Genomic DNA, 56,391 nt, shown 5'->3' on the forward strand with positions numbered 1-56,391 from the left:
ACTCTACGCGAAGCGCGGGCCTGTACCCTTTCCAAAAGGAAAAGGCCAGCCCCGCGCCGCATTTTTTACCTAAGGCTCAGCGAGCCTCCCTTAAGCAGCCGTCTCCGGCGACTTATGGGTGTCCACGCGCTCGATGACCTTCCAGGTCTTGAGCTTGGAAATCGGAGCGGTCTCCTCGATGCGGACCGTTTCGCCTTCCTTGTAGACATTGCCCTCGTCATGGGCATGGTACTTCTTCGAGCGGCGGATGATCTTGCCGTAGAGCGCATGCTTCACCTTGCGCTCTACACGAACCACCACCGTCTTGTCGGTCTTGTCGGAAACCACCGTTCCCGTCAGCACGCGCTTGGGCATCGTGTGTTTCCTTCTTACTTCGCAGCCGAGCGCGAACGCTCGGACTGAAGGGTCTTGATCTGCGCGATCGAGCGGCGGACTTCCTTCACCCGGCTCGGCTTTTCGAGCTGGTTGGTGGCCGCCTGAAAACGCAGGTTGAACTGCTCGCGCTTCAGGTTGTTCAGTTCGGTCGACAGCTCGTCGTCCGACTTGGTCTTGAGATCAGCTACATTCGCCACGGATTAACCCTCCAGGTGGGAGGTGTCGCCGAGGCGAGCGACAACCTTCGTCTTGATCGGCAGCTTCATCGCGGCGCGCGAGAAAGCCTCTGCTGCGAGCGGGCCGGGAACGCCGTCCAGTTCGAACAGGATGCGGCCCGGCTTGACGCGAGCTGCCCAATATTCGACCGAACCCTTACCCTTACCCTGACGGACTTCGGCGGGCTTCTTGGAAACCGGCACGTCGGGGAACACGCGGATCCACAGACGGCCCTGACGGCGAAGGTGGCGCTGGATCGCGCGGCGGGCCGCCTCGATCTGGCGTGCGGTGACGCGCTCGGGTTCCAGAGCCTTCAGACCATAGGCGCCGAAGTTCAGAGCCGAACCGCCCTTGGCGTCGCCCTTGATCCGGCCCTTGAAGGTCTTGCGGAACTTCATTTTTTTCGGTTGCAGCATGACGCTATTACCTTCTTATCTTCAGCGCGCCGGGCGCACGCCGGAGGTCTGAGCCTCCAGCATCAGCCGGTCGGTAGCCATCGGATCGTGACCAAGGATTTCGCCCTTGAAGATCCAGACCTTGATGCCGCAAACACCGTAAGCGGTATGCGCTTCGGCTTCGGCATAATCGACGTTCGCGCGCAGCGTGTGCAGCGGAACGCGGCCTTCGCGATACCATTCGACGCGCGCGATCTCCGCGCCGCCCAGACGGCCGCCGCAGGTGATCTTGATGCCTTCCGCGCCCAGACGCAGCGCCGACTGCACCGCGCGCTTCATCGCACGGCGGAACGCCACGCGACGCTCCAACTGGTCGGCAATGCCCTGCGCGACGAGCTTGGAGTCGATTTCCGGCTTGCGGATCTCGACGATGTTCAGCGACACGTCCGAAGAGGTCAGGCTGCCCAGCTTCTTGCGCAGCTTTTCAATGTCCGCGCCCTTCTTGCCGATGATGACACCGGGACGGGCAGCGTAGATCGACACGCGGCACAGCTTGGCGGGACGCTCGATCACGACCTTGGAGATCGCGGCCTGCGGCAGGTTCTTCATGATATACTGGCGGATCTTCAGATCCTCCAGCAGCAGGCGGCCATAGTCGGCGCCTTCCGCGAACCAGCGGCTGTCCCAGGTACGGTTGATCTGCAGGCGCAGACCGATCGGATTGCTCTTGTGACCCATAGTCTTACGCCTCCGCTTCTTCAGCTGCTTCGCGAACGACGATGCGCACGCGGCTGAAGGGCTTCAGGATCCGGGTCGACTTGCCGCGGCCGCGGGCGTGGAAGCGCTTCAGGGTGAAGCTCTTGCCCACCGATGCTTCCGCGACGACCAATGCGTCGACGTCCAGATTGTGGTTGTTTTCCGCATTGGCGATGGCCGAAGCCAGCACCTTGCGCACGTCGACCGCCATCGCCTTCTTCGAGAAGGCGAGGATGTTCAGCGCGTCCTCGACCTTGCGGCCGCGGATGAGCGTGGCGACCAGGTTCAGCTTCTGGGCCGAACCACGGATCTGCGTGCCAACGGCCAGCGCCTCATTGTCGGCTACGCGACGGGGAGCCTTTTCCTTGCTCATCAGCGCTTGCCCTTCTTGTCGGCGGCGTGGCCGGGGAAGTAGCGGGTCGGGGCGAATTCACCCAGCTTGTGACCCACCATCTCCTCGTTCACGGAGACCGGAACATGCTTGCGGCCGTTATAGACGTTGAACGTCAGGCCAACGAACTGCGGCAGGATGGTGGAACGGCGCGACCAGGTTTTGATCGGACCCGAACGGCCACCGGCGTCCTGCGCGGTTTCCGCCTTCTTCAGAAGGCTGAGGTCCACGAACGGACCTTTCCAGACGGAACGAGCCATCTCGCTTACCTCTTCTTCTTCGCGTGGCGGCTACGGATGATGAACTTGTCCGTCGCCTTGTTGTGGCGGGTGCGCGCACCCTTGGTCGGCTTGCCCCAGGGCGTGACCGGATGACGGCCGCCCGAGGTCCGGCCTTCACCACCGCCATGCGGGTGATCGACCGGGTTCTTCGCCACACCGCGCGTCAGCGGACGCTTGCCGAGCCAGCGGTTACGGCCGGCCTTGGCGAGATTGGTGTTGGCATTGTCCGGGTTCGACACGGCACCCACGGTGCCCATGCAGTCCGAACGGATATAGCGCTGCTCGCCAGAGGACAGGCGGACCATCACCATGCCACGATCGCGACCGACCAGCTGGGCATAGGTGCCCGCCGAACGGCAGAGCTGACCACCCTTGCCGGGCTTCATCTCGATATTGTGGATGATGGTGCCGACCGGCATCTGGCCGAGTTCCATCGCATTGCCCGGCTTCACGTCGGTCTTCTTGCCCGCGATGACCTTGTCACCGGGAGCCAGACGCTGCGGCGCCAGGATATAGGCCTGGGTGCCGTCGGGATAGTTGACCAGCGCGATGAAGGCCGTGCGGTTGGGGTCATATTCCAGACGCTCGACCGTGCCTTCCACGTCCCACAGGCGACGCTTGAAGTCGATGATGCGGTAACGCTGCTTGTGACCGCCGGCGATGCCGCGCGAGGTCACATGGCCCTTGTTGTTGCGGCCGCCGGTCTTGCGCTTGCCTTCGGTCAGCGCCTTGACGGGCTTGCCTTTGTGCAGGCCGCTGCGGTCGACGAGGATCAGGCCGCGCTGGGCCGGGCTCGTCGGGTTATATGTCTTCAGCGCCATGGTCAGCGCACTCCTTCGGTGATGTCGATCGATTGGCCATCAGCCAGACGAACGATCGCCTTCTTCACGTCCGAGCGGGTGTAGGGCTTGCCCTTCCACTTCTTGGTCTTGCCCTTGGCGACCAGCGTGTTCACGCTCTTGACGCTCACGCCCCAGATCGCCTCGACGGCGGCCTTGATCTCCGGCTTGGACGCGTCATTGGCGACCTTGAAGACCACGGCGTTGTTCTCGGAGAGAAGCGTCGACTTCTCGGTGATCACCGGCGCGACAACGACGTCATAATGACGGTTGTCCACGGTTGCGGCTTCTTTCTTAGCCATTGAAACGGGCCTCCAGCTTTTCGACCGCGGCGCGGGTGAGCACCAGCGAATCGGCCTTCAGGATGTCGTAAACGTTGGCGCCGACGGCCGGCAGCAGGTTCACGCCGATGATGTTGGCCGAAGCCTTCGCGAAGCTGACATTCACCGCGTCGCCGTCGATGAACAGCGCCTTGTTGAGGTTCAGCTTGGCGAGGTGCGCGACCAGAGCCTTGGTCTTGCCTTCCGCCACATCGAGATTGTCGAGAACGATCAGCGAGCCGCTCTTCGCCTTCGACGACAGGGCCATCTTCAGGCCGAGCGCACGAACCTTCTTGTTGAGGTCGTGACCGAAGGTGCGGGCGCGGGCGCCGTGAGCCTTACCACCGCCGATGAAGACGGGAGCGCGGCGATCGCCGTGACGAGCCGTACCGCCGCCCTTCTGGCGACCGAACTTCTTGCCGGTGCGGGCAACGTCCGAACGCTCACGGGTGGCGCGGGTCGGAGCCCGGCGCTTTTCGAGCTGCCAGGTGACGACGCGGTGCAGAATGTCGGTGCGGGGCTCGATACCGAACACGGCATCGTTCAGCTCCACTTCAGCGGCGGCCCCAGAGACGTTGCTGCCGTCGAGGGTCTGTACATTGACCTTCATGGATTAGCCCTCCTGGCCTTCGGTCGCTTCGGGAGCAGCCACTTCTTCAGCGGGCGTCTCGGCCGGAGCGTTGTTGCTGTTGGCAGCCTGCTTCAGGCTCGCCGGATAAGGCGCGTCGGCCGGGCGCTTCACCTTGACGGCGTCGCTGACGGTCAGCCAGGTGCCCTTGGCGCCCGGAACCGAACCCTTGACGAACAGCAGGCCACGCTCGACGTCCGTACGGACGATTTCGAGATTCTGCTGCGTGCGCTCGCGATCACCCATGTGACCCGCCATCTTCTTGTTCTTGAAGACGCGGCCCGGATCCTGACGGTTACCGGTCGAACCATGGGCACGGTGGCTGATGGACACGCCGTGGGTGGCGCGCATACCGCCGAAGCCCCAGCGCTTCATGGCGCCGGCAAAACCCTTACCCTGGGTGTGACCGGCGACATCGACCAACTGACCGGCGATGAAATGATCGGCCGCGATCTCGGCGCCGACATCGAGGAGCGCGTCCTCGGCGACACGGAATTCGACCAGACGCGCCTTCGGCTCCACTTCCGCCTTGGCGAAGTGGCCGCGCTGCGGCTTGGCGACATTCTTGACCTTCGCGACGCCCGCACCGAGCTGAACCGCGACATAACCGTCACGGTCGACTTCCTTGCGGGCCACGACCTGATTGCCCTCAAGGGCCAGAACCGTAACGGGAATATGACGTCCGTCCTCCTGGAACAGACGGGTCATCCCGACTTTCTTAGCGATCACGCCTGTGCGCATCACTGATTACTCCCATAGAGGCCCGCCTTAGCAGCGGGCGTATCCAACGAAAAAACCGCTCAGGATCTCTCCTTCGCGGCCCAACCCAAATAATAGATCACCCCGTCCGGGTTGGATGCCGATCCCGCCAGGGAAAGGCGACGGGGGACCAGGACCACGAGCCGTTCCGGTTTACCGGAAAGGCCGTGCGGTATCCCTTGTGTCGTTTGAGTTTCCGGTTTCCCGAAATACCCGATACCCTGCCCGCCTTTCGGAGAGCAGGGACTTGTCGGCTTTAGGCCAACTTGATTTCGACGTTCACGCCGGCAGCCAGGTCCAGCTTCATCAGCGCGTCGACCGTCTGCGGCGTCGGCTGCACGATGTCAAGCATACGCTTGTACGTGCGGACTTCGAACTGCTCGCGCGACTTCTTGTCGATGTGCGGACCACGGTTGACCGTGAACTTTTCGATGCGCGTCGGAAGGGGAATCGGACCGCGGATAAGGGCGCCAGTGCGGCGGGCGGTGTCGGCGATGTCGCCGGTCGCCTGATCAAGCACGCGATGATCGAACGCCTTGAGGCGAATGCGGATGTTGCTGTCCATTGTTCCTGTACCGATGCGAAAGAGCCAAAAACTCAGAGCATTTTCAAAAATCAGCCGGAGCAGCCGATGACTTGTGAAAATGCGCCAACAAAAATTTACCGCCCCGTTTCTGGCCCTTCTAGCTCAGTCGAGCCGGAGAAAGGCGATCCGGGGCGGCGAAAAACTCAGCGGCGCGAATCAGGCGATTCGCGCCGCTGCGGTCCTATATTACTTCGAGATCGTGCCGACAACCCCTGCACCGACGGTACGACCGCCTTCGCGGATGGCGAAGCGCAGACCCTGGTCCATGGCGATAGGCGCGATCAGCTTGACGCCGAGCTTCACATTGTCGCCGGGCATGACCATCTCGGTGCCTTCGGGCAGGATCACTTCGCCGGTCACGTCGGTGGTGCGGAAGTAGAACTGCGGACGATAGTTCGCGAAGAACGGGGTGTGACGGCCGCCTTCTTCCTTCGACAGAACGTAGACTTCCGCGTCGAACTCGGTGTGCGGGGTGATGGTGCCGGGCTTGGCCAGAACCTGACCGCGCTCGACTTCTTCACGGCCCACGCCACGGATCAGTGCACCGATATTGTCGCCCGCGCGACCTTCGTCGAGCAGCTTGCGGAACATTTCCACGCCGGTGACGGTGGTCTTGCGGGTGTCCTTGATGCCGACGATCTCGACTTCTTCACCAACCTTGACGATGCCGGTTTCGACACGGCCGGTCACGACGGTGCCGCGGCCCGAGATCGAGAACACGTCTTCGATCGGCATCAGGAAGGGCTTGTCGATCGGACGCTCCGGCTGCGGGATGAAGGTGTCGACCGCTTCCATCAGCTTCAGAACGGCCTGCTTGCCGATTTCATCGTTCGTGCCGTCCAGCGCCTTCACGGCCGAGCCGGGGATGACGGGGATGTTGTCGCCGTCGAAGTCGTAGGACGACAGCAGTTCGCGGATTTCCAGCTCGACCAGCTCGAGGATTTCCGGATCGTCGACGAGGTCAACCTTGTTCATGAACACGACGAGCTGCGGCACGCCGACCTGGCGGGCGAGCAGGATGTGCTCGCGGGTCTGCGGCATCGGACCGTCGGTGGCCGAAACGACGAGGATGGCGCCGTCCATCTGGGCCGCACCGGTGATCATGTTCTTGACGTAGTCGGCGTGACCCGGGCAGTCGACGTGCGCGTAGTGACGGGCTTCGGTCTCATATTCGACGTGGGCGGTCGAAATGGTGATGCCGCGCTCGCGCTCTTCGGGCGCCTTGTCGATATTGGCATAGTCGACGAAGGTCGCGCCGCCGGTTTCGGCGAGCACCTTGGTGATCGCTGCGGTCAGCGAGGTCTTGCCATGGTCGACGTGACCGATGGTGCCGATGTTGCAGTGCGGCTTGGTCCGCTCAAACTTAGCCTTAGCCATTTTATCCTACCTTCTAATCAAATCAGCTTTTGTCTGACCGCTCGGCCGCGCCTCGCGAAGGCGCGTCCATAGCAGCAAATTCACAGATTACCAGCCCCTAACCGAGCCGTTCGCACGGCCCGGCCAGAGAAAAATCATCAGGCCATCTTCGCCTTGACTTCGTCCGCCACATTCTGCGGCACTTCGTCATAGTGCGAGAAGATCATCGAGTAATTCGCACGACCCTGGGTGAAGGACCGCAACGAGTTCACATAACCGAACATGTTGGCCAGCGGCACCATCGCCTCGACCACCTGCGCGTTGCCGCGGCTGTCGGTGCCCTGAATCTGACCGCGACGGCTGTTCATGTCCCCAATGACGTCGCCCAGATATTCTTCCGGGGTGACGACCTCGACCTTCATGACTGGCTCAAGCAGGGTGATGCCCGACTTCTGCGCCGCTTCGCGCATCGCGGCGCGGCCGGTGATTTCGAACGCCAGCGCCGACGAGTCGACGTCGTGATACGCGCCGTCATACAGCAGGATTTCGAAGTCGATGATCGGGAAGCCGATCAGCGAACCGGTCGCCGCCGTCTCACGCATGCCCTTCTCGATCGCGGGGATATATTCCTTCGGAATGTTGCCGCCCTTGATCTCGTCCTTGAAGATGATGCCCGCACCGCGCTCGCCCGGCGTCAGCTTCACCTTGATGCGCCCGAACTGACCGGTGCCGCCCGACTGCTTCTTGTGGGTGTAGTCGATGTCGACCGGCTTCTTCAGATATTCGCGATAGGCGACTTGCGGCGCGCCGACATTCGCCTCGACCTTGAACTCGCGCTTCATGCGGTCGACCAGGATTTCGAGGTGCAGTTCGCCCATGCCCTTGATGATGGTCTGGCCCGACTCATGGTCGGTCGAGACGCGGAAGGACGGATCTTCGGCAGCCAGACGGTTGAGCGCGACGCCCATCTTTTCCTGGTCGGCCTTGGTCTTGGGTTCAACCGACAGTTCGATCACCGGCTCGGGGAATTCCATCCGCTCCAGGATGATCGGCTGGCGCTCGGCGCACAGCGTATCGCCGGTAGTGGTTTCCTTCATACCGGCCAGCGCGACGATGTCGCCGGCATAGGCGGCGTCGATGTCCTCACGCGAGTTCGCGTGCATGAGGAGCATACGGCCGATCTTTTCCTTCTTGTCCTTGACCGAGTTCAGATAGGTGCCCTTGGTCAGGGTGCCCGAATAGACGCGCAGGAAGGTCAACGAACCGACGAACGGATCGTTCATGATCTTGAACGCCAGGCCTGAGAAGGGCGCATCGTCCGCGGTCGCACGGCTGTCGGGCTGTTCGGTGTCGGGATTGATGCCCTGCACGTCTTCAATGTCGAGCGGCGAAGGCAGATAGTCCACGACCGCGTCGAGCAAAGGCTGCACGCCCTTATTCTTGAACGCCGAGCCGCACAGGACCGGCACGAACGACTGGTTGAGCGTGCCCTTGCGGATCAGCTTCTTGAGCGTCGCGGTGTCGGGCAGATTGCCTTCGAGATAGGCTTCCATCGCCTCGTCGTCCTGTTCGACGGCGAGTTCGATCAGCTTTTCCCGATATTCGGCGGCCTTGTCGGCCAGATCGTCGGGGATCGCTTCATAGGAGAATTCGGCGCCCAGATTCTCATCCTTCCAGATGATGGCGCGGTTCTCGACCAGATCGACCAGACCCTTGAACTCCGATTCTGCGCCGATGGGCAGATAGAGGACGGCCGGGGTCGCGCCCAGGCGATCGATGATCGTCTGCACGCAATAATAGAAATTGGCGCCGGTGCGGTCGAGCTTGTTGATGAAGCACATCCGCGGAACCTTGTACTTGTCCGCCTGGCGCCACACGGTTTCCGACTGCGGCTCCACGCCGGCAACGCCGTCGAACGCGGCGACCGCGCCGTCGAGCACGCGCAGCGAACGCTCGACTTCGATCGTGAAGTCGACGTGGCCGGGGGTGTCGATGATGTTCAGGCGGTGGTCGTTCCAGATGCAGGTGGTCGCAGCCGACGTGATGGTGATGCCACGCTCCTGCTCCTGCTCCATCCAGTCCATGGTGGCGGCGCCGTCATGGACTTCACCGATCTTGTAGGACTTGCCGGTATAGTAAAGAATACGCTCGGTCGTGGTGGTCTTGCCGGCGTCGATATGCGCCATGATACCGAAATTGCGATAGCGTTCGAGCGGATGGCTGCGGGCCATGATGCTTCTCCGTTGCCGGCGCGCCGGCGGTGAGGGGATGAGTCTTGCGGCTGGCCCCTAAACCAATCCGTCCGCCATGGGTAGACCCAAGGCGAACGGACGGATTTCCCGGAGCATGGCCAGATAGAAACGGGCGCCCAAGGACGCCCGTTCCCTATGCTTACCAGCGATAGTGCGAGAAGGCGCGGTTCGCTTCCGCCATGCGGTGCGTGTCTTCGCGCTTCTTCACGGCATTGCCGCGGTTGTTGGCGGCGTCCAGCAGCTCGCCCGACAGGCGGGCGGCCATGGTGGTTTCGCTGCGGTTGCGCGACGCTGTGATCAGCCAGCGGATGGCCAGCGCCTGGGCGCGCTCGGGGCGCACTTCGACGGGGACCTGATAGGTCGCACCGCCGACGCGGCGGCTGCGAACTTCGATGCCGGGCTTCACATTGTTCAGCGCGTCATGGAACATGCCGATCGGGTCCTTCTTGGACTTCGTCTCGACAGTTTCGAGCGCACCGTAAACGATGGACTCAGCGACGGCCTTCTTGCCGTCCTGCATGATGCTGTTCATGAACTTCGACAGCACGATATCACCGAACTTGGGATCGGGCAGGATAACGCGCTTTTCGGGGCGACGACGACGTGACATGCTTTAGTCTCCCTTACTTCGGACGCTTCGCGCCGTACTTCGAACGGCTCTGCTTACGGTCCTTGACGCCCTGGGTATCCAGAACGCCGCGCAGCACGTGGTAGCGCACACCGGGAAGGTCGCGTACGCGGCCGCCGCGGATCAGCACAACGCTGTGCTCCTGAAGGTTGTGGCCTTCACCCGGAATGTAGGTGATGACTTCGCGCTGGTTGACCAGACGCACCTTCGCCACCTTACGGAGAGCCGAGTTCGGCTTCTTCGGGGTCGTCGTGTAAACACGGGTGCAAACGCCGCGCTTCTGCGGGTTCGCTTCCATGGCAGGGACCTTCGACTTGGTCTTCTGCAGCTCGCGGCCCTTGCGGACCAGCTGGTTGATTGTTGGCATGAAGCCCTTCACCTTTTTCAGTTACTTTACCTGCATTCCCGCGTTCCTTGCCGCCCGGAACGACCCGCATCGAACGAATCGTCCCCAAACGGCAAAGGCTCCGGCGGAAACCCGCCCGGAGCCGCAAGAGCACCGGCAATGTTCAGCTCTGACGCCCCCAGAGCCGGATCCGGCGCGAACGAATCCGTCCATTCCGGCCTTTGGGCAGGCGCGCCTATAGCCATGCCGGTCCCACCGGTCAAGGACGAGGCCGAAAGCCCTTGCTTCGCGTCCGTTTCAGCATGGTGAAGGCACCATTAGGAAATTGATAAGGACAGCCCATCTATCCTCCCTCCGGATGTCGCCAGGGAAGGCGCGCGTGGACGGAATGTGACCCAGCTTTCGACGATTACCGGCGAATTCCGCGATCCGGACATGGAGGCCGCTTTTCAGGCGGACCGCCTGCCCGAGTCGCAGCGCCATGCCCGCATGCTGTTCCTGCTGTCCGCGATCCTCAACGCGCTGTTCCTCTTCAGCGACTGGCGCTTTGCCGGAACGCCGCATTTCTGGGTCGCGGTTCCCGCCCGCGTCGCCGTCCTGCTCTGGTCGCTCGCCTGCCTGTCCTTCAGCCGCCATATGGTGAATTTCCGCGCGGTCGAGCGGATCTGCTTCGCCTGGCAGGTGGCGACTGCGATCGGCGTCGCCTTCCTCGTCTCCTCGCGCAGCGACATCGCCATCTTCGTGCTGGTGATGCTGCCGCTGATCTTCTACCTCGTCGTGCCCACCAGCTTTCGCGGCAATGTCGGCGGCGGCCTGGGCTGCGGGGTGGCGCTGCTGATCGGCTATATGGCGCCTGCCCCGCTGTCCCCGACCGCGCCCGGCATGGTCATGGCGGTGCTGATCCTGCATTGCGGCATGTGGATCGCGATCGCGCGCACCAACCGCCTGCAGCGCAAGGCATGGACGGCCAGCCAGATCGCGCAGCACGCCCGCGCCGCGCTCGCCAGCAACAGCGAGACGCTGGAGCGGATGTTCATGAGCGTCCCCATCCCCCTGCTCGTCTCCCGCCCGGACGGCAGCCTGGTCCGCTTCAACGATGCCGCCGCCAACAGTTTCGCCCCCGAAGGCGACCTTTCGCGGGTCCGCATGCTGGGTGAAGACGGGGTCGCACAGAACAGCCTGCGCGACCGCATCGCCAGCGGCCGGGAAGTCGACAATCACGAATGCCGCATCGTCTGCCGCGACAACGCCGTGCACGACGTCCTGCTGTCGTCCCGCCCGATCGCGATCGGAGGGGAGGACTGCATCCTTTCCAGCATCGTCGACATCACCGCCCGCAAGGAGGCCGAGCGCCACCTCGCCCATCTGGCCATGACCGACGCGCTGACCGGCCTTGCCAACCGCTCCCACTTCATGGCGACGCTGACCCAGGCGGCGGGCGCCACCAGCCGCACCGGCGGGCAGATGGCGGTGGTGCTGATCGACGTCGACGAATTCAAGCGGATCAACGACAGCGCGGGCCATGACGCCGGCGACGCGCTGCTGAGCGCCGTAGCCGAACGCCTGCGCGAAGCCGTGCGCCCCGGCGATCTGGTGGCGCGCATGGGCGGCGACGAATTCGCCGTGCTGCTGACCCGCCTGCGCACCGCGGCGGACCTTGACGCCATCCTCTCGCGCATGATCTGCCGACTCCACCGTCCGCTGAACCATGGCACGCGCGACATAGACTGCCGCGTGTCCATGGGCGTCGCGCTGTTCCCGGAGCATGCCGGCGACATGGCCGACCTTATGAAACATGCCGACATCGCGCTTTACGAGGCGAAGAATGGCGGTCGCGGGCGGGCCTGCCTCTTCGAACCGCATCTGCTCGAACGCTGGCAGCGCGAGGCGCGGATGCTGGAGCGCGCCCGCGACGCGCTGGTCCATGCCCCGCCCACGCCCTGGTACCAGCCCAAGGTCGACCTGGCGACCGGCCGGGTCATCGGCTTCGAGGCGTTGCTGCGTTGCGTCCGGCCCGACGGATCGATCATCATGCCGGGCGAAATCGCCGCCGCCTTCGAACATTCCGAACTGGGCCGGGTGATCACCGAACGCATGCTGGGCCAGGTGCTGGCCGATTGCCGCCGCTGGCAGGACCAGAATGTGGATTTCGGCCATGTCGCGATCAACGTGCCCGGCGTCGAACTGCATGACGGCAGCTTTCCCGACCGGCTGTTGGACGGGATGGCCAAGGCCGGCGTGCCGCCGCAGCGGATCGAGCTGGAGGTCACGGAATCGGTCTTCCTGGGCCGCAACGCCGAAGTGGTGGAACGCAGCCTTCATCGCCTGAGCGCCGCCGGAATCTCGATCGCGCTCGACGATTTCGGTACCGGCTACGCCTCGCTCTCGCACCTCAAGCAGTTTCCGATCGACATCATCAAGATCGACCGGCGCTTCATCCACGACGTCGAGACCGACCCGGACGACGCGGCGATCGTGCGCACGGTGCTCAACCTCGCCTACAGCCTGGGCATCCGCACCGTGGCGGAGGGCGTCGAAAATCCGCGGCAACTGGACTATCTGCGCGCCGGCGGATGCCATTATGGCCAGGGCTTCCATTTCGGCGCGGCTGTGCCGGCTTCCCAGGTACCACAGATGCTGGATTGGAACCCCGTTACAGAAGCCCTTGGTCCGGCTTAGAAAAATTTTCCGCGGCGCGGAACCGAAATGCAGGTTCCACGTTTCATCCCGTTCATCGTTCGACTCGTCACGAGTCCGCTCTCCCGGATTCGCGCGACTCGATTCCTTTTGTTAGCGACCTGTTCACTAAAAAAGCACACGGGGTCGCAATTGTCGCAACAGAGCAAGACGGGGGCAGCCGCCCTCTGGGCCAGGATGACGGCCCAGTGTTCGAAGCTGTGCCCGGAACGGGAGATTTTCCTGCGCTCTGGCGGCCAGGTGAAGTTCATCCGCGTTTCGCGCAAGGCGCAGCTTGTCGCCGCCGGGCTTGTCTCGTCCGCGCTGATCGGCTGGGCGGGCCTCACCCTGTCCATGGCCGCCAGCGGCGCTAGGATGGAGCAGGACCGCGCCGCCCTGACCGCGCAGGGCAAGGCCGTCGCCAGCACCGCCAGCCAGGTCGCGACCTATCGCAAGTCCGTCGATCAGCTCGCCCATGAGCTGGAAGAGCGGCAGGATTTCATGGACGATCTCTACCGCACCCATTTCGGCAAGGAGGATGCCTCCCCTGCCGCGGATGTGGTCGGCAAACCCGATGCGCGGACCAGCAAGGGCGCGCCCAAGCTCGACGCCAAGATCAGCGCCGCCCCCGAAGCCGCCCCGCTGCTCAAGATCGACGCCCGCCAGCGCCGCTTCGCCGCGCTGCTGACCGGCGCGGTCCAGCAGCGCGCCGACCAGGCCGCCGCCGCGATCCGCAGCTTCGGCCTCAATCCCGACAGCCTTGCGCGGAAGGCCGCCCGCGCCCAGGGCGGTCCCTTCGTCCCGTGGGCAGGGCAGGACGCGATGCCGGGCGAGTTCGAAAAGCTGGCCAAGGCGCTGGCCCGCATGGAATTTCTGGAAGCCAGCCTGCTCACCATCCCTTCAGGCAAGCCCACCGCGACGCCGATGCTCAGCAGCAGCTACGGCTATCGCAGCGATCCGTTCAACGGCCATGCCGCCTTCCACGCGGGCCTGGATTTCCCCGGCAGCATGGGCCAGCCGATCCTGGCCGCCGCGTCGGGCAAGGTCAGCTTCGTCGGCCAGCGCAGCGGCTACGGCAATGTGGTGGAGGTCACGCACGGCAACGGCCTGATGACCCGCTATGCCCATTTGTCCGGCTTCGATGCCCGCGTCGGCCAGTCCGTCACGCGCGGCGAGAAGATCGCCCGCATGGGCTCGACCGGCCGCTCCACCGGCCCGCATCTCCATTTCGAGGTGCGCGTGAACGGCAATCCCATCAATCCCCGCCGCTTCCTCGAGGCTCGCAAAGATGTTCTCCAAATCCAGCAAATCGCCACGGCGCGCCTCGCAGATGTCGGCAACCGGGGCTAAGAACACCCCCTTCTCCCTGATCGGCGGCGACGTGACGATCAGTGGCAACCTGACCGCCAGCGTCGACCTGCATATCGACGGCACGGTGGAGGGCGACATAAGCTGCGCTGCCCTGGTGCAAGGACCGGACAGCCGCATCGCCGGCCATGTCGTGGCGCAAAGCGCGCGGCTCGCCGGGCTGGTCGACGGGTCGATCACGGCGGAGGAGCTGGTGGTGGAAAGCAGCGCCCGCATCACCGGCGACGTCATCTATGAGAGCATCTCGATCGCGCCGGGCAGCCGCATCGAGGGCCGCTTCACCCACAAGGAAAACGGCCAGGTCGCGGCGGGTGAACTCAAGCTGATCGCCAACGACAGCGCGGCTTGAACGGCAAAAGGCCGGTTTGAGTGGAGAGCTGCTTTTGATGTTCGGTCTGGGTACGCCGTGCTCCTGCGCAGGCAGGAGCCCAGTTCCTTTGTCGCGGTGATCCACTGAGGGCGGAACTGGGCTCCTGCCTGCGCAGGAGCACGTATCGATTAACGGCTACAATTGCCCCGACCAGACCCCACCGGCCCTAGCTAATCAATTCACCGGCGCCCTCCGCCGATAGCTCAGCGCCTCCGCCACATGCACCCGTCCGACCCGCTCGGCCCCGGCAAGGTCGGCAATGGTCCGCGCCACCCGCAGCACCCGCGTATAGCCCCGCGCCGACAGCTTCATCGCCGCAGCCGCCTGCGCCAGCAGCTCGCGCCCCGCCTGATCCGGCCCCGCGACATCCTCCAGCCGCTCGCCATCCACCTCGGCATTGGTGCGTATGCGCGTTCCCTCATAGCGCCGCGTCTGCACATACCGGGCCGCCGCGACCCGCGCCGCGACCTCGGCCGATCCTTCGGCGGGCGGCGGCAATACCAGGTCCGCCGCCGTCACCGCCTGCACCTCGACATGCAGGTCGATGCGGTCCAGCAGAGGCCCCGACACCTTGGCCTGATAATCCGCCGCGCAACGCGGCGCCCTTGAGCAAGCCAGCGCCGGATCGCCCAGATGCCCGCAGCGGCACGGATTCATCGCCGCCACCAACTGCACCCGCGCCGGAAAGGTCACATGCGCATTGGCGCGCGCCACCGTGACTTCGCCCGACTCCAACGGCTGCCGCAGCGAATCCAGCACGGTCCGCTGGAACTCCGGCAATTCGTCGAGGAACAGCACGCCCAGATGCGCCATGCTGACCTCGCCTGGCCGCGCCTTGTGCCCGCCGCCGACCAGCGCCGCCATCGACGCGCTGTGATGCGGATTGCGGAAGGGCCGCGCCCGGCTGATCCGCCCGCCCTCCAGCGTCCCGGCGACACTCGCCACCATGGAGGTTTCCAGCGCCTCCCCCGGAGTCAGTTCAGGCAATATTCCCGGCAGGCAACTCGCCATCAGCGATTTGCCCGCGCCTGGCGGCCCGATCATCAGCAGATTATGCCCGCCCGCCGCCGCGATCTCCAGCGCGCGCTTGGCCGTCTCCTGTCCCTTCACCTGGCGGAGATCGGCGGTCCGCACCGGCGGTTCCACCTCGCCCGGCTGCGGCGGGGACAGCGCGGCGGTGCCCTTGAAATGGTTGAGGATGGTCAGCAGGTCCGGCGCGGCGATGACCTCCACCTGCCCGGCCCAGGCGGCTTCCGCTCCCTGCGCCACAGGGCAGACGAGGCCCAATTCCCGCTCTCCGGCATGGAGCGCGGCGAGCAGCACGCCCGGCGTCGGCGCGATCCGGCCATCCAGCCCCAGTTCCCCGACGACGACATAACCCGCCAGCGTCTCGGCATCGATCACGCCCATGGCGCCGAGCAAAGCCAACGCGATCGGCAGGTCGAAATGCGATCCTTCCTTGGGCAGATCGGCGGGCGACAGGTTCACGGTGATCCGCTTGGGCGGCAGCGACAGGCCGATGGCGGCAATGGCGTTGCGCACCCGCTCACGGCTTTCCGCGACCGCCTTGTCGGGCAGGCCGACGACGATGAAATTGGGCAGGCCGGGCACAAGCTGGCACTGCACCTCCACGCCGCGCGCCTCCAGCCCGAGATAGGCGACCGTCGATACCGTCGAAACCAAAGCAAAATCCCCCTGCGCGCCGTTCGGCCTTCCCCCGGACCACCCTACCGCGCTCCTGCGACCCGAAGGGCGGCGGAGCCAACGCAGGAGTCCAGTTCCAAGGGCCGAACTGTGCTGTCGCGAGCCACCTGTCTCGCTCCAGTGCCTTCGCAGGAACACGGTGGCATTTCAATCTCTTGGCTTTGGAAGATGGAAGTCCCGCGCAACCCGACGCGATCAGCCCTGCTCAGGCCGCCCCTTGAAGCCCTGCGCGACGACATACCATTCGACGCTGCCCTTGCGGCTGGCAGGCGGCTTGGCATGCTTGATCGTCGTGAAATGCTTCTTGAGGATGGCCAGCAGATCAGCATCCGTACCGCCCGCGAACACCTTCGCGACGAAAGTGCCGCCCTTGCGCAGATTCTCCACCGCGAACATGGCCGCCGCCTCGACCAGCCCCATGGTGCGCAGATGGTCCGTCGCCGCATGCCCGACCGTATTGGCCGCCATGTCGGAAATCACCAGATCCGGCGCATCGCCCAAAGCCTCCGCCAACAAGGCGGGCGCCCTGTCGTCCATGAAGTCCATCTGGAACAGGGTCACGCCCGGAATCGGATCGGTCGGCAGCAGGTCAATGCCCACCACCTTCGCCTTGGGGCAAAGCTTGCGCACCACCTGCGCCCAGCCGCCCGGTGCCACGCCCAGATCGACCACCGCCCGCGATCCCTTCACGAAATGGAATTTCTCATCCAGTTCGATCAGCTTGAAGGCGGCGCGGCTGCGCCACCCTTCCGCCTTGGCGCGGCGGACATAGGGATCGTTCAACTGCCGTTCGAGCCAGCGGGTGGACTGCGCGGTCCGCCCCTTCGCCGTCTTGACCCGCACCTTGCCGGCACCAGTGCCTCTCACATCTTCACTCCGTCGCGGTCCATCAGGCCGCGCAATATGCCTTCACGAATGCCCCGGTCGGCCACGCCCAATCGCTGAGCGGGCCAGATGTCGAGGATGGATTCCAATATGGCGCAGCCCGCCACGACCAGATCGGCCCGCTCCGTGCCGATGCAGGGCAGCTTCTGCCGCTCCACCAAGGGCATGGACGACAGCCGCGCCGAAATCGCCCGCATCGACGTCGAGGGCACGATCAACCCGTCGATCGCCTGCCGATCATAACGCGGCAGGTCGAGATGCAGGCTGGCGAGCGTCGTCACCGTGCCCGACGTGCCCAGCAAGCGAATATCGGCCTGTGGAGAAGGCAGACGACGGGCCAGCGGCGCGAAAGCATCGGCCACCCGCGCGCGCATCCGGCCATAGGCCGACAGCCGGTCCATCGGATCGGCATGGTCGAAAGGTTCGCTTTCGGTCAGCGAGACCACGCCCCAGGGCGCGCTCACCCAATCGACGATGTGCGGCGCGCCCTCGCGATTGGCATCCACCAGCACAAGCTCGGTCGATCCGCCGCCAATATCGAAGATCAACGCAGGCCCATTGCCCGGTTCCAGCAGCGCATGGCAGCCCATCACGGCCAGCCGCGCCTCTTCCTGCGCGCTGATGATGTCGAGGGCGATGCCGGTCTCGCGATAGACGCGCTGGATGAATTCCGCCCCGTTGGAGGCGCGGCGGCACGCCTCCGTCGCGACCGAGCGGGCGAGAGTGACATGACGGCGGCGCAGCTTGTCAGCGCACACCGACAGGGCTGAAATCGCACGCTCAATGGCTTCGTCGCTGATCCGGCCGGATGCCGCCAGCCCCTCCCCCAACCGCACGATTCGCGAAAAGGCGTCAACGACGATGAAGCCGTCCGCCGATGGCTTGGCGATCAGCAGGCGGCAATTGTTGGTGCCAAGGTCGATGGCCGCATAAGAGCGGCGCCCACGCAGCGGATGAGGCAAAAGGCCCCGCGGTTTCGACGGGGGAGTGAGGGCCGCAGCCTTGCTCCCATTGCCCTGACCGGAACGGACCCCTTTGCCCGAAATTCCGCCGGCTGGGCCGGAACTCTGCGGCGATGGGCGGCTGTGCTGCACCATGGCCGTATCTCTTTTCTTCTTCGCCAGCGCCGAAAAGCGCCGGAACTTGGCGACAAGAGTAGGCAAAGGAAGAACAAAGCGCAAGCGGCCCGGAAAGGCCCTTCAGATAAGCGGCAGCAGCGCCGCGACGATCCAGCGTTCCTCGGCGCGCAGCACGCCCCAGGCGCGGGCGGCGGCGCGGCTGTCCATCACCTCGACACCGATGCCCCTGGCCTCCAGTTCGCGCACGAAGGGACGCGGCGGCTGGCGCAAGCCCAGCCCAGTGCCGACCAGCAGAAATTCGGGCAATGGATCGAGATCAAACAGATCGCCCAGATCAGCGACCGTCAACGCGTCGATGGCCGGCGCGCTCTGCCATGCCAAGGCCCGGACTGGCGAGAGCAGCAGGCCATCGGGAAAGACATCGTCGCGGACCCGGAAACCCCGCCCCTGAAAGCCGGTGACGATCGGCCCCTGCCCCGATTCATCGCGGCGCAGTTCGATCCCGGACCGGTTGCCGTTCAGGACCGCGCTCCATCATCACGCGGCCCCATGCGCTCGGCCTGGGCGGCGATATTGGTCTTCGCCGCCTTCTTCTCCGCCGTCGCGGGCGACAGGCCCAGCGTGATGAGCAGCGAGGAGGACACATAGACCGACGAATAAGTGCCGACGATGATGCCCAGCATCATGGCCGCCGTGAAGCCGCGCAGCACATGGCCGCCCAGCAGCAGCAATGCGCCCAGCGCCAGCAGCACGGTGACGGAGGTCATGACGGTGCGCGGCAGCGTTTCGTTGACCGACAGGTCGATCAGCGCCTTCATGTCCATCTTGCGATATTTGCGCATATTTTCGCGGATGCGGTCGTCGATCACCATCTTGTCGTTGATCGAATAGCCCACGATCGTCAGCACGGCGGCCACGATGTTGAGGTCGAATTCCAGTTGCGTGATGGCGAAGAAGCCCAGCGTCATCAGCACGTCGTGCATGATCGCGACGAAGGTCGAGATGCCGAACTGCCATTCATAGCGGAACCAGGAGAAGATCGCGATGCCGATCACCGCCAGCATCACCGCCAGCACGCCGTTCTGGATCAGTTCGCCCGACACCTTGCCCGACACCGTGTCGTAGCGGGAGAAGGTGACGCCGGGAAATTCCGCGGTCATCGCCTTGCGCGCCTTTTCGACGATGGCGTTGGCCGCGCCCGCGCCGCCCTGTTCGGGGAGCGGCAGGCGGATCTGCACCGTTCGGGGATCGCCAAATTGCTGGAGCGAGCCATCGCCCACGCCCAGACGGTCGACCACCTGGCGCACCTTGTCGGTCTGCGGCGGCTGCTGGAACTTCGCCTCGATCATCAGGCCGCCGACGAAATCGACGCCCAGATTGAGCCCCTTGTAGAAGGTCGCGCCGACCGCCAGCACCGTCAGCAGCGCCGTCAGGCCAAAGGCCCAGTGGCGCAGCTTCACGAAGCCGATATTGGTGTTGTCGGGGACGAGCTTAAGCAGTTTCATAAGATTACCCTAACCCGTTCGGGCTGAGCGAAGTCGAAGCCCGGCACAGAGCGAAGCGAAGTGGCTTCGCCTGCGGCTCAGCCAGGCCCTTCGACAAGCTCAGGGCGAACGGAAATGAGGTGAACGCGCCGATCATATATGAATCTCGGTCGGGCGCTTGGCGCGGACCCAGTGCGACACCAGCAGGCGCGTGAAGGTGACGGCGGTGAACACGCTGGTCGCGATGCCGATCAGCAGCACGATCGCGAAGCCCTTGACCGGCCCCGACCCCAGAGCGAGCATGATGCCGCCGGCAATGGCGTGGGTCACGTTCGCTTCGAAAATGGTGCGGCTGGCTTCCTTATAGCCATGTTCGATCGCTTGCACGACGTTCCGGCCACGGCGACGCTCCTCGCGGATGCGTTCGTAGATCAGCACGTTGGCGTCGACCGCGGTGCCAATGGTCAGCACGAAACCGGCAATGCCGGGTAGGGTCAGCGTCGCGCCGAGTATCCCCATCACGCCCAGGATCACCAGCACGTTGATGGCGACGGCGAGGTTCGCATACATGCCGAACCGGCCATAGCTGGCGAACATGAACATAGCGACCGCCGCGACCGCGATCACCGAGGCGAGCAGGCCCGCCTTGATCGAGTCCGCGCCGAGCTGCGGGCCGACGGTGCGTTCTTCCACCACGGTCAGCGCGACGGGCAGCTTGCCCGAACGCAGCGCGATGGCGAGCTGGTTGGCGCTTTCCACGGTGAAGCTGCCGCTGATCTGCGCGCTGCCGCCCAGAATCGGTTCGTTGATGTTCGGCGCCGACAACACCTTGCCGTCGAGGATGATGGCGAAGGGCCGGTTGACATTCTGCGACGTCACCTGGCCGAATTTCCGTCCGCCTGCACCGTTGAAGCGGATGTTGACGATCGGCTCATTGCCCTGCGGGCTGAATCCCTGCTGCGCGTCGGTCAGGTCCTCGCCGGACACCATCACCTGGCGATGGACCGCGATCACCGGCGACCCGGACGGATTGGCCGGATAGGGCAGCACTTCGCTGCCCACCGGCGCACGGCCCTGCGCGACTTCGGCGGGATTGGCGTTGACGTCGACCAGCTTGAATTCCAGCTTGGCGGTCTGACCGAGCAGATCCTTCAGCGCCTTGGGATTCTGAAGGCCCGGCACCTGCACGACGATGCGGTTGTCGCCCTGCTGCTGAATGGTCGGTTCACGCGTGCCCATTTCGTCGATGCGCTTGCGGATGACCTCGGTCGCGACTTCCATCGCGCCCTTCACCGCATTGTCGATGCCCGCCTGGGTCGGCGTGATGGTGATGGTGGAGCTGTTCACCACCTCGACATTGAAATCGCGCTGGCCGGTCAGGCCCGCGCCTTGCGTCAGCGGCCGGATGCGCTCGACGGCGGCATCGACTTCCGACGGATTGCGGACCATGAAGCTGAGCTTGCCGTCGCGGCTCGAAATATCCCCGATCGCGATCTTGGTATCGCCCCGGCGCAGTTCCGTGCGAACCTGCTCCTCCATATTGGCGATGCGCTGCTTGGCGACATCCTGGGTCGAGGCTTCGAGCAGCAAATGGCTGCCGCCCGACAGGTCGAGGCCCAGATTCACGCGGGTCTGCATGAATTTGGGCAGTTGCCCGACCACTGTATCCGGCAGGAAGCTCGGCACGGCGCAGGTTATGCCGATCAGCAGCGGCAGGAGGATCGCGACGACCGCCCAGCGGGGGAAATTCAGCATGCGCGGGACTCAGTCGTTCGCGGGCTTGGCGGTGGCGGGGTCGATCACGTCGGTCAGGGTGGACTTCACCGCCTTGACCTTCATGTTCGGCGCCAGTTCGACATCGACGTAGAATTCGTCGACACGAACCACCTTCCCGATCAGACCGCCGCCGGTCACGACCTGATCGCCCTTTTTCACGGCGTCGATCTTGGCCTTATGGTCCTTCATCTTCTTTTGCTGCGGACGGATCAGCAGGAAATAGAAGACGACGAAGATCAGGACCAGCGGGGCCATCTGAACCAGCATGGAGGCGCCGGACGATTCCCCGCCCGCAGTCTGGGCAAAGGCTGGAGATATAAACATGCTTGGGACTTTCGCCTTTTTGTCTTGTCCAGTTGCGGACGCAGGATAAACGCCCACAGATCAAAGGCGCGCGGCTAACACAGATGAGGCCGCTGAGGCAACATGATTAGGGTTTCCGACGAAAGGGCAAAAAGCCTTCATCGAATCCCTTGCATATTCCCCAAACTGCTTCTAATTGCGCCGCTCCGGTCGGGACGTAGCGCAGCCTGGTAGCGCATCACACTGGGGGTGTGGGGGTCGGAGGTTCGAATCCTCTCGTCCCGACCAAATAGACGATTAAGGCGTCAGACGCCTTGCCAACCTCCTCCATCTTAAATTCCCGTTTGCGCCGGCCGGCGCTTTTTTGCTGTCCTACAACGAACCAAATGGGATAAATAATCCGCCTTTCTGCAACAGGAGGGCGGGTTTCATGGATATTTCGGCTCTGATCGATGAGGTGATCGCGCGGGAGGGGGCTTATGGCAACCATCCGGCGGATCGCGGCGGACCTACCAATTTCGGGATCACCCAGGCGGTGGCGCGGGCCAATGGGTTTATGGGCGATATGCGCGCCTTGCCCCGCGGCGTGGCGGAGGCGATCTATCGGCGGCTTTATTGGGAGAAGCCAGGTTTCGCCTTTGTCGCGGAACTGGCGCCCAAAGTCGCCGCGGAACTTTTCGATACGGCAGTAAATATGGGGCCAGGAATGGCCGGCGGCTTTCTCCAGCGCGCGTTGAACGCGCTCAACCGCAATGAAGCGGACTATCCCGACCTAAAGGTCGATCAGTCGGTCGGCGCAAAGACCCTCGCGGCGCTGGGGGCGTTTCTGAAGCTGCGCGGCAAGGCGGGGGAGAAGGTGCTGATCGTCGCGCTCGAAGCGTTGCAGGGGGAGCGTTACATGGCGCTCGCGGAGAAGCGACCGGCCAATGAAGCCTTTCTCTATGGCTGGCTGGCGAACCGGATCGGTTAAAGGGAGACATTCCCATGACGAGGCGAATCGCGGGAGACCGATGGACGCTGCGGGCGCGGCCGGCCTTTCTCTATGTGATGTACGGGTTGCTGCTGTGGTCGGTGCCGCTGGGGCTGATCGGCGGGGTGCGGCCCGATGTGGCGGCAGGGATCATCCGGGCCATGCGGGCTTATTTCAATGCCTTGCCCGAGCCGCTCTATGCGCTCTTTGGGACGGGGTATCTGGGGTATACCGCGGCGCGGGCGTGGGGGAAGGTGAAGGGGGTGGAGCGGTAAAACGCGCCTTTTGCCTCTTCTTGTGTTCCTGCGAAGGCAGAAACCCAGTCCAGACGGCGGGACTGGGCGCTCATGAGCCACCCGCCTCATTCGAGTGCCTTCGCAGAAGTGCTGTGGGCAGGGTGAATGCTACAATTTTTCGCCGGGGAAATTCTCCTTGAGGAAGTCCAGCACCACCCGCGCCCTGGGCGGCAGGCGTTTGTGGGAGGGGTGGACGGCCCAGATGTCGAGCGGGGCGATGTGGCTTTCCGGCAGGACCGGGACCAGCCATCCCGCTTCGATGTCGGCCCGCACCCGGACGGCGGGGAGCAGGGCGATGCCGAGGCCGCTGAGCGCGGCGCGGTGGACCGCTTCGCTGCTGTCGCTGCGGAAGATGCCGCTCACCACCCTCTCCCGCCCGTCGATGGTCCAGCGAGCGGGCACGTCGCCATAGGCGTAGGCGATGCAGATATGGGCGGGGAGGTCTTCGGCGGAAGACGGCGCGCCATGGCTGGCCAGATAGGCGGGGTGCGCGACCAGCAGCCGGGGCAGCAGGCCCAGCGGATGGACGACCAGGCTTTCGTCGCCCACCGGGCCTACCCGCAAAGCGAGGTCGAGGCGGTCCTCCACCACATCGCGTTGCCAGTCGGTCATCGCGCAATCGAGCTGGAGCGCGGGATAGCGGGCAGTCAACGCGCCCAGCCGCTCGACATAATGAAGGCCGAGCGCGGTGGTGAAGCCGATGCGCACCAGCCCGCCCGGTTCGTTGCGGACCGGACCGACATCCTGTTCCGCCACCTCCAGCGCGTCCAGCATGGCGCGGGCGTGGACCAGCAGGCGGTCAGCCTCCGGCGTGGCGATCAGCCGGCGCGTGGTGCGATGGAACAGGAGCGCGCCGAAATGCGATTCCACCTGATCCAGCCGACGGGCTATCGTCGTATGACTGGCGTGCATTTCTTCGGCCACGCGGGAGAAATTGGGTTTTTCGCATAGCCGGACGAATGTCCGCAGGGCGATCAACAGATCGGACATTTGCACGAGACTCGCACAGATATTGTGCGGCTAATCCTTATTGTCTGATCGGCCGAAAAGCCAGATGCCAGCGCGCAAGGAATGCAGGAAGAGGATGCCCATGACCGATCGCATCGCCCATGCCGGGCTGGCCGCCAAATGCCGGACGGCCGAGGAAGCCGCGGCGCTGATCCGCAACGGCATGGCCGTGGGGATGAGCGGTTTCACCGGCTCCGGCTATCCCAAGGCGGTGCCGCTGGCGCTGGCCAAGCGGATCACCGACGCGCATGCGGCGGGCGATCCCTTCCGGGTCAAGGTGTGGACCGGCGCGTCGACCGGGCCGGAGCTGGACGGCGCGCTGGCGCAGGCCGACGGCGTGGAGTTCCGCCTGCCCTATAATAGCGACCCCATTGCCCGCGAGCGGATCAACAAGGGCCAGATGCAATATTTCGACATGCATCTGAGCCAGGTCGCGCCGATGGCGTGGCAGGGTTTTCTGGGCGATCTGGATGTCGCGGTGGTCGAAGTGACGGGGATCACGGCCGGGGGCGAGTTGATCCCCTCCGCCTCCGTGGGCAACAACAAGACCTGGATCGACCGGGCCAAGGGCGTGATCCTGGAGGTCAATCGCTGGCAGAATCCGGCGCTGGAGGGGATGCACGACATTTATTACGGCACGGCGCTGCCGCCGCATCGCCAGCCGATCCCGCTGGTGCGCGCGGACCAGCGCATCGGCCAGCCGACCTTCCGCTGCGATCCGGACAAGGTGATCGCGGTGGTCGAGACGGATGCGCCGGACCGCAATGCGCCTTTCAAGGCGCCGGACGACAAGGCGCGGGCGATTGCCGGGCATTTGCTGGAATTTCTGAGCCATGAGGTGAAGAAGGGGCGGCTGCCCGCTTCGCTGCTGCCCTTGCAGTCGGGGGTGGGGAATATCGCCAATGCGGTGCTGAGCGGCCTGATCGACGCGCCGTTCGAGGATATGGTCGCCTTTACCGAGGTGATCCAGGACGGGATGCTGGACCTGCTCGACGCGGGCAAGCTGCGGATGGCGAGCGCGACGGCCTTTTCACTGAGTCCGGAGGCGGCGGCGCGGATGAATGCGGATATGGGGCGGTATCGGGACCGGATGATCCTGCGGCCGCAGGAGATCAGCAACCATCCCGAGCTGGTGCGGCGGCTGGGCTGCATCGCGATGAACGGGCTGATCGAGGCGGACATCTATGGCAACGTCAATTCGACGCATCTGATGGGATCGCGCATCCAGAACGGCATTGGCGGGTCGGGGGATTTTGCGCGCAACGCCTTCCTGTCGATCTTCATGACGCCGTCGACCGCCAAGGGTGGGGCGATCTCCGCCATCGTGCCGCATTGCAGCCATGTCGATCATATCAATCAGGATGTGCAGGTGATCGTGACCGAGCAGGGGCTGGCCGACCTGCGCGGGCTAGCGCCCCGGCAGCGGGCGGAGGTCATCATGGAGAAATGCGCGCACCCGGACTTCCGGCCGATGCTGAAGGACTATTTCCGGCGGGCGATGGCGGGGTCTTATGGGTTGCAGTCGCCCATGTTGCCGGGGGAGGCGTTGGCCTGGCACCAGCGGTTCATCGATACGGGGACGATGCGGGGATAGGTTGGGGTGGAGATGGGGATGAAGTGGCCGGACTGGCATTTGTCGTTCGATTTGGCCAATAGTTGCCATTAAGCGCGCCGTGCTCCTGCGCAGGCAGGAGCCCAGTTCAGGCGGTGCGATGATGCACGAAGAGCGGGACTGGGCTCCTGCCTGCGCAGGAGCACGTTTTGCACAAGGCGAACATCAACGTCCGCTTCTCACCCAAAAAACCGCCATCAAAAATGAGAGGGGCCGCTGGAGGGGATAAGTCTCCAACGGCCCATCATTGACATGGTCAGCGGCCGGAAGCGCCGCCCAAGGGAAACGGTAATCGCGCTATTTTCCAGATATGACGCTCCGCCCGCGGAACCGCGGTCGACAGTCGCCCTATTCTGGAAAACCGACGCTAAAAGGCGTCGCTCAGCGGCGCGTTCCCCGAATGGACTTGACCGACCCCATTGCTGAACCATGAGACATCGGATCACCTCCTTTCGCTAGTTGAAGCCCCTATAGCCGTTCCCGGTACTGGTCCTTCGCCGTCTATGAAATGATATGTGAATCAGACGGGCTGCATGTTCAAGGCTTGTAAAATTCTTTTTTCGAATCATACTTCTACGTCCGCGTTTCGCAGGCGATTTGCTTCGAAAATTCCGGAAATTCCCTGAAATCAGACAGTTAGGCGCGACAGTCCTCAACGACGCGGCCGACCTCCGCCCAGGCGGGGAGGATCAGCGCGGGCAGGCCCTGCACTTCCACCGCGAAACGGCCCCGGCTATAGGCGATCTGATCGAGCGCCGTGTCGCTGGCGGCGCGGATCGCCTGCGTCGCGGGGGAGGTTCCGGCGGCGGCGCTGGCGGGCCAACTGACCGCGCCATAGCTGGTGCGCAGCGTCATCGCCGTTCCGGCCAGGCCCGGCCGCAGGAAGCTGATGCGCCGGGCCGCCCGGTCGCAGCGGATGACGAGCAGGCTGCTTTGCGCGTCGGGGCCGAACAGTGCGGCCGATCCGGCGCCGTCGACCTGATAGCGCCAATCGCCGGGCGTAGTGTCGCGATCCTGCCATTCGACCGGCGCGGGCGGCGCGGGCTGTGGCGCCGGGGCGGGCCGGGGCGCGGGGGCCGGAGCAGGCGCGGACCGCTCGGGCGCGCCGACGCAGGCGGCCAGCAGCAGGAAGGCGGACGGGACGGCGATGGGCAGGGTGAAACGCATCCCGCCTCCATGCCCCAGGGAATGGGATGGCATCAACCCGAAAAGGGCGGAATGATCGGCCCGGTCCGGTCGCAGGAGCGGGCCTGAAGAAGCGCGGGATTTCACCGCTTTTGCGCCGACCCGCCGTTGACAGTGGGGGACCGAATCGGTAAGGGCACCCCTTCCCGATACGCTGACGAGCGGCAGTGCAGTGGCACTGGCCGTCTTTTTTGCGTCTTGGGGTCTATCGAATCGGCTGCAAGTCCTTATCAGGGGATTTTCAGCCCTGACGCTTTGAGATGGGGCGGCGCCAACCGCCCCGTGGAGCAGGAGTACAGAATACCATGGCACGTATTGCGGGTGTCAACATCCCGACCAACAAGCGCGTGATCATCGCGCTCACCTACATCCACGGCATCGGCCGCAAGACCGCCGCCGACATCGCTGACAAGCTGGGCATCGACCACAGCCGCCGCGTTCAGGACTTGTCGGACGCCGAAGTCCTGCAGATCCGCGAAGCGATCGACGCCGACCTCACGGTCGAGGGCGACCTGCGCCGCGAAACCGCGATGAACATCAAGCGCCTGATGGATCTGGCCTGCTATCGCGGCCTGCGTCACCGCAAGGGCCTGCCGGTTCGCGGCCAGCGCACGCACACCAATGCGCGCACCCGCAAAGGCAAGGCTAAGCCGATCGCTGGCAAGAAGAAGTAATTCGTCCGGGGGACGAATTACTCCGCCGGAGGCAGCCCTCCCTGGGCACAGCCTCGGTTATTCAGATTTCTGTAGGAAGAGCTAAAAAATGGCACGCGAACCCCAGCGCATCAAGCGCCGCGAACGCAAGAACATCTCGGCCGGCGTCGCGCACGTCAACGCCAGCTTCAACAACACCATGGTGACCATCACCGACGCCCAAGGCAACGCCATCTCGTGGTCCTCGGCCGGCATGATGGGCTTCAAGGGCAGCCGCAAGTCGACCCCGTACGCCGCGCAGGTCTGCGCCGAAGACGCTGGCCGCAAGGCAGCCGAACATGGCGTGCGCACCCTGGAAGTCGAAGTGAAGGGTCCGGGTTCGGGCCGTGAATCGGCTCTGCGCGCTCTGCAGGCCGTCGGCTTCCACATCACCTCGATCCGCGACGTGACGCCGATCCCGCACAATGGCGTGCGTCCTTCCAAGCGCCGCCGCGTCTGATCATCGACGCCAAGGCTTTGGCGGGCGGCGGACGCGTCGCCCGCTTACCCATCTGCATCGGTCGGAACGTCCTGTCGGGTCAGGATTTTTGAACGTTTCGACCCCATCCCCAGGGGAAATACATGACTGTCAACATGAAGAACTGGCAGGAATTGAAGAAGCCCAACAGCCTTGAGATCAAGGTGGCGGGCGACGGCAAGCGCAAGGCGACGTTCGTCGCTGAACCTCTGGAGCGCGGCTTCGGTCTGACGCTTGGCAATGCGCTGCGCCGGGTTCTTCTGTCCTCGCTCCAGGGCGCGGCGGTCACCTCGATCAAGATCGAGAACGTCCTCCACGAATTCTCCTCGCTCGCCGGCGTGCGCGAAGATGTGACGGACATCGTCCTCAACATCAAGCAGGTCGCGCTGCGCATGGAAGGCGACGGTCCCCGCCGTCTCCAGCTTTCCGCCACCGGCCCCGCCGAGGTGCGTGCGGGCGACATCACCACCGTGGGCGACATCGAAGTGATGAACCCCGATCTGGTGATCTGTCATCTGGACCAGGGCGCGACGCTGAACATGGAACTGACCGCCGACGTCGGCAAGGGCTATGTCCCCGCCGTCGCCAACCGTCCCGCCGACGCCCCGATCGGCCTGATCCCGATCGACGCGCTCTACTCGCCGGTCCGTCAGGTCGCCTACAAGGTCGACAATACCCGCGTCGGCCAGGAACTGGACTATGACAAGCTGTCGCTGACCGTCGAGACCGACGGCACCGTCACGCCAGAAGACGCGGTGGCCTATGCCGCCCGCATCCTGCAGGACCAGCTCCAGCTCTTCGTCCACTTCGAGGACGCGCTGCCCGTCGCCGCTCCGGCTGCCGGCGCCGCCGCCGGCGGTTCGGCCAGCGAAGGCGAAAGCGACGCGAACCAGATCAACCGCTATCTGCTCAAGAAGGTGGACGAACTGGAACTGTCGGTCCGCAGCGCCAACTGCCTCAAGAACGACAACATCATCTATATCGGTGATCTGGTCCAGAAGACCGAGGCCGAGATGCTGCGCACCCCGAATTTCGGCCGCAAGTCGCTGAACGAAATCAAGGAAGTGCTGTCGTCCATGGGTCTGCGCCTGGGCATGGACATCCCCGGCTGGCCGCCGGAGAATATCGAGGAAATGGCCAAGAAGCTCGAACAGGAGCTGCTGGGCTGATCCCTTTCCACACCGTCCTTGGATTCACTCCAGGGACGGTGTGAACTTCGCCTGTTTTTTCAGGCAGGGAAATGGGGGCGCCCTTAATTGCCGCCTGGTCTGGGGTACCTGAAACGGCCCCTTAACGAACGGAAGGAAAGACATATGCGTCACAAGGTTGGTCATCGTAAGCTGCAGCGCAGCGCCGGGCATCGTAACTCGCTGCTCCGCAACCTCGCGGCTTCGCTCATCAAGCATGAGCAGATCCTCACCACCACGCCCAAGGCGAAGGAACTGCGTCCCTACGTCGAAAAGCTGATCACCCTCGCCAAGAAGGGTGGCCTGTCGAACCGTCGTCTGGCCCATGCCCGTCTGCAGGACGACACGCAGCTCACCAAGCTGTTCGACGTCCTGGCCGAGCGCTACAAGGATCGCAACGGCGGCTACACCCGCGTGATCAAGGCCGGCATCCGCGCTTCGGACGCGGCGCCGATCGCGATCATCGAGCTGGTCGACCGCGACGTCGATGCCAAGGGTCAGGATTCGGGCCCGGCCCAGAACGCCGAAGCCGACGAGCTGGAAGCGGCCTGATCCGCTGACGGCTTGCGCAAGCAAGCAGATGAAGAGGGCCGCGGCTTCCGGAAGGAGGCGCGGCCCTTTTCTGTTCCAGACCGTGTCGGATGGGGCTGCACGCTGTTGGGGGATTTCGTGACGCTTGGGGACGTTGCCGGTCTCGTTTGGGGTGGAGGATGTCTGGGACGTTGCGCGATCCGGTGAGCCCCCACCCCCGGCCCCTCCCCTGAAGGGGAGATGAGATGGAACTGGTTCACTTGCATCCCAAGTTCGCCGCATTGATTTCGTCCTCTTGGGACTGGTCCGGTCTGGCTTCCTTCCCCACGCTCAGGAAAGAAACGCGGGGTTCCGGGTCCAGTCCGAGATGACATTGGTGTCAGAACTTCGATTCCGCTGCGCTGGCCCTGTCCGCCGGCTCATACGCGTGGATGCGCAAGAATGCCCTTTGTTTTCTGGCCTTTCCACGCCATGAGAAACCGGAAAATGCGAATGGGATTGCGGGGGGATTGGATGCGCGCCTTTGGCTATTTTGCTTTGGCGGCGCTGTTGCTGACCACCCTCCCCCTCCGCGCGGCACCGGTTGAGCATGACGGATCGACATCGGAACGCCAGTCCCCCGCCACGGAGGACGGCACAAGCCGAGGCGGGGCCCCATCTCCGATCAGCAATTCCCCGAAAATCGCTCTGGAGATGGATTCCCGGCTTCGCGGGAATGACAAGGATTTACGCGGCTATGACACGGGCGCGGCCAGCCCTGCGCGGGACTTGCTCTATCCCGCCGCCCGGCGGCTCGATCTGGTCGAGGATCATTTCGGAATCAAGGTCACCGATCCCTATCGCTGGCTGGAAAACGACCTGCGCGGAGATCCCACCGTCCGCGACTGGGTGGCGCAGGAAAACCGCCTAACCCGCCGCTTCATCGACGGCCTGCCGGGGCGCGACATCCTCAAGCGGCGTATGCAGGCGCTGCTCGCCCATGGCCGCTACACCATCCCGCGCAAGGCGGGTGGGCGTTATTTCTACGGCTATAACAAGGGCCTCCAGAACCAGACGCCGCTTTATGTGCGCGAAGGGCTGGCCGGGCGGCAGCGGCTGCTGATCGACCCCAACGACTGGGCCGAGGACGGGTCGGACGCGCTGGCGGAATGGGCGCCCTCCCCCGACGGTCGCTTCCTGCTCTATGCCGTGCAGGAGGCCGGGAGCGACTGGCGCACACTCAAGGTGCTGGACGTCGCGACGGCGAAGCCGCTGGAAGACGCGGTGCAGTGGGTCAAATTTTCCCAGCTTGCCTGGGATGGGCAGGGTCAGGGCTTTTTCTATTCCCGCTTCGCCGCGCCGCAGGATGGCGCGGGCCTGCAATCCGCCACTGTCGGGCAGCAGCTTCATTATCACCGGCTCGGCACGCCGCAGGCGCAGGATCAACTGATCTACGCCACCCCCGACCAGCCCAGGCTGAGCCATACCGCGCAAGTGACGCAGGACGGCCGCTGGCTGGTGATCAGCAGCTTTCAGGGCACGGACCCGCGCCGGGAACTGCATGTCGCGGAACTGACCGGGGGCAAGGTGAAGGTCCGGCTGCTGGTCAAGGGGCTGACCAACGATTGGCGGCTGATCGGCAGCCGGGGGCCGACGCTCTATTTCATCACCGACCAATATGCCGCGCATCTGCGCGTCGTCAGCATCGACGCCCGCTATCCCCGTCGCAGCGGTAGCCAGGTCGTGGCGGAGCGCATGGATACGCTGGCGGGCGGATCGCTGGTCGGGGACCGGCTGATCCTGGCCTATCTGTCCGACGCGGAGACGGTGGCAGAGCTGGTCGACCTCAACGGGCGCAAGGTCAGCGACGTGCCGCTGCCGGGCATGGGCACGGCAGCCGGTTTCGGCGGGCGGGACGGCGATCCGGAAACCTTCTTCAGCTTTTCCGGCTTCACCACGCCGTCCAGCATCTATCGCTTCGACACGGCGACGCTGCGTTACGAGCTGTTCGCGCGGCCGGACCTGCCCTTCGACCCCGACGATTATGGCATAGAGCAGATCAGCTATCCGTCGAAGGACGGCACGATGATCCCGATGACGGTGATCCGCAAGAAGGCGCTGGCCCTGTCGAAAACGCCCGCCCCGACCATCCTCTACGGCTATGGCGGCTTCAACATCGCGCTGACACCCGGCTATTCCGCGACGCGCATGGCCTGGCTGGAGCAGGGCGGCGTCTATGCCATCGCCAATCTGCGCGGCGGCGGGGAGTTCGGCAAGGCGTGGCACGATGCCGGGCGCCTGGCCAACAAGCAGAATGTGTTCGACGATTTCATCGCGGCGGGCGAATATCTGAAGGCCAATGGCTATACGACGAAGGACGGGCTGGCGATCGAGGGGCGGTCCAATGGCGGGCTACTGGTCGGAGCGGTGGTGAACCAGCGGCCCGACCTGTTCGCCGCCGCCCTGCCCGCCGTGGGGGTGATGGACATGCTGCGCTTCGACCGCTTCACCGCCGGGCGTTACTGGATCGACGATTATGGGTCGCCTGAGCGGGAAGAGGATTTCCGGCTGCTCTATGCCTATTCGCCCTATCATAATATATTGAGCGGGAAGGATTATCCGGCGATCCTGGTGACGACGGGCGATACCGACGACCGGGTGGTTCCGGCGCACAGCTTCAAATATGCGGCGGCATTGCAGGCGGCGGAGCTGGGGGGCAAACCGCGCCTGATCCGTATCGATAGCAAGGCGGGCCATGGGTCGGGCAAGCCGGTTGACAAGCTGATCGACGAATATGCGGACAACTATGCCTTCGCGGCGCACTTCACGGGGCTGCGGATCAAGGATGGGGCGAAATAGGGTTGGGGCGAGTGGGTGGGCGGGACCGATGGCGGACATTGATATTTGGTCTGGATAAAACGTGCTCCTGCGCAGGCAGGAGCCTAGTCCCACCCTCAGTTCATCACCGCGACTAAGGGACTGGGCTCCTGCCTGCGCAGGAGCACGCACCGCTTCGTGGCTGCGACTGGCCAAACCCGCCATGCGCCGAGTTGAAGGCGTCGTTCAGCCCTCCGACAGCCGGACGGGCCTAGCCATCGGGCCGAACTGGATGAGGGATGCGGGTCATGAACAAGGCAAGGTGGATGACGGGATCGCTGATGGCGGTGGCGCTGCTGGCGAGCGGCGCGGCGTCGGCGCAGATGCAGCCCTCGCAGAGCTATCCGCAGGACCAGGGCGACCTGTCGGACGAAGCGCAGCCACCCGCCGACGAAGCCCCCGCGCCCGAGGACCGGGCCAATCCGCCCCGCGCCGACGATGATTTTTCGGATGTGGTCGGTGCCGATCAGGAGCGCGCAGCCCCAGCGCCCGGCAGCGAGCGCTATGGCCGGCAGGATGATCTGGCCAACGCCGCTCCGGCCGACCGGGAGAATGAGGAGGCGATCACCCATTGCGCCCTCGCCGCCCGCGAGGAAGCCGAACGCGACGGCGGCTATGCCGAGGTGCGCCAGGTGCAGGAGCCGCGCGAAACCCGCAGCGGCTATGATGTGGAGGGCGATGTCGAGGTCCGCTCCGGCTGGCGGGCGCAGGACGGCACGTCGCGGCACTTCACCTGCTCGGTGCAGAACGGCCGGGTCGCGGACGTCTATTTCCGGCGGGACCGCGCCGGGCGCTGACCGGCCCCGAAGGCTTGGCAGCACGGAGCGGAATCTCTAGGCGGAGAGCATGTCCGCCCGCCTGCCCCATCGCCGCGCTGCCGCGATCGCTTTCATCCTGGTGACGGCGCTGCTCGACGTCATGTCGATGGGGATCATCATTCCCGTCCTGCCGCAACTGATCGAGAATCTCTCCGGGTCCAATGCGGCGGCGGGGATGTGGAACGGGCTGTTCGTAGCGCTCTGGGCCGGGATGCAGTTCCTCTGTTCGCCGGTCATCGGGTCGCTTTCCGACCGGTTCGGGCGGCGGCCGGTGATCCTGGTCTCGGTGGCCGGGCTCGCGCTCGATTTCCTGCTGATGGCGCTGGCGCCCAATCTCTGGTGGCTGGCGGTGGGGCGGATGCTGGCGGGGGTGACATCCTCCAGCTTCACATCGACCTTCGCCTATATGGCCGACATCACCCCGCCGGAAGGCCGGGCGCGGGGCTATGGGCTGATCGGGGCGGCGTTCAGCGGGGGCTTCGTCGCCGGGCCGCTGCTGGGCGGGGTGCTGGGGGAGATTTCGCTGCGGGCGCCCTTCTGGGCGGCGGCGGGCCTTTCGGGGCTGGCCTTTTTCTACGGGCTGTTCGTGTTGCCGGAATCGCTGGCCGCCGACAAGCGGATGGATTTTTCGTGGAGGCGGGCCAATCCGTTCGGCGCCTTGCGGCTGCTGCGGTCGCATCCGGAGCTGTCGAGCCTGGCGGTGGTCAATTTCCTGCTTTATTTCGCGCATCACCTCTTCTCCGCCGTGTTCGTGCTCTATGCCGGGGATCGCTATGGCTGGGGGGCGTGGCAGGTGGGGACGCTGCTCGCGCTGGTGGGCCTGATGGACATGGGCGTGCAGGGGATATTGGTCGGGCCGGTGGTGAAGCGGCTGGGCGACCGCACGACCATGGTGATCGGGCTTGGCTTCGGCGCGGTCGGGATATTGGCGATGGGGCTGGCGCCGACCGGCTGGCTGTTCGTCGCGGCAATGTTTCCCAATGCGCTCTGGGGCCTTGCCATGCCGACCATCCAGTCGCTGATGACGCAGCGCGTGTCGGAGTCCGAGCAGGGCCAATTGCAGGGCGCGAACAACAGCGTCGGGTCGATCGCGGGCATCGTGTCGCCGCTGTTCTTCGGCACGGTCTATTCCCTGTCCGTGGGCGCGAAGCCGCTGCTGCCCTTCATCGGCAGCGCCTTCCTGATCGCGGCGGGGGTGTTGGCGGGCGGGGCCGTGCTGGGATGGGCGGCGGGGCGGCGCGATGACGCGGCTTTGCTGGACAAGGGGGCGCAAGCGCACTAACCGGGCGCGAATCCCTTCCTCTGGACATATAAAGGCGATTCGATGACGCTGCCCCTTCAGGATTCCATCCTTATCGTGGATTTCGGCAGCCAGGTGACGCAGCTCATCGCCCGCCGGGTGCGCGAGGCGGGCGTCTATTCCGAGATCGCTCCGTTCAACAGCGCCGCCGAAGCCTTTGAGCGGCTGAAGCCCAAGGGCATCATCCTGTCTGGCGGCCCCTCCTCGGTGATGTGGGAGGACAGCCCCCGCGCCCCGCAGCATTTCTTCGATGCGGGCATTCCGATCCTGGGCATCTGCTACGGCCAGCAGACGATGATGCAGCAGCTTGGCGGCCATGTCGAAGGCGGCGAGAGCGGTGAATTCGGCCGCGCCTTCATCGAGGTGAAGAAGGGCTGCGCGCTGTTCGACGGGCTTTGGACGGAGGGTGAGCGCCATCAGGTCTGGATGAGCCACGGCGACAAGGTGACGCGGCTTGCGCCCGGCTTCGAAGTGGTGGCGGTGAGCGAGGGCGCGCCCTTCGCGATCACGGCGAATGAGGAAAAGCGCTTCTACGCGACGCAATTCCACCCCGAGGTCGTGCATACGCCGGACGGCGCGAAGCTGCTCGCCAATTTCGTGCGCCATGTCTGCGGGCTGGCCGGCGACTGGACCATGGCGGAGTTCCGCGCCACCAAGATCGCGGACATCCGGGCGCAGGTGGGCGAAGGCCGGGTGATTTGCGGGCTGTCGGGCGGCGTCGACAGCGCCGTCGCCGCCGTGCTGATCCATGAGGCGATTGGCGACCAGTTAACCTGCGTGTTCGTCGACCATGGGCTGATGCGGCTGGGCGAGGCGGAGCAGGTGGTGAGCCTGTTCCGCGAGCATTATGGCATCAAGCTGGTCCATGTGAACGCCGAGGAACGCTTCCTGGGCGGGCTGGCGGGCCTCACCGACCCCGAGAAGAAGCGCAAGTTCATCGGCGGCGAGTTCATCGCCGTGTTCGAGGAAGAAGCGAAGAAGATCGGCGGGGCGGACTTCCTGGCGCAAGGCACGCTCTATCCCGACGTGATCGAGAGCGTCAGCTTTACCGGCGGGCCTTCGGTGACGATCAAGTCGCACCATAATGTCGGCGGCCTGCCCGAGCGCATGAACATGAAACTGGTCGAGCCGCTGCGCGAGCTGTTCAAGGACGAGGTGCGCGTGCTGGGCCGCGAATTGGGGCTGCCGGAGATTTTCGTGGGGCGGCATCCTTTCCCCGGACCGGGGCTGGCAATCCGCATTCCGGGCGAGGTCAGCAAGGAGCGCTGCGACATATTGCGCAAGGCGGATGCGGTCTATCTGGAGGAAATCCGCAACGCCGGGCTGTACGATGCGATCTGGCAGGCCTTCGCAGTGCTGCTGCCGGTGCGGACCGTGGGCGTGATGGGCGACCATCGCACCTATGACAGCGTCTGCGCACTGCGGGCAGTGACGTCGACCGACGGCATGACGGCGGACATCTATCCGTTCGACGCCGCCTTCCTGAGCCGCGTGGCGACGCGGATCATCAATGAGGTGAAGGGCATCAACCGGGTGGTGTACGACTACACCTCGAAGCCGCCGGGCACGATCGAGTGGGAGTGAGGGAAGCCAAGCGGCGGCCATGGCGTGGTTTCGCCGTCGCTTAAAGGCCGTTCGCTTTCCTATTTCACCCCCATTGCCTTCACATCCTCCTAGCGGCCCGCTTTTCAGGTGTTCAGGCCGCCATCCACGGCAATGGTGGCGCCCGTTATCTGCCGGGCCGCCGGACTGGCGACGAAAGCCACAGCGGCGGCTATGTCTTCGGGCATGCCATAACGGCCCAGGGGCGTCAGCGCACGCAGCATGTCGCCATGGACAGCATCGGCAGGGTTCATTTCCGTATCGGTAAATCCGGGCTGGATCAGATTGGCCGTGATGTCGCGCGGCCCCAATTCCCGAGCGAGCCCCCGCGTGAAGCCCACGAGCGCGGACTTTGTCATGGCATATACGGCCACTCCCGCAGCCTGGGTGCGTTCAGCGACGGACGAACCAATGGTGACGATGCGCCCCCCTTCTCCCAGATGCCGCATGGCGGCTTGCGAGGTGAGCACCACAGCGCGGACATTGACGCTCAAAAGCGCGTCGATGTCCGCAAGGCTCATGTCGGCGGTCATATTGATGCGGGCGATGCCGGCGTTGTTGACCAGAATGTCGAGCCCCCCAAGCTTGGCGACCGCCTCGCCAACCAGGCGGTCCACCGCAACCGGATCGGCACTGTCGGCTTGAATGGCGATGCCGCGCCGCCCCTTGCCTTCGATGGCCTGGATAACTTCCGCAGCGCGGTCGGCGGAGCGTTCATAGGAAATGGCGACGTCCGCTCCATGATCCGCCAGCGTTAGCGCGATGCCAGCCCCGATACCGCGTGATCCGCCCGTCACCAGCGCGCGCTTGCCTGAAAGGGCCGTCATAGATGTCTTCCTTTTTGTAACGATCACTGCATAATTGCTATTTGGATTGCCCAATGCTGTCAATCCAATTACAGATCGATCGATGCAGAAATCGCTCTCGGCTGGAAATGCTGGCGAAAAGGCCAAGTCAGCCGCTCGCGGGCGCCCCCGTGCATTCGACCGACAAGCCGCCTTGGCGCAGGCGACCCGACTCTTCTGGCTGAAAGGCTATGAGGGGACATCCATCACCGACCTTACCGCGGTGATGGGCATAGGCGCGACCAGCCTCTATGCCGCGTTCGGCTCCAAAGACGCGCTCTATGTGGAAGCGCTGCATCATTATGGCGCCGAATATGACTCGCGGGTCTGGACCAATTTTTTTTCGGCCTGCACTGCTCGCGAGGCGGTCATGGCTCTGCTGTCGGACTCGGCCGCGGCATTGACCAGCCCGGCCGCCGATATGCCCAGCGGCTGCATGGTGACGCTTTCGTCGGTCGGCAGCGAAGATCATCCTGAACTCGCGAAACTCGTGCGATCGGGCCGTGCGGCAGCGTTGGATCGTATCGAGAGCCGGCTCCGCCAGGCGGTTGCGGAGAAGGAGCTTTCAGATTTGGTCGATCTTCACTCGCTCGGGCGTTTCATCCAGGCGGTTTTGAGCGGCATGTCGATCCTTGCCCGCGACGGCGCCAGCCCTGCGGAATTGCAGGCGATCGCAGAAGTCGCCATGCTGAAATGGGACGCGACCGCTGGCGATCCCTAGCCGCTGGATCGTGTCCGCAAAGCGGAAGCGGGCGAGTCTCCGGCGATTTCCTTAGATCTCATATTCCGGCCGCCATTGCGGGCTGAGATAAGCGGGTTCGGGAAGGTCCGGCTGGCGTTGCCGCATTTCGTCGTACAGCCGCTTGACCGTGGCGCTGCCGGTGCGGGTGAAGATGGCCGGCACCAGCCCATGGATCATGCAGGCGAGCCCGGCCCGCACCATCAGGAAACCGAAGCGCGTCGCCACATGGAAATGCTGGCCGTAGCTTTCGTTCACATCTCTGGGATGTTGCAGGAACAGGCGGTCGATCATCTCTGCTCGCTCAATGATGGTGGGAAAGACGCCATGCTAATGCATCCGGAGGCGCAAGCAGAGGGCCGATCGCGTGCAACTTGACCCCTTGCCCCAAAACCCGGCATGTCGGCGGGCATGAGCGCCCGCGATCCTCTTGGCCATCCCGTCTATCGGGACATGCCCACCACCATTTTCGAGAAAATGTCGGCCCGCGCCCGGGAAACCGGCGCGATCAATCTGGGGCAGGGCTTTCCCGATTCGCAGGGGCCGGAGGAGGTGCTGCGCGCCGCCGCCGATGCGCTGCTGACCCAGTCCAACCAATATCCACCCATGGCGGGGCTTGCCGAACTGCGGGAGGCGGTGGCGGCGCATTATGCGCGGCATCAGGGCATCGACCTTGCGCCGCAGGAGGTCATCGTCACCTCCGGCGCGACGGAGGCGATCGCCGCCAGCCTGCTCGCGCTGGTCCGGCCGGGCGATGAAGTGCTGGTGCTGGCCCCGCTTTACGACGCCTATCTGCCGCTGATCGAGCGGGCGGGCGGCGTGGCGCGGGTCCTGCGGCTCACCCCGCCCGACTGGCGCATCGGGCGCGCAGCGCTGGAGGCCGCCGTCACCGAAAACACCCGCTTCCTGTTGATGAACAATCCGGTGAACCCGACCGGCATCGCCCTGCGCGACGAGGAACTGGCGCTGCTGGCGGAATTTTGCGTGGAGCATGATCTGATCGCGATCTGCGACGAGGTGTGGGAGCATGTCACCTTCGATGGCGCCGCGCACAAGCCGCTGATCGGCTTTCCCGGCATGCGGGACCGGACAGTGAAGATCGGGTCGGCGGGCAAGATCTTCTCGCTCACGGGCTGGAAGGTCGGCTGGATGTGCGCCGCGCCGCCCATCGCCACGCTGCTGGCGCGGGCGCATCAGTTCGTCACCTTCACCACCCCGCCTAACCTGCAATGGGCGGTGGCCGAGGGGCTGGCGAAGCCGGAGGGCTGGTTCGCCGCCATGCGCGAGGGTTATCAGGCGTCCCGCGACCGTCTGGCGGAGGGGCTGCGCGGGGCGGGCTATGCCGTGAATTCCAGCGCCGCCACCTGGTTCGTGACCGTCGACCTGCCCGCTTCGGGCATCGCCATGGATGACGTCACCTTCTGCGAGCGGATCATCGATGAGGCGGGGGTCGCGGCGATCCCGATTTCCGCCTTCTATCCCGCCGAGCCGGTGACGCACCTCGTCCGCCTCTGCTTTTCCAAGGCGGACGATGTTCTGGATCAGGCGGTGGCGCGATTGGCGGCGTTCCGTTCGTCCCTGGCCTGACCGCGCCGCAGCAGCGCGGCGCCGAGGACCAGCATGGCGATCAGCAGCGCGCCCTGCGCGGCGAGCATGACGACGGGCTTCAGGGCGCTCAGCACCGCCACCTTCTGGAACGCCTGCACCACCAGCACGAACAGGTTGAGCCACAACGCCATGGTCGCGCCGATGGCATAGGCTGCCCGTGCCCAGCTTGCGCGGTCCAGCGCGAAGAGGGCGACGAAGGCCACCGCCAGAGCGACGATCGAGATCACCCCCACCCCGATCGCGGGCGTGAAGCCGTGAAAGGGGAAGAGGAAGCCGGTGAGGCTGGTGAGCAGCGTCGTCACCAGAAACACCGCTTGCGTGCGCGGCACCCACCAGCCCCGCGCCATGGCCGGGAGAGCGATGAGGCCGCTTGCGATGCCGATCAGACTGATACCGACATGCAGCGCGATGAACTGCGGCAGGGGGATGAGATCGAGGATCATGACACGCTTCCTTGATGAAACCGTCACTTTCCTCCCCGTCATTCCCGCTTTGGCGGATATGACGGGGAGGAGAGGTGCGCCATATTACTCCACCGCTTGCATCACCCCATAGCGGGGCGCCGCATGGGCGAGCGACAGATTGGGCCGCAGCGCCGCCCGGGCGGCCAGATAAGCGTCAAGCTGCGCATTGTCGGGCAGGGCGGGAATGGTGATCGGCTCGCCCATGTCGAAACCGGCGAGCGCGGCATCCACCATCTCGCCCGCTTCCATCACCATGGACGGCGGAAAGTTGGCGAGTTGCTCATCGCTCCAGATCGCGGTCCGCGTGACTCCGGGCAGCACCGCCTGCACGCGCACGCCCTTGGACCCCAATTGCGCTTGGAGCGCTTCGGTGAAAGCCAGCACGAACGCCTTGGTCGCGGGATAGACGGCGCTGAAACTCTCCGGCATCAGCGCCGTGACCGAGGTGATGTTGATGATCGCCCCCGCGCCCTTTTTCGCAAGGCGCGGCGCGATGGCGGAGGAGAGCCGCGTCACCGCCAGCACGTTGAGGTCGATCATGCCGGTCAGATAGGCGGGATCGGTGTCGAAGAAGCTGCTCTCGCCCGCGATCCCGGCATTGTTGACGAGGCCGGTGATGCTGTCGTCATCGCGCAACCGGGCTTCGATTCGGGCGAGGTCTTCCGGGTCCGCCAGATCGGCCGCCAGCACCTCGACATGGACGCCGGTTTGGGCGTGCAGTTGGTTGGCGAGATCGGCAAGCTTGTCCACGCGCCGGGCGACGAGGATCAGATTGGCGCCGCGCCGGGCTATCCGGTCGGCATAGATCGCGCCGATCCCGTCCGAGGCGCCGGTGATGAGGAATCTTTCCTGAGTCATGGTTATTTCCTTGCAGTAAGCACAGCGTCGGGGGCGCGAAGTCCCCCTTCGCGGTTCAGCCGTTGATGAAATCCAGCAGGTCGGCGTTGAACCGATCCTGATGCGTCTGCGTCAGTCCATGATCCGCCCCTTCATACACCTTCAACACGGCGTGGGACACGATCTTGACGGTGGAGAGGGCCGACGCACCGATCGGCACGATCTGGTCGTCGTCGCCGTGCAGAACGAGCGTCGGCACATCGACCTTCTTCAGATCGGCGGTAAAGTCGCTTTCCGAAAAGGCTCGGATGCTGTCGAGCTGCCCCTTCAGACCGCCCGCCATGCCCTGCCGCCAGAATTCCTCGCGCAGACCTTCGGAGACCGCCGCACCTTCCCGGTTATAGCCGTAGAAGGGGATGGTGAGATCCCTGAAGAACTGGCTGCGATTGTCGAACGTGCCCTTGCGGATGCCGTCGAACACGTCGATCGGCAGGCCGCCGGGATTGGCTTCGGTCTTCAGCATCAGCGGCGGGACGGCGCCGATCAGCGCCAGCTTCGCCACGCGTCCGGTGCCGTGGCGGCCGACATAGCGGGTGACTTCGCCGCCGCCGGTCGAATGGCCGACCAATATGACGTCATGCAGGTCCAGCGTCTCGATCAAATCGGCCAGATCGTCGGCATATTGGTCCATATTGTTATTGTCCCACACCTGGTCCGAACGGCCGTGGCTGCGGCGGTCATGGGCGATGGCGCGAAAGCCCTGACTGGCGAAGAAGACGAGCTGCGCGTCCCAGGCATCGGCGCTCAGCGGCCAGCCATGGGAGAAGAGGATCGGCTGGCCGTCGCGCGGCCCCCAAATCCTTATGGAAGATGCGGGTGCCGTCCTTGGTGGTGATGAAATGGCTCATGATGACTTCCCTTCCGATGAAGGGCGCTTCCGACGCCCTGTGGTTGAAGAGATAGGGGAAGCGGCCCATGTTCGGCATTGGCGGACCCGACATTAAGCGGGCCAATTCCGACATGAGGCAAGATGATGGCTGAGATGACGCTCCCCAAGGCCGAGGTCGGGATAGTGCTGTATCCCGGTTGCCAGATGGCGATGGTCCATGGCTTGACCGACCTGCTGACGATCGCCGGGCATTTCTCGGCCCAGCATGGCCGCCCGGTCGTGCGGGTCAGCCATTGGGAACGGGACGGGGAGCATGGCTTCACGCGCAGTCATGACACGCATGAGGCTGGTTTCCCGGGCGGCACGCCTGAAATCCTGGTGATTCCGGGCCGCCTGACCGGCCCGCCGGATGCGGAGGAATCAGCGCCCTATGCGCGCTGGCTGCTGGACCGCCATGCGCAGGGCGCGACGCTGGCGTCCAATTGCGGCGGCGCCTTCATGCTGGCGGCGACGGGGCTGCTCAGCGGACGACCCGCCACGACGCACTGGATGTTCGCGGATCGCTTTCGCGAGCGCTTTCCCGATGTGCGGCTCGATTGCGACCGGATGGTGATCGACGATGGCGACATCATCACGGCGGGCGGGCTGATGGCCTGGACCGATCTGGGCCTGCGGCTGGTCGACCGGCTGCTGGGGCCGACGGTGATGCTGGATACGGGCAAGTTCCTGCTGGTCGATCCGGCGGGCCGCGAGCAGCGCCATTATGCCCGCTTCGTGCCGCGCCTCACCCATGGCGACGAGCCGATATTGAAGGTCCAGCACTGGTTGCAGGCGCGGGAGGCCAAGGTGGTCAGCGTCGGAGAAATGGCCGGGCAAGTGGGCATGGAAGAACGCACCTTCCAGCGCCGTTTCAAAGCCGCGACCGGCATGACCCCGATCGAATATGCCCAGCATCTGCGGATCGCCAAGGCACGCGAGCTTCTGGAATTCACCCGGCGCACGGTCGATCAGATCGCCTGGAGCGTCGGCTATGAGGACGCGGCCGCCTTTCGCAAGCTGTTCCACCGGCTGGTCGGCCTGTCGCCCGGCGATTATCGCCAGCGCTTCGCCGTGCCCCATGCGCAGGCGGCATGAGGAGGCTTGCGGCAATGACGTCACGCCGCTAGGTTCACCTTTCGTTCCATAAAGGGGTATATATGGACAGCCTGGCCGTCATTCTTGTTGTTGTCGCACTGGTCGCGGGGCTGGGGATCGGCTGGCTGTTGCGGGGCAAGTCCGTGGCGCCTCTTGTGGCGGAAAAGGCCGATCTGGCGGGCAAGCTCGACATGGCGGCGGCCCAGCGCAATGCGGCGCTTCAGGAACTGGTGGTGGCGCAGGAGCGCGCGGCGCAGGCGGCGGATCTGGCGCAAAGGCTGGATGCGGAGCGGTCGGCGCGGGAACTGGTGGCGCGGGAGCTGGCGGCGCTGCGGTCCGACACGCAGGCGCGGGCGGAAGCCTTCGAGGCGCAGATCGCCGCGCTCAAGGACGCCAAGGAGCAGCTTTCGGCCCAGTTCAGCGAGATTGGCGGCAAGCTGCTGCATCAGGCGCAGAGCCATTTCCTCGAACGCGCCGACCAGCGCATGGCGCAGGCACATGAGAAGAGCGAAGCGCAGCTCAAGCAGTTGCTGCATCCGGTCAATGAAACGATCCAGCGCTACGACCAGAAGATCACGCAGATCGAGCAGCAGCGCACCGAGGCGTACGGTATATTGCGCGGCGAGATCGAATCGATGAAGACCGGGCAGGAGGCGGTGCGCGCCGAAGCGCAGCGGCTGGTCGATTCGCTGCGCCATGCCCCCAAGGCGCGCGGGCGGTGGGGCGAGCAGCAGTTGCGCAACGTCCTCGAAACCTGCGGCCTGTCCGAATATGTCGATTTCCATACCGAGGTCAGCGTGGAGGGCGAGGATGGCCGCCTGCGCCCCGACGCGATCCTGCGGGTGCCGGGCGGGCGGGCGCTGGTGATTGACGCCAAGGTGTCATTGAACGCCTATCAGGACGCCTATGGGGCGGAGGGCGACGAGGAGAAGAAGCGTTTCCTGTCCGCCCATGCCGCCGCGATGCGCGCCCATGTCGAGACGCTGGGGCGGAAAAGCTATGCCGACCAGTTCGAGGACGCGCCCGACTATGTGATCATGTTCGTGCCGGGCGAACATTTCCTCTCCGCGGCGCTGGAGCATGATCCGCAGCTTTGGGACCATGCCTTCGGCAAACGCGTGCTGCTGGCCACGCCGACCAACCTCATTGCCATCGCCCGAACCGTGGCGGCGGTCTGGCGTCAGGAGAAGATGGCGGACGAGGCCAAGCGAATCGGCATGCTCGGTAAGGAACTTTATGAACGACTGGCGGCGGCGGCGGGCTCGCTCAAGAAGCTTGGCAACCGGCTCACTGGGGCGGTGGCGGATTATAACAGCTTCGTGGGAAGCTTCGAAGGCCGCGTGCTGGTGACGGGACGCAAGCTGCGCGACCTCAATATCGAAACCGGTGGCAAGGAACTGGAAGAACTGGAGCCGGTGGAGGCGCTGGTCCGGGAACCTGTGTCGGCGGAAGCCGTGCGGGCGTTGCCGGAGGCTCTGCCGAATGCGGCGGAATAGGCGTGTAGGACTCGGTGGGATATTAGGAGGCTAATTATATTGTTTGGCCGCTTTCCTGCTGTTTGCATCGGGCTATGGTGGGATGTTGGTCCATATGGCCTGCCTGGTAGCAGTATTCATCCACATAATCGCAAGATTCAAAGTCGGGAGATGGGTTCCCGCCTTCGCGGGAACAACGGTGAAGGGTGGTAAAGAACACGGATGTTGGCGCTCCAGGGTGAACCGTGCTCCTGCGCAGGCAGGAGCCCAGTCCTGCCCTTAGTGGATCATCGCAGCGTCTGAACTGGATTCCTGCCTTCGCAGGAACATGATGCGTTTAATGGCAGGGGATGATCAAAACTAGCAGCGCCTATCGACAAAGCGGATTAACTTAGCTCGCTAAGCATCTATCCAGGTCACGCGGGATTTGCTCCAAACCGCGCCAACTGGCATGAGCGAATCATGAAACGCATCGGCCTTCTCGGCGGCTCCTTCAATCCGGCGCATGGCGGGCATCGGGCCATTTCCCGGTTCGCGATTCATGCGCTGAAGCTCGATGAGGTCTGGTGGCTGGTGTCTCCCGGCAATCCGCTGAAGCCCAAATCCGGCATGGCGCCCTTCCCCGCACGCCTCGCCCACGCGCAAAAAGTTGCGCGGCGCAACCCCATCCGCCCCACCGCGATCGAGGCGGAACTCCGCACCCGCTACACCATCGACACGCTCAAGGCGCTCCGGCGGCGCTATCCGCGGCATCGCTTTCTCTGGCTGATGGGCGCGGACAATCTCGCCCAATTCGGCCAGTGGAGGAACTGGCGCGGCATAGCCCGGATAATGCCCATTGCCGTGATCGCCCGGCCCGGTTATGATGAGGCCGCCCGTGGCTCACCGGCCATGAGCTGGCTGCGGCGCTTCGTCCGGCCCGCACGCCAGAGTGCAGCATGGACGGATTGGAGACCGCCGGCGCTTGTGCTTCTGCGCTTTCGCCCTGATCCAAGATCGGCGACCCTGCTGCGGCAGGCAGACCCCCTCTGGCATCGCGAATATGAACAGAAACGCGTGCGCGACCCGCTCACGCGCCGGTTGATTGTCTAGAATGGAGCCCGTTTGACCAGACCGCATCCCGCCAACGACACGGCCCAAGCCAATATGGTTCCAGGGGCCGACAGCGTTGCCGCCCTGCACGACCTTGTCTTGAAGTCGCTTGACGACGACCAGGCGCAGGAAACCATTTCCATCCCCCTCGAAGGCAAGAGCAACATCGCTGATCATATGGTGATCGCGAGCGGGCGCTCGTCGCGTCAGGTCGCGTCGATGGCGCAGAAGCTGGCCGAACGGATCAAGCAGGCGACCGGGCGGTCCGCCCGCGTCGAGGGCCTGCCCGTGGCCGACTGGGTGCTGATCGACGCCGGCGACGTGATCGTCCACCTGTTCCGGCCGGAGGTGCGCAGCTTCTACAATCTGGAACGGATGTGGGGCTTCGTCGACGCGCCGGTGGCGGGAACCGCCTGACCCGCCCTTCGACAAGCGCGCCATGAACCGTTAGGGGGAGCGCATGCTCCTCCACATCATCGCGCGCGGAAAGATCGGGCGCTCGCCCGAGGCGGAACTGGTCGACCGCTATGCCAAGCGGCTGACCATGCCGTTCAAGATCACTGAATTGCCCGAAGCTTCGGGCAGAAATGGGGGCGGCAAGCTGCCTCCCGCCCCGCAGGCTTGCGTGACCGTGATGCTGGACGAGAAGGGCCGACAGCTCGGCTCGATGGAGTTCGCCAGGCGCATTGGGGACTGGCGAGATTCCGGCAAGCGCGAATGCCGCTTCCTGATCGGCGCCGCGGACGGCTTCGACGATATGGAGCGGGACAATGCCGATCTGCTGATCGCTTTCGGCGCCATGACCTGGCCGCACATGATGGCCCGCGCCATGCTGGCCGAGCAATTGTGGCGGGCTTGTTCGATATTGGCGGGGCATCCTTACCATCGCGAGGGGTAGCGTTGCAGCGGGACCAGTTGCTGCGAAGGCAGGAACATGGAGGGATTGAGGTTCTTTCATTCCGCCGAAACACGGCTTAGTCAGGGACAGTCGGCGCCGAAGCTCGGAACCGGCCGGGGGCTTCAGGTGAAACGGACGGCGATCATCGCGACATTCCTCGCGGGCGCGGCGGCGCTGGCCGCTTCACGCCTGCCCGCCGCCGATGGCCAGGCGATCATCCTCCCCAGCACTGGCGGCACCAGCCTGGCCGAAGAACAATCCGCGCTCAAGGCAGCGCGCCGCCAGTCGGAGGAGGCCCGCGACCGTTCCGAACGGCTGGAACGGCAGGCGGCGGCCGCCCGCGACGAGGCCGACCAGGCCCGCCGCCGCGCCGCCGCCATGGCCGCCCGCATCCAGCAGGCCGAAGCCGACATCCAGGCCGCCCAGGCCCGCATCGCCATCATCGCCCGGCTCCAGCGCGCGCAGGCCACCCGCCTCGCCGCCAAACAGGAGCCGGTCGTCCGCCTGACCGCCGCCTTGCAGATGATGGCGCAACGGCCGCTGGCGCTGGCGCTTGTCCAGCCCGGATCGATCAGCGACGCCATCCATATGCGCGCCGTGCTGGGCCAGGTGCTGCCCGTCATCCGCGAACGCACCGCCGGGCTGCGCGCCGAGCTGGACCGCAGCCGCGCCTTGCGCGCAACGGCGGAGCAGGCGGCGGATTCGCTCGGCCAGAGCCAGCGCGACCTGAAGCAGCGGCAAGCCGCGCTCCAGACGCTGGAAGCGCAGAAGCGGCTCGCCGCGCAGGATTACCGGGCCAATGCCGATCTGGAGAGCGACCGCGCCCTGGCTTTGGGGGAGCGCGCCCGCGACATTGTCGACCTGATGGACAGGCTGGAGGAAGCGGGCGACCTGCGCGATCGGCTGGCCGTCCTGTCCGGCCCCGTTCCGCGCCCCGCCCGGCCGGAGCAGGCCCGCGCCGCCGCGCCGCAACGCGCGCGCGGTCCCAGCGCGCCACCGCCCTATCGCCTGCCGGTCGTCGGGCAATTGGTGACGGGCATGGGCGAGGTGTCCGAAAGCGGCGTCCGCTCGCGGGGGCTTACCATCGCCACCCGGCCGGAGGCTCTGGCGGTGGCGCCGACCGCGGGGCGCATCGTCTTTGCCGGGCCGTATCGCGGCTATGGGCAGATCGTGATCATCGACCATGGGGGGGGCTGGACGACGCTGATCACCGGCCTGCTTCGCCTCAACGCGGCGGTGGGGGACAGCGTGCGGCAAGGCGATCCGATCGGCAATGCGGGACCCGGGCGGCCGAGCATCACCGTCGAATTGCGGCGCAACGGGCGGCCGGTCGACATCGTGCCGTTGGTGGGTCTGGGATGATGGCGGGGGAGGATGGAGGGCGGCGTCTGCTTTCCTTGAACTACACCGTGCTCCTGCGCAGGCAGGAGCCCAGTTCCACCCTCAGTGTATCGTCGCACCGCCTGAACTGGGCTCCTGCCTGCGCAGGAGCACGGGGCGCTTAAACGGTAGCGAATGGCCGTCTTCGGTCCTCATTCCATCCACCCCATGAACGGGGGACCGCCGCGAGCCGTCATTGGGGCCGCGCTTCCCTTTCGCGCCCGCCGCTTGCCTTCGCGCCTGATTCATCCTAGAGAGCGCCCGTCATCTGGGGAGTAGCCAGCCGTTCCGCCTACGGGACGGGCCGTTCGTCAACATATTTGACCGAGAGGTCATGGCGGGCGGGATGCGGGGATCATCCTCGCATCGGGCGAGACCAATGGCATCGCTTTCCCCATCCGGCCGGGCGGGGGAGGGCGGTGGCATTGTGTCTTCCTTCTTCGCCCGGCCCTGGAACGACCCGCATGGAAGCCATCCTCACCTCCACCACGCTCGTCGCGCTCGCGGAAATGGGCGACAAGACGCAATTGCTGGCGATGCTGCTCGCCACCCGTTTCCGCAAGCCGGTGCCGATCATCCTGGGCATCCTCTTCGCGACGCTCGCCAATCATTTCCTCGCCGCGCTGGTCGGCCATTCGGTCGCGGGCGTGCTGACCCAGCCCTGGTTCCGCTATGCCGTCGCCGCGAGCTTCATCACCATGGCCGCCTGGACGCTGATCCCCGACACAATCGACGAGGACGAGCCGCTGAAGGCGCCGAGCAAGGCGGGCGTGTTCGTCACCACGCTGATCGCCTTCTTCCTGGTCGAGATGGGCGACAAGACGCAGGTGGCGACCGTGATGCTGGGCGCGCGGTTCGACAATGTGTTCGCCGTCACCGCGGGCACGACGCTGGGCATGATGATCGCCAATGTGCCCGCCGTGCTGTTCGGGGACGTGCTGGCGAAGAAAGTGCCGATGCGGGCGCTCCAGATCGGCGCCGCCCTGCTCTTCCTGGGGCTGGGCCTGTGGATGATTGCTGATTTGCAGGGCTGGATCGGCTAAAAGAGCGCAAGGCGGTTGTCAGCGGGCGGCGGCTGTTGCAAGGGAACGCCAAGAGTCATCCCCTTTCAACAGACAGGCATGGGACGCGTGATGAAGGACAGTCTGGTTACGGTGTTCGGCGGCGGCGGCTTTCTGGGCCGGCAGGTGGCGCAGGCGCTGATGGCGCGCGGCGCGCGGGTGCGCGTGGCGCAGCGCGACCTGGCGACCGCGCTGCGGGTCAAGCCGCTGGGCCCGCTGGGCCAGACGCAGTTCGTCGCGGCGGACATCCGCAAGCCGGAAAGCGTCGCCCGCGCCCTGGCCGGCAGCGACGTGGTGATCAATCTGGTCGGCGTGCTGAGCGGCGATTTCGAAGGATCGCATCATGACGGCGCGGCCCATGTCGCCAAGGCGGCGGCCGAGGCGGGCGTCCAGGCGCTGGTCCATGTCTCCGCCATCGGCGCCGATCCGCAAAGCCCGTCCGCCTATGGCCGGTCGAAGGCGGCGGGCGAGGTGGCGGTCAAGGCCGCCTTCCCCAGCGCCACCATCATCCGCCCGTCGATCATCTTCGGGCCGGAGGATCAGTTCCTGAACCGCTTTGCCGAGATCATCCGCATCGCCCCGGTGGTGCCGGTGATCGGCGCGAGCACCAAATTCCAGCCCGTCTATGTCGCGGACGTGGCGCAGGCGATCGCCAACGCCGCCGAAAAGCCCGGCGCCCATGGCGGCAAGACCTATGAACTGGGCGGGCCGCAAACCTATTCCATGCTGGAACTCAACGCCTGGATCGCCAAGACCATCGGCCGGGAACGCAGCCTGTGCGCGGTTCCCGCCTCCATCGCCTCGCTGATCGCGATGCTGCCGGGCGGGCCGATCACGCGGGACCAGTTGGCGATGCTGGGCAAGGACAATGTCGTCGCGGCAGGCGCGAGCGGGCTAGCCGAGCTGGGCGTCGCGGCCACGCCGATGCCGGCCGTCGCGGAAAAATGGCTGGTCCGCTATCGCAAGCATGGCCGGTTTGCCGGGCGGGTTCAGGCCTGATCAGCCGGACCGGCCGCGGGCTGCGGCAGGCCGTCTTGCGCGCCACTTTCGCTTCTGCACAATGGATGTGACCTCTTCACGCCCTCTCCCACCCCGGGGGAGGGTTTCCCTTTGCCCGTCCCCCTTCGTTCGCTCCACAAGGATCTGACCCACCCATGGACCTGCATTATCTGACAGTCATCCTGCTTGGCATCGTCGAAGGGCTGACCGAGTTCCTGCCGGTATCCTCGACCGGCCATCTGATCATGGCCAGCGAATTGCTGGGCTATGACGCGTCCACCTGGGCGATGTTCAACGTCATCATCCAATTGGGCGCGATCCTGGCGGTGGTGGTGCTGTACTGGCGCACCTTCTGGGCGGTGGGCATGGGCCTGTTGCGCAACGAGGCGACGAGCTGGCGCTTCCTGCGCAATCTGCTGATCGCCTTCATCCCGGCGGCGGTGATTGGCCTTGCCCTGCACAAATATATCGAGCAACTGCTGGGCGCGCCGAAAGTGGTCGCCTGGGCGCTGATCGGCGGCGGCATCGCGATCCTGGCGATCGAGCGGATGGCGAAGGAAAACCGTTTCCACGGCATAGCCGACATCCCCTTCGTCCGGGTGATCGGCATCGGCTTCATCCAATGTCTGGCGATGATCCCCGGCGTCAGCCGGTCGGGGGCGACGATCATGGGGGCGCTGACCCTGGGCGTCGAGCGGCGGACCGCCGCCGAGTTCAGCTTCTTCCTCGCCATTCCGACGATGCTGGGGGCGACCGTGCTGGAACTGGCGAAAAATGGCGACAAATTGACGTCCGCCACGGTCGGTTGGGACAGCATAGCGCTGGGTTTCGTCGTGTCCTTCATCGTCGCGGTGCTGGTGATCAGATGGTTTGTCGGCCTGGTGTCGCGGCACGGCTTCACGCCCTTCGCCTGGTATCGAATCGTCGCGGGAATCACGGCCTTGCTGTGGCTTTCCCTAAGGTAAGGCCGAAACGGACCTTTTTAACGCAAGATTATTGCGCAATTTCTTCACTCTTGCGGAAACTGGGGCAATAATAGGTCATACAGACTGACATAAATTGCAGAATCCGCGTGACTCTGCGGGTCTTTCTGCTATGGGCACCCTGCAATTCATTTCAGGGACTCACCATGGCTGACAATCCAATGCTGAAATTCGTGGGAACGGGCCAAGCCTATCCCGAGAAGCGTTCGGCCGACGATCGCGCCGACGACTTCCTCGAAATCAGCCGCAGCTTCATCTTGGACAAGGCGGAGGAACAGGCGTCGCGCTGCTCGCAATGCGGCGTGCCCTATTGCTCGACCCATTGCCCGCTGCACAACCATATCCCGGACTGGCTGCGCCTGACTGCCGAAGGGCGGCTGCGCGAGGCTTATGAACTCAGCAATCTGACCAGCACCATGCCGGAAATCTGCGGCCGCATCTGCCCGCAGGACCGCCTGTGCGAAGGCAATTGCGTCATTGAATTTTCGGGCCATGGCTCCGTCACCATCGGCTCGGTCGAAAAGTTCATCACCGACACCGCCTGGAAGGAAGGCTGGGTCGAACCGCTGGTGCCCGGCGCGCCGACCGGCCAGTCCGTCGGCGTGATCGGCGCGGGTCCGGCGGGTCTGACGACCGCCGAATATCTGCGCGTCGCGGGCTATGAGGTGCATGTCTATGACCGGCATGACCGGGCAGGCGGGCTGCTGACCTACGGCATCCCCGGCTTCAAGCTGGAGAAGGACGTGGTCATGCGCCGTATCCAGCGCCTCAAGGACGGCGGCATCGTCTTCCACGAAAGCTTCGAAGTCGGCCGCGATGCGACGATGGAGGAACTGCGCAGCCGCCATGATGCGGTGCTGATCGCGACCGGCGTCTACAAGCCCCGCGACATCAAGGCGCCGGGCGTCGGCGCGCCGGGCGTGGTCAAGGCGCTCGACTTCCTGATCGCCTCCAACAAGGCCGGTTTCGGTGACGCCGTGCCGGAACATGAGGATGGCTCGCTGCACGCCAATGGCAAGAAGGTCGTCGTCATCGGCGGCGGCGACACGGCGATGGACTGCGTCCGCACCGCCGTCCGCCAGGGCGCGACTTCGGTGAAGTGCCTCTACCGCCGCGACCGCGACAATATGCCCGGATCGCAGCGCGAAGTCGCCAATGCGGAAGAGGAAGGCGTCGAGTTCGTCTGGCTTTCCGCGCCGATCGCTTTCGAGGGCACGGAACATGTCACCGGCGTCAAGGTAACGAAGATGCGCCTCGGCCAGCCTGACGCTTCGGGCCGCCGCGCGCCGGAACCCGATCCGGGCACAGAGCATACGCTGGACGCCGATCTCGTCATCAAGGCGCTGGGCTATGATCCGGAGGAGCTGCCCAAGCTGTTCGGCGCGGACGACCTGTCCGTCACCCGCTGGGGCACGCTGCGCGTCGATCACAAGACGATGATGACCAGCATGGACGGCGTGTTCGCGGCGGGCGACATCGTGCGCGGCGCTTCGCTGGTCGTCTGGGCGATCCGCGACGGCCGCGACGTGACCGAGCATATGCACCGCTATCTGAAGGCCAAGGCCAAGGCGGCGGCCGGGGAAAGGCAGGCGGCGTGAAGCGCGCCGCTTTCCTCCTCCTGCTGGCGACCCCGGTCGCTGCACAGGCGCAGACACAGGTTCCGGCGGCAGCCGTCCAGTCTGTGAATCCGGCACTGCTGGCCAAGGCTCAGCCGATCGCCTCCATCATCCTGCCCAACGGCACCATGGAAAAGATGATGGGGCCGATGATGCAGAAGATGATGGGACCGATGATGGACGGCATGACCAAGATGCCGATCCGCGAGTTCCTGAAAGTCGGCGGCCTCGACCCGGAACGGGCGGAAAGTCTGGGTGAAGGCACGATTGAGGAAATGATGGCGATCATCGACCCCAATTTCCGCAAGCGGATGGACGTGATCGTCAACACCATGATGCCGGCCCTGGGTCGTTTCATGGGACGCTATGAACCGGTCATGCGGGAAGGCATGGCGGAGGCGTTCGCCTATCGCTACAGCGCGGCCGAGCTTGATCAGATCGGTGCGTTCCTGAAAACGCCCGTCGGCGCTAAATTCGGCGCGGGCTTCATGGAGCTGGCCACCGACCCGCATTATATTGACCGAATGCAGAAGATCATGCCTGAAATGATGCAGGCTATGCCGGAGATCATGAAATCCTCCGCGGCGGAACTGGCCAAGCTGCCCAAGCCGCGAACCTATAATGATCTGACAAAGGCTGAACGCGAGCGTCTCACCGCATTGCTCGGCGCGGACGCCAAGAAGTCCCACTGACAATAGCGCCGGCTATGCCGGCAACCAACGGAATGACAGCGGCCGTGCCCAAAAATACGGACGGCCACATGCAAGGGTAAGTCATCATGACCGACACCAATTTCATGGCCAGCACCGAAGAGCGCGCACGCATCGCGGCCGAGGGCATGTATCATCCCGAGATGGAAGGCGATGCCTGCGGCGTCGGTCTGGTCGCCGCGACCGATGGCCGTCCGAGCCGCCGCGTAGTCGCTTCAGCCATCGACGCGCTGAAGGCTGTCTGGCACCGCGGCGCGGTGGACGCAGACGGCAAGACCGGCGACGGCGCGGGCATCCATGTCGACCTGCCGGTGCGCTTCTTCGACGATGCGATCGCGGATTCGGGCCACAAGCCGCTGCCCAATCGCCTCGCCGTCGGCATGATCTTCCTGCCGCGCACCGACCTGTCGGCGCAGGAAACCTGCCGCACCATCGTCGAGGCGGAGATCATCGACGCGGGCTACACCATCTATGGCTGGCGCCAGGTGCCCGTCGACGTCTCCGTCATCGGGGAGAAGGCGCAGCGCACCCGTCCCGAAATCGAGCAGATCATGATCGCCGGTCCGATGCCGGAAGAGCGCGATCAGGCCGAGTTCGAAAAGGACCTCTACCTCATCCGCCGCCGGATCGAGAAGAAGGTCATCGCCGCGCAGATTCAGGACTTCTATGTCTGCTCGCTGTCGTGCCGCTCGATCATCTACAAGGGGCTGTTCCTCGCGGAATCGCTGTCGGTCTTCTATCCCGACCTTCAGGACGAGCGGTTCGAAAGCCGGGTGGCGATCTTCCACCAGCGCTATTCGACCAACACCTTCCCGCAATGGTGGCTGGCCCAGCCCTTCCGCACGCTCGCGCATAATGGTGAGATCAACACCATCCGCGGCAACAAGAACTGGATGAAGAGCCACGAGATCAAGATGGCCTCGCTCGCCTTCGGGGAGCAGTCGGAGGACATTAAGCCCGTGATCCCGGCCGGCGCGTCCGACACCGCCGCGCTCGACGCCGTGTTCGAGGCGATCTGCCGTTCGGGCCGCGATGCGCCGACTGCCAAGCTGATGCTGGTGCCCGAAGCCTATCAGTCGGCCAGCGCCGAACTGCCTCAGGCCCATTCGGACATGTATGAATATCTCGCCTCCGTGATGGAGCCGTGGGATGGCCCCGCTGCCCTCGCGATGACCGACGGCCGCTGGGTCGTGGCGGGCGTAGACCGCAACGCGTTGCGGCCGCTGCGCTACACGCTGACCGGCGACAATCTGCTGATCGTGGGTTCGGAAACCGGCATGGTCGTCGTGCCCGAAACCACCATCGTCCGGAAGGGCCGCATGGGTCCGGGCCAGATGATCGCCGTCGACCTGCAGGAAGGCGTGATCTTCGACGACAAGGAGATCAAGGATCAGATAGCGGGCGAGCGGCCTTATAATGAGCTGATCAAGGACTTCATGACGGTCAATGATCTGGGCGATGCGCCCAGTGCCTTGCCCGCATGGGACAAGGCCGAGCTGACGCGCCGTCAGGTCGCCGCCAACATGACGCTCGAAGATATGGAGCTGATACTCGCCCCCATGGTCGAGGATGCGAAGGAAGCCGTCGGCTCGATGGGCGACGACACGCCGCTTGCGGTCATTTCCGACAAGCCGCGCACGGTCAGCCATTTCTTCCGCCAGAATTTCAGCCAGGTCACCAACCCGCCGATCGATCCGCTGCGGGAACGGTACGTCATGAGCCTGAAGACGCGCTTCTCCAACCTCCACAATATATTGGAGCAGGACGCGCAGAACAGCCATGTGCTGGTGCTGGATTCGCCGGTGCTGACCTCGTCCGAATGGGCGAAGCTCAAGGGCCATTTCGGCCCGGCTGTCGCGGAAATCGACTGCACCTTCCCGGCCGAGGGCGGGCAGGAGCAGTTGCGCGCCGCCATCACCCGCATCCGGGAGGAAGCCGAGCAGGCCGTGCGCGAAGGCCGCACCGAAATCTTCCTGACCGACGAGCATGTCAACGCGGACCGCATCGCCATCGCCGGGGTGCTGGCGGCGGCGGCAGTGCATACGCATCTCGTCCGCAAGGGGCTGCGCAGCTACGCGTCGATCAACGTGCGCTGCGCCGAAGCGCTCGACACCCACTATTTCGCGGTGCTGATCGGCGTCGGCGCGACCACGGTGAACGCCTATCTGGCCGAAGCCAGCATCGCGGACCGCCATGCGCGGGGGCTGTTTGGCGATCTGACGCTGGATGCCTGCTTCGAACGTTATCGCATCGCGATCAACGAAGGCCTGCTGAAGATCATGTCCAAAATGGGCATCGCGGTCATCAGCAGCTATCGCGGCGGCTATAATTTCGAAGCCGTGGGGCTCAGCCGTGCGCTGGTCAACGATCTCTTCCCCGGCATGCCCGCGAAGATTTCGGGCGAGGGCTATCAGTCGCTCCATTTCAGCGCCAAGATGCGGCATGACGCCGCCCATAACAGCGCCATCGTGCGGCTGCCGGTCGGCGGCTTCTACCGCCAGCGCAACGGCGGCGAGACGCATGCCTATTCGGCGCAGCTCATGCACCTGTTGCAGACCTCGGTCGCGACCGACAGCTATTCGACCTATCTGCAATTCTCGCGCGGCGTGCGCGATTTGCCGCCCGTCTATCTGCGCGATCTGCTGGAGTTCAACTTCGCCCGCGAGGCGGTGCCGATCGACGAGGTCGAGGCGACCACCGAAATCCGCAAGCGCTTCGTGACGCCAGGCATGTCGCTGGGTGCGCTCTCTCCGGAGGCGCATGAGACGCTGGCCATCGCCATGAACCGCATCGGCGCGAAGGCCGTGTCGGGCGAAGGCGGCGAGGATGCGAACCGCTTCAAGCCCTATGAGAATGGCGACAACGCCAACTCGGTGATCAAGCAGATCGCGTCGGGCCGCTTCGGCGTCCATGCCGAATATCTGGGCAGCGCCGAGGAAATCGAGATCAAGGTCGCGCAGGGCGCCAAGCCCGGCGAAGGCGGCCAGCTCCCGGGTTTCAAGGTGACCGAGTTCATCGCCAAGCTGCGTCACGCGACGCCGGGCGTGACGCTGATCTCGCCGCCGCCGCACCATGACATCTACTCGATCGAGGATCTCGCGCAGCTCATCTACGACTGCAAGATGATCAACCCCCGCGCTCGGGTCTGCGTGAAGCTGGTCAGCCAGGCGGGCATCGGCACCGTGGCGGCGGGCGTGGCGAAGGCGCATGCCGACGTCATCCTGGTCGCGGGCCATGTCGGCGGCACCGGCGCCTCGCCCCAGACCTCCGTCAAATATGCGGGCACGCCTTGGGAAATGGGCCTGTCGGAAGCCAATCAGGTGCTGACGCTCAACGGCTTGCGCCATCGCGTG

General features: G+C 64.8%; 56 protein-coding genes, 1 tRNA gene, 1 pseudogene and 1 riboswitch (1 of these 59 cut by a window edge). Of the genes and pseudogenes, 29 read left to right on the top strand and 29 right to left on the bottom strand.

Going from position 1 to position 56,391, the window contains the following annotated elements; all coding sequences use genetic code 11:
- Positions 1 to 90 precede the first annotated feature (90 nt).
- From rpsQ to rpsL, 15 genes are all read right to left on the bottom strand, one after another.
- Positions 91 to 354: a 30S ribosomal protein S17 gene (gene rpsQ / locus HUK72_RS10500; protein WP_006960320.1), complete on the bottom strand. Its 264-nt coding sequence runs from the start codon at positions 352 to 354 to the stop codon at positions 91 to 93.
- A 14-nt stretch (positions 355 to 368) separates the two neighbouring features.
- Positions 369 to 572, bottom strand: a complete 204-nt coding sequence (gene rpmC, locus HUK72_RS10505) for a 50S ribosomal protein L29 (RefSeq protein WP_100238022.1) — start codon at positions 570 to 572, stop codon at positions 369 to 371.
- A gap of 3 nt (positions 573 to 575) precedes the next feature.
- Entirely contained in the window at positions 576 to 1,007 is a 432-nt protein-coding gene (gene rplP, locus HUK72_RS10510) for a 50S ribosomal protein L16 (protein ID WP_007686573.1), read from the bottom strand.
- A 21-nt stretch (positions 1,008 to 1,028) separates the two neighbouring features.
- Positions 1,029 to 1,724 carry a 30S ribosomal protein S3 gene (gene rpsC / locus HUK72_RS10515; protein ID WP_021239758.1) on the bottom strand — a complete coding sequence of 232 codons (696 nt, stop codon included), beginning with the start codon at positions 1,722 to 1,724 and terminating at the stop codon, positions 1,029 to 1,031.
- Positions 1,725 to 1,728: 4 nt separating this feature from the next.
- Positions 1,729 to 2,115 (bottom strand): 50S ribosomal protein L22, encoded by a 387-nt coding sequence (gene rplV, locus HUK72_RS10520; protein ID WP_013847761.1) that lies wholly within the window; start codon positions 2,113 to 2,115, stop codon positions 1,729 to 1,731.
- Positions 2,115 to 2,393 (bottom strand): 30S ribosomal protein S19, encoded by a 279-nt coding sequence (rpsS, locus tag HUK72_RS10525; protein ID WP_046761676.1) that lies wholly within the window; start codon positions 2,391 to 2,393, stop codon positions 2,115 to 2,117. Before rpsS ends, rplV begins: the two co-directional genes overlap by 1 nt.
- A 5-nt stretch (positions 2,394 to 2,398) precedes the next feature.
- Positions 2,399 to 3,235, bottom strand: a complete 837-nt coding sequence (rplB, locus tag HUK72_RS10530) for a 50S ribosomal protein L2 (protein WP_066560540.1) — start codon at positions 3,233 to 3,235, stop codon at positions 2,399 to 2,401.
- 2 nt (positions 3,236 to 3,237) lie between these two features.
- Entirely contained in the window at positions 3,238 to 3,555 is a 318-nt protein-coding gene (locus HUK72_RS10535) for a 50S ribosomal protein L23 (RefSeq protein WP_066560542.1), read from the bottom strand.
- Entirely contained in the window at positions 3,548 to 4,183 is a 636-nt protein-coding gene (gene rplD, locus HUK72_RS10540; protein WP_176596735.1) for a 50S ribosomal protein L4, read from the bottom strand. Before rplD ends, HUK72_RS10535 begins: the two co-directional genes overlap by 8 nt.
- Positions 4,184 to 4,186: 3 nt before the next feature.
- Complete coding sequence (gene rplC, locus HUK72_RS10545) at positions 4,187 to 4,942, bottom strand: 50S ribosomal protein L3 (protein ID WP_176596736.1); 756 nt, start codon at positions 4,940 to 4,942, stop codon at positions 4,187 to 4,189.
- 274 nt (positions 4,943 to 5,216) lie between these two features.
- The gene (rpsJ, locus tag HUK72_RS10550; protein ID WP_007686587.1) at positions 5,217 to 5,525 is read right to left on the bottom strand and encodes a 30S ribosomal protein S10; all 309 of its coding nucleotides are present in this window, start codon (positions 5,523 to 5,525) and stop codon (positions 5,217 to 5,219) included.
- A 207-nt stretch (positions 5,526 to 5,732) separates the two neighbouring features.
- The gene (gene tuf / locus HUK72_RS10555; protein WP_066560553.1) at positions 5,733 to 6,923 is read right to left on the bottom strand and encodes an elongation factor Tu; all 1,191 of its coding nucleotides are present in this window, start codon (positions 6,921 to 6,923) and stop codon (positions 5,733 to 5,735) included.
- A 137-nt stretch (positions 6,924 to 7,060) separates the two neighbouring features.
- A complete protein-coding gene (gene fusA / locus HUK72_RS10560) occupies positions 7,061 to 9,133 on the bottom strand; it encodes an elongation factor G (RefSeq protein ID WP_176596737.1) in 2,073 nt (690 codons plus the stop codon).
- 160 nt (positions 9,134 to 9,293) lie between these two features.
- Positions 9,294 to 9,764 carry a 30S ribosomal protein S7 gene (gene rpsG, locus HUK72_RS10565; protein WP_066560556.1) on the bottom strand — a complete coding sequence of 157 codons (471 nt, stop codon included), beginning with the start codon at positions 9,762 to 9,764 and terminating at the stop codon, positions 9,294 to 9,296.
- Between the two features lie 13 nt (positions 9,765 to 9,777).
- Positions 9,778 to 10,149 carry a 30S ribosomal protein S12 gene (gene rpsL / locus HUK72_RS10570; protein ID WP_007686591.1) on the bottom strand — a complete coding sequence of 124 codons (372 nt, stop codon included), beginning with the start codon at positions 10,147 to 10,149 and terminating at the stop codon, positions 9,778 to 9,780.
- A gap of 369 nt (positions 10,150 to 10,518) precedes the next feature.
- Between rpsL and HUK72_RS10575 the strand changes: the two genes are divergently transcribed.
- The 3 genes from HUK72_RS10575 to HUK72_RS10585 all read left to right on the top strand — a co-directional run bounded on the left by HUK72_RS10575 (position 10,519) and on the right by HUK72_RS10585 (position 14,521).
- Positions 10,519 to 12,807, top strand: coding sequence for a bifunctional diguanylate cyclase/phosphodiesterase (locus HUK72_RS10575; RefSeq protein WP_176596738.1), 2,289 nt, complete (start codon positions 10,519 to 10,521; stop codon positions 12,805 to 12,807).
- Positions 12,808 to 12,957: 150 nt separating this feature from the next.
- Entirely contained in the window at positions 12,958 to 14,154 is a 1,197-nt protein-coding gene (locus HUK72_RS10580) for a M23 family metallopeptidase (RefSeq protein WP_255325665.1), read from the top strand.
- The gene (locus tag HUK72_RS10585; protein ID WP_176596739.1) at positions 14,135 to 14,521 is read left to right on the top strand and encodes a polymer-forming cytoskeletal protein; all 387 of its coding nucleotides are present in this window, start codon (positions 14,135 to 14,137) and stop codon (positions 14,519 to 14,521) included. Before HUK72_RS10580 ends, HUK72_RS10585 begins: the two co-directional genes overlap by 20 nt.
- Before the next feature lie 195 nt (positions 14,522 to 14,716).
- Here the strand turns inward: HUK72_RS10585 and HUK72_RS10590 are convergent, their stop codons facing one another.
- The 7 genes from HUK72_RS10590 to yajC all read right to left on the bottom strand — a co-directional run bounded on the left by HUK72_RS10590 (position 14,717) and on the right by yajC (position 21,794).
- Entirely contained in the window at positions 14,717 to 16,225 is a 1,509-nt protein-coding gene (locus HUK72_RS10590; RefSeq protein ID WP_176596740.1) for a YifB family Mg chelatase-like AAA ATPase, read from the bottom strand.
- Between the two features lie 216 nt (positions 16,226 to 16,441).
- Positions 16,442 to 17,113, bottom strand: a complete 672-nt coding sequence (locus HUK72_RS10595) for an RlmE family RNA methyltransferase (protein WP_176596741.1) — start codon at positions 17,111 to 17,113, stop codon at positions 16,442 to 16,444.
- A complete protein-coding gene (locus HUK72_RS10600; RefSeq protein WP_176596742.1) occupies positions 17,110 to 18,228 on the bottom strand; it encodes a Ppx/GppA phosphatase family protein in 1,119 nt (372 codons plus the stop codon). Before HUK72_RS10600 ends, HUK72_RS10595 begins: the two co-directional genes overlap by 4 nt.
- 102 nt (positions 18,229 to 18,330) lie before the next feature.
- On the bottom strand, positions 18,331 to 18,615 hold the full coding sequence (locus HUK72_RS10605) for an MTH938/NDUFAF3 family protein (protein WP_369805987.1): 285 nt from the start codon (positions 18,613 to 18,615) through the stop codon (positions 18,331 to 18,333).
- Between the two features lie 113 nt (positions 18,616 to 18,728).
- The gene (gene secF / locus HUK72_RS10610; protein ID WP_176596743.1) at positions 18,729 to 19,715 is read right to left on the bottom strand and encodes a protein translocase subunit SecF; all 987 of its coding nucleotides are present in this window, start codon (positions 19,713 to 19,715) and stop codon (positions 18,729 to 18,731) included.
- Positions 19,716 to 19,847: 132 nt separating this feature from the next.
- Complete coding sequence (gene secD, locus HUK72_RS10615) at positions 19,848 to 21,449, bottom strand: protein translocase subunit SecD (RefSeq protein WP_176596744.1); 1,602 nt, start codon at positions 21,447 to 21,449, stop codon at positions 19,848 to 19,850.
- 9 nt (positions 21,450 to 21,458) lie between these two features.
- Positions 21,459 to 21,794, bottom strand: a complete 336-nt coding sequence (gene yajC / locus HUK72_RS10620) for a preprotein translocase subunit YajC (RefSeq protein ID WP_176596745.1) — start codon at positions 21,792 to 21,794, stop codon at positions 21,459 to 21,461.
- A gap of 190 nt (positions 21,795 to 21,984) precedes the next feature.
- Between yajC and HUK72_RS10625 the strand changes: the two genes are divergently transcribed.
- The 3 genes from HUK72_RS10625 (at position 21,985) to HUK72_RS10635 (ending at position 23,018) form a co-directional block, all read left to right on the top strand.
- A tRNA-Pro gene (locus HUK72_RS10625) sits at positions 21,985 to 22,061 on the top strand.
- 142 nt (positions 22,062 to 22,203) lie between these two features.
- Positions 22,204 to 22,743: a glycoside hydrolase family 108 protein gene (locus HUK72_RS10630; RefSeq protein ID WP_176596746.1), complete on the top strand. Its 540-nt coding sequence runs from the start codon at positions 22,204 to 22,206 to the stop codon at positions 22,741 to 22,743.
- 14 nt (positions 22,744 to 22,757) lie between these two features.
- Positions 22,758 to 23,018, top strand: a complete 261-nt coding sequence (locus HUK72_RS10635) for a 3TM-type holin (protein WP_176596747.1) — start codon at positions 22,758 to 22,760, stop codon at positions 23,016 to 23,018.
- Positions 23,019 to 23,147: 129 nt separating this feature from the next.
- Here HUK72_RS10635 and HUK72_RS10640 read toward each other — a convergent pair whose 3' ends face one another.
- A complete protein-coding gene (locus HUK72_RS10640; protein ID WP_176596748.1) occupies positions 23,148 to 24,029 on the bottom strand; it encodes a LysR family transcriptional regulator in 882 nt (293 codons plus the stop codon).
- A gap of 100 nt (positions 24,030 to 24,129) precedes the next feature.
- On the opposite strand from HUK72_RS10640, the gene HUK72_RS10645 reads away from it, so the two are divergent.
- A complete protein-coding gene (locus tag HUK72_RS10645) occupies positions 24,130 to 25,641 on the top strand; it encodes an acetyl-CoA hydrolase/transferase family protein (RefSeq protein WP_176596749.1) in 1,512 nt (503 codons plus the stop codon).
- Between the two features lie 654 nt (positions 25,642 to 26,295).
- On the opposite strand, the gene HUK72_RS10650 is transcribed toward HUK72_RS10645, so the two are convergent.
- Positions 26,296 to 26,826, bottom strand: a complete 531-nt coding sequence (locus tag HUK72_RS10650) for a hypothetical protein (protein ID WP_176596750.1) — start codon at positions 26,824 to 26,826, stop codon at positions 26,296 to 26,298.
- A 323-nt stretch (positions 26,827 to 27,149) separates the two neighbouring features.
- On the opposite strand from HUK72_RS10650, the gene rpsM reads away from it, so the two are divergent.
- The 8 genes from rpsM (at position 27,150) to guaA (ending at position 36,290) form a co-directional block, all read left to right on the top strand.
- Entirely contained in the window at positions 27,150 to 27,518 is a 369-nt protein-coding gene (gene rpsM / locus HUK72_RS10655; RefSeq protein WP_066553341.1) for a 30S ribosomal protein S13, read from the top strand.
- Between the two features lie 88 nt (positions 27,519 to 27,606).
- On the top strand, positions 27,607 to 27,996 hold the full coding sequence (rpsK, locus tag HUK72_RS10660; protein WP_004208752.1) for a 30S ribosomal protein S11: 390 nt from the start codon (positions 27,607 to 27,609) through the stop codon (positions 27,994 to 27,996).
- Between the two features lie 122 nt (positions 27,997 to 28,118).
- Positions 28,119 to 29,183 (top strand): DNA-directed RNA polymerase subunit alpha, encoded by a 1,065-nt coding sequence (locus tag HUK72_RS10665; RefSeq protein WP_176596751.1) that lies wholly within the window; start codon positions 28,119 to 28,121, stop codon positions 29,181 to 29,183.
- A 144-nt stretch (positions 29,184 to 29,327) separates the two neighbouring features.
- Positions 29,328 to 29,753 (top strand): 50S ribosomal protein L17, encoded by a 426-nt coding sequence (gene rplQ / locus HUK72_RS10670; RefSeq protein WP_176596752.1) that lies wholly within the window; start codon positions 29,328 to 29,330, stop codon positions 29,751 to 29,753.
- A 465-nt stretch (positions 29,754 to 30,218) separates the two neighbouring features.
- Positions 30,219 to 32,570: a prolyl oligopeptidase family protein gene (locus HUK72_RS10675; RefSeq protein WP_369805988.1), complete on the top strand. Its 2,352-nt coding sequence runs from the start codon at positions 30,219 to 30,221 to the stop codon at positions 32,568 to 32,570.
- 266 nt (positions 32,571 to 32,836) lie between these two features.
- On the top strand, positions 32,837 to 33,385 hold the full coding sequence (locus tag HUK72_RS10680; protein WP_176596753.1) for a hypothetical protein: 549 nt from the start codon (positions 32,837 to 32,839) through the stop codon (positions 33,383 to 33,385).
- Positions 33,386 to 33,434: 49 nt separating this feature from the next.
- Entirely contained in the window at positions 33,435 to 34,688 is a 1,254-nt protein-coding gene (locus HUK72_RS10685; protein WP_176596754.1) for a TCR/Tet family MFS transporter, read from the top strand.
- A 42-nt stretch (positions 34,689 to 34,730) separates the two neighbouring features.
- Positions 34,731 to 36,290 carry a glutamine-hydrolyzing GMP synthase gene (guaA, locus tag HUK72_RS10690; RefSeq protein WP_176596755.1) on the top strand — a complete coding sequence of 520 codons (1,560 nt, stop codon included), beginning with the start codon at positions 34,731 to 34,733 and terminating at the stop codon, positions 36,288 to 36,290.
- 104 nt (positions 36,291 to 36,394) lie between these two features.
- On the opposite strand, the gene HUK72_RS10695 is transcribed toward guaA, so the two are convergent.
- Positions 36,395 to 37,135 carry a 3-oxoacyl-ACP reductase family protein gene (locus tag HUK72_RS10695; RefSeq protein ID WP_176596756.1) on the bottom strand — a complete coding sequence of 247 codons (741 nt, stop codon included), beginning with the start codon at positions 37,133 to 37,135 and terminating at the stop codon, positions 36,395 to 36,397.
- A gap of 172 nt (positions 37,136 to 37,307) precedes the next feature.
- On the opposite strand from HUK72_RS10695, the gene HUK72_RS10700 reads away from it, so the two are divergent.
- Positions 37,308 to 37,874, top strand: a complete 567-nt coding sequence (locus tag HUK72_RS10700; protein WP_255325667.1) for a TetR/AcrR family transcriptional regulator — start codon at positions 37,308 to 37,310, stop codon at positions 37,872 to 37,874.
- 51 nt (positions 37,875 to 37,925) lie between these two features.
- On the opposite strand, the gene HUK72_RS10705 is transcribed toward HUK72_RS10700, so the two are convergent.
- Entirely contained in the window at positions 37,926 to 38,186 is a 261-nt protein-coding gene (locus HUK72_RS10705; protein WP_176596758.1) for a DUF6356 family protein, read from the bottom strand.
- A gap of 105 nt (positions 38,187 to 38,291) precedes the next feature.
- Here HUK72_RS10705 and HUK72_RS10710 point away from each other — a divergent pair, with 105 nt between their 5' ends.
- The gene (locus HUK72_RS10710) at positions 38,292 to 39,479 is read left to right on the top strand and encodes an aminotransferase (RefSeq protein WP_176596759.1); all 1,188 of its coding nucleotides are present in this window, start codon (positions 38,292 to 38,294) and stop codon (positions 39,477 to 39,479) included.
- Here the strand turns inward: HUK72_RS10710 and HUK72_RS10715 are convergent.
- From HUK72_RS10715 to HUK72_RS10725, 3 genes and pseudogenes are all read right to left on the bottom strand, one after another.
- On the bottom strand, positions 39,434 to 39,943 hold the full coding sequence (locus tag HUK72_RS10715; protein WP_176596760.1) for a hypothetical protein: 510 nt from the start codon (positions 39,941 to 39,943) through the stop codon (positions 39,434 to 39,436). The genes HUK72_RS10710 and HUK72_RS10715 overlap by 46 nt on opposite strands.
- An 84-nt stretch (positions 39,944 to 40,027) precedes the next feature.
- Positions 40,028 to 40,822, bottom strand: coding sequence for an SDR family oxidoreductase (locus tag HUK72_RS10720; protein ID WP_176596761.1), 795 nt, complete (start codon positions 40,820 to 40,822; stop codon positions 40,028 to 40,030).
- 55 nt (positions 40,823 to 40,877) lie between these two features.
- Positions 40,878 to 41,709 (bottom strand): annotated as a pseudogene (locus HUK72_RS10725) (alpha/beta fold hydrolase).
- 122 nt (positions 41,710 to 41,831) lie between these two features.
- On the opposite strand from HUK72_RS10725, the gene HUK72_RS10730 reads away from it, so the two are divergent.
- From HUK72_RS10730 to gltB, 12 genes are all read left to right on the top strand, one after another.
- A complete protein-coding gene (locus tag HUK72_RS10730) occupies positions 41,832 to 42,824 on the top strand; it encodes a GlxA family transcriptional regulator (protein WP_255325668.1) in 993 nt (330 codons plus the stop codon).
- A 62-nt stretch (positions 42,825 to 42,886) separates the two neighbouring features.
- Positions 42,887 to 44,320, top strand: coding sequence for a DNA recombination protein RmuC (gene rmuC, locus HUK72_RS10735; RefSeq protein WP_176596762.1), 1,434 nt, complete (start codon positions 42,887 to 42,889; stop codon positions 44,318 to 44,320).
- A gap of 384 nt (positions 44,321 to 44,704) precedes the next feature.
- Positions 44,705 to 45,391, top strand: coding sequence for a nicotinate-nucleotide adenylyltransferase (locus HUK72_RS10740; protein WP_336950591.1), 687 nt, complete (start codon positions 44,705 to 44,707; stop codon positions 45,389 to 45,391).
- Between the two features lie 12 nt (positions 45,392 to 45,403).
- Positions 45,404 to 45,808: a ribosome silencing factor gene (gene rsfS / locus HUK72_RS10745; protein WP_176596764.1), complete on the top strand. Its 405-nt coding sequence runs from the start codon at positions 45,404 to 45,406 to the stop codon at positions 45,806 to 45,808.
- 43 nt (positions 45,809 to 45,851) lie between these two features.
- A complete protein-coding gene (locus tag HUK72_RS10750; RefSeq protein ID WP_176596765.1) occupies positions 45,852 to 46,289 on the top strand; it encodes a 23S rRNA (pseudouridine(1915)-N(3))-methyltransferase RlmH in 438 nt (145 codons plus the stop codon).
- Between the two features lie 126 nt (positions 46,290 to 46,415).
- Positions 46,416 to 47,651, top strand: coding sequence for a peptidoglycan DD-metalloendopeptidase family protein (locus HUK72_RS10755; protein WP_176596766.1), 1,236 nt, complete (start codon positions 46,416 to 46,418; stop codon positions 47,649 to 47,651).
- A gap of 275 nt (positions 47,652 to 47,926) precedes the next feature.
- Positions 47,927 to 48,115: riboswitch (yybP-ykoY riboswitch) on the top strand.
- Between the two features lie 18 nt (positions 48,116 to 48,133).
- Positions 48,134 to 48,712, top strand: a complete 579-nt coding sequence (locus HUK72_RS10760; protein ID WP_176596767.1) for a TMEM165/GDT1 family protein — start codon at positions 48,134 to 48,136, stop codon at positions 48,710 to 48,712.
- Between the two features lie 78 nt (positions 48,713 to 48,790).
- On the top strand, positions 48,791 to 49,729 hold the full coding sequence (locus tag HUK72_RS10765) for a complex I NDUFA9 subunit family protein (protein ID WP_176596768.1): 939 nt from the start codon (positions 48,791 to 48,793) through the stop codon (positions 49,727 to 49,729).
- A 155-nt stretch (positions 49,730 to 49,884) separates the two neighbouring features.
- Complete coding sequence (locus tag HUK72_RS10770; protein WP_176596769.1) at positions 49,885 to 50,694, top strand: undecaprenyl-diphosphate phosphatase; 810 nt, start codon at positions 49,885 to 49,887, stop codon at positions 50,692 to 50,694.
- 164 nt (positions 50,695 to 50,858) lie between these two features.
- Positions 50,859 to 52,310: an NAD(P)-dependent oxidoreductase gene (locus tag HUK72_RS10775; protein ID WP_046761745.1), complete on the top strand. Its 1,452-nt coding sequence runs from the start codon at positions 50,859 to 50,861 to the stop codon at positions 52,308 to 52,310.
- A gap of 98 nt (positions 52,311 to 52,408) precedes the next feature.
- Positions 52,409 to 53,020, top strand: coding sequence for a DUF2059 domain-containing protein (locus tag HUK72_RS10780; RefSeq protein ID WP_369805990.1), 612 nt, complete (start codon positions 52,409 to 52,411; stop codon positions 53,018 to 53,020).
- 86 nt (positions 53,021 to 53,106) lie between these two features.
- On the top strand, positions 53,107 to 56,391 hold the 5' portion of the coding sequence (gltB, locus tag HUK72_RS10785; protein ID WP_176596771.1) for a glutamate synthase large subunit. It continues 1,254 nt past the right edge of the window; the window shows 3,285 of its 4,539 coding nt (coding positions 1–3,285); it begins with the start codon at positions 53,107 to 53,109; its stop codon lies beyond the right edge, outside the window.

Source organism: Sphingobium sp. 15-1, from assembly GCF_013375535.1.
GTDB lineage: Bacteria > Pseudomonadota > Alphaproteobacteria > Sphingomonadales > Sphingomonadaceae > Sphingobium > Sphingobium aromaticivastans.

Excerpts from the sequence above, each read along its gene's own strand:
- rpsQ (WP_006960320.1), bottom strand. The coding sequence starts at position 354 with ATGCCCAAGCGCGTGCTGACGGGAACGGTGGTTTCCGACAAGACCGAC.
- rplP (WP_007686573.1), bottom strand. The coding sequence starts at position 1,007 with ATGCTGCAACCGAAAAAAATGAAGTTCCGCAAGACCTTCAAGGGCCGG.
- rpsC (WP_021239758.1), bottom strand. The coding sequence starts at position 1,724 with ATGGGTCACAAGAGCAATCCGATCGGTCTGCGCCTGCAGATCAACCGT.
- rplV (WP_013847761.1), bottom strand. The coding sequence starts at position 2,115 with ATGAGCAAGGAAAAGGCTCCCCGTCGCGTAGCCGACAATGAGGCGCTG.
- rpsS (WP_046761676.1), bottom strand. The coding sequence starts at position 2,393 with ATGGCTCGTTCCGTCTGGAAAGGTCCGTTCGTGGACCTCAGCCTTCTG.
- rplB (WP_066560540.1), bottom strand. The coding sequence starts at position 3,235 with ATGGCGCTGAAGACATATAACCCGACGAGCCCGGCCCAGCGCGGCCTG.
- HUK72_RS10535 (WP_066560542.1), bottom strand. The coding sequence starts at position 3,555 with ATGGCTAAGAAAGAAGCCGCAACCGTGGACAACCGTCATTATGACGTC.
- rplD (WP_176596735.1), bottom strand. The coding sequence starts at position 4,183 with ATGAAGGTCAATGTACAGACCCTCGACGGCAGCAACGTCTCTGGGGCC.
- rplC (WP_176596736.1), bottom strand. The coding sequence starts at position 4,942 with ATGCGCACAGGCGTGATCGCTAAGAAAGTCGGGATGACCCGTCTGTTC.
- rpsJ (WP_007686587.1), bottom strand. The coding sequence starts at position 5,525 with ATGGACAGCAACATCCGCATTCGCCTCAAGGCGTTCGATCATCGCGTG.
- tuf (WP_066560553.1), bottom strand. The coding sequence starts at position 6,923 with ATGGCTAAGGCTAAGTTTGAGCGGACCAAGCCGCACTGCAACATCGGC.
- fusA (WP_176596737.1), bottom strand. The coding sequence starts at position 9,133 with ATGGCCCGCAGCCATCCGCTCGAACGCTATCGCAATTTCGGTATCATG.
- rpsG (WP_066560556.1), bottom strand. The coding sequence starts at position 9,764 with ATGTCACGTCGTCGTCGCCCCGAAAAGCGCGTTATCCTGCCCGATCCC.
- rpsL (WP_007686591.1), bottom strand. The coding sequence starts at position 10,149 with ATGCCAACAATCAACCAGCTGGTCCGCAAGGGCCGCGAGCTGCAGAAG.
- HUK72_RS10585 (WP_176596739.1), top strand. The coding sequence starts at position 14,135 with ATGTCGGCAACCGGGGCTAAGAACACCCCCTTCTCCCTGATCGGCGGC.
- HUK72_RS10600 (WP_176596742.1), bottom strand. The coding sequence starts at position 18,228 with ATGGTGCAGCACAGCCGCCCATCGCCGCAGAGTTCCGGCCCAGCCGGC.
- secF (WP_176596743.1), bottom strand. The coding sequence starts at position 19,715 with ATGAAACTGCTTAAGCTCGTCCCCGACAACACCAATATCGGCTTCGTG.
- secD (WP_176596744.1), bottom strand. The coding sequence starts at position 21,449 with ATGCTGAATTTCCCCCGCTGGGCGGTCGTCGCGATCCTCCTGCCGCTG.
- yajC (WP_176596745.1), bottom strand. The coding sequence starts at position 21,794 with ATGTTTATATCTCCAGCCTTTGCCCAGACTGCGGGCGGGGAATCGTCC.
- HUK72_RS10630 (WP_176596746.1), top strand. The coding sequence starts at position 22,204 with ATGGATATTTCGGCTCTGATCGATGAGGTGATCGCGCGGGAGGGGGCT.
- HUK72_RS10635 (WP_176596747.1), top strand. The coding sequence starts at position 22,758 with ATGACGAGGCGAATCGCGGGAGACCGATGGACGCTGCGGGCGCGGCCG.
- HUK72_RS10640 (WP_176596748.1), bottom strand. The coding sequence starts at position 24,029 with ATGTCCGATCTGTTGATCGCCCTGCGGACATTCGTCCGGCTATGCGAA.
- HUK72_RS10645 (WP_176596749.1), top strand. The coding sequence starts at position 24,130 with ATGACCGATCGCATCGCCCATGCCGGGCTGGCCGCCAAATGCCGGACG.
- HUK72_RS10650 (WP_176596750.1), bottom strand. The coding sequence starts at position 26,826 with ATGCGTTTCACCCTGCCCATCGCCGTCCCGTCCGCCTTCCTGCTGCTG.
- rpsM (WP_066553341.1), top strand. The coding sequence starts at position 27,150 with ATGGCACGTATTGCGGGTGTCAACATCCCGACCAACAAGCGCGTGATC.
- rpsK (WP_004208752.1), top strand. The coding sequence starts at position 27,607 with ATGGCACGCGAACCCCAGCGCATCAAGCGCCGCGAACGCAAGAACATC.
- HUK72_RS10665 (WP_176596751.1), top strand. The coding sequence starts at position 28,119 with ATGACTGTCAACATGAAGAACTGGCAGGAATTGAAGAAGCCCAACAGC.
- rplQ (WP_176596752.1), top strand. The coding sequence starts at position 29,328 with ATGCGTCACAAGGTTGGTCATCGTAAGCTGCAGCGCAGCGCCGGGCAT.
- HUK72_RS10675 (WP_369805988.1), top strand. The coding sequence starts at position 30,219 with ATGCGAATGGGATTGCGGGGGGATTGGATGCGCGCCTTTGGCTATTTT.
- HUK72_RS10680 (WP_176596753.1), top strand. The coding sequence starts at position 32,837 with ATGAACAAGGCAAGGTGGATGACGGGATCGCTGATGGCGGTGGCGCTG.
- HUK72_RS10685 (WP_176596754.1), top strand. The coding sequence starts at position 33,435 with ATGTCCGCCCGCCTGCCCCATCGCCGCGCTGCCGCGATCGCTTTCATC.
- guaA (WP_176596755.1), top strand. The coding sequence starts at position 34,731 with ATGACGCTGCCCCTTCAGGATTCCATCCTTATCGTGGATTTCGGCAGC.
- HUK72_RS10695 (WP_176596756.1), bottom strand. The coding sequence starts at position 37,135 with ATGACGGCCCTTTCAGGCAAGCGCGCGCTGGTGACGGGCGGATCACGC.
- HUK72_RS10705 (WP_176596758.1), bottom strand. The coding sequence starts at position 38,186 with ATGATCGACCGCCTGTTCCTGCAACATCCCAGAGATGTGAACGAAAGC.
- HUK72_RS10710 (WP_176596759.1), top strand. The coding sequence starts at position 38,292 with ATGTCGGCGGGCATGAGCGCCCGCGATCCTCTTGGCCATCCCGTCTAT.
- HUK72_RS10715 (WP_176596760.1), bottom strand. The coding sequence starts at position 39,943 with ATGATCCTCGATCTCATCCCCCTGCCGCAGTTCATCGCGCTGCATGTC.
- HUK72_RS10720 (WP_176596761.1), bottom strand. The coding sequence starts at position 40,822 with ATGACTCAGGAAAGATTCCTCATCACCGGCGCCTCGGACGGGATCGGC.
- HUK72_RS10730 (WP_255325668.1), top strand. The coding sequence starts at position 41,832 with ATGATGGCTGAGATGACGCTCCCCAAGGCCGAGGTCGGGATAGTGCTG.
- rmuC (WP_176596762.1), top strand. The coding sequence starts at position 42,887 with ATGGACAGCCTGGCCGTCATTCTTGTTGTTGTCGCACTGGTCGCGGGG.
- HUK72_RS10750 (WP_176596765.1), top strand. The coding sequence starts at position 45,852 with ATGCTCCTCCACATCATCGCGCGCGGAAAGATCGGGCGCTCGCCCGAG.
- HUK72_RS10760 (WP_176596767.1), top strand. The coding sequence starts at position 48,134 with ATGGAAGCCATCCTCACCTCCACCACGCTCGTCGCGCTCGCGGAAATG.
- HUK72_RS10765 (WP_176596768.1), top strand. The coding sequence starts at position 48,791 with ATGGGACGCGTGATGAAGGACAGTCTGGTTACGGTGTTCGGCGGCGGC.
- HUK72_RS10770 (WP_176596769.1), top strand. The coding sequence starts at position 49,885 with ATGGACCTGCATTATCTGACAGTCATCCTGCTTGGCATCGTCGAAGGG.
- HUK72_RS10775 (WP_046761745.1), top strand. The coding sequence starts at position 50,859 with ATGGCTGACAATCCAATGCTGAAATTCGTGGGAACGGGCCAAGCCTAT.